The 57,671-nt window shown below is 31.1% G+C and carries 56 protein-coding genes and 3 pseudogenes (1 of these 59 running past the window's edge); 25 read left to right on the plus strand and 34 right to left on the minus strand.

Annotation, left to right across the window (positions count from 1 at the left end; translation table 11 throughout):
• From RMO70_RS16040 to hisIE, 5 genes and pseudogenes are all read left to right on the plus strand, one after another.
• A pseudogene (locus tag RMO70_RS16040) lies at nt 1–123 on the plus strand (bifunctional histidinol-phosphatase/imidazoleglycerol-phosphate dehydratase); the annotation flags it as partial.
• A gap of 60 nt (nt 124–183) precedes the next feature.
• Nucleotides 184–777, plus strand: coding sequence for an imidazole glycerol phosphate synthase subunit HisH (gene hisH, locus RMO70_RS16045; protein WP_310557454.1), 594 nt, complete (start codon nt 184–186; stop codon nt 775–777).
• Between the two features lie 16 nt (nt 778–793).
• Nucleotides 794–1,516 (plus strand): 1-(5-phosphoribosyl)-5-[(5-phosphoribosylamino)methylideneamino]imidazole-4-carboxamide isomerase, encoded by a 723-nt coding sequence (gene hisA, locus RMO70_RS16050; RefSeq protein WP_310557455.1) that lies wholly within the window; start codon nt 794–796, stop codon nt 1,514–1,516.
• 97 nt (nt 1,517–1,613) lie between these two features.
• Entirely contained in the window at nt 1,614–2,369 is a 756-nt protein-coding gene (hisF, locus tag RMO70_RS16055) for an imidazole glycerol phosphate synthase subunit HisF (protein ID WP_310557456.1), read from the plus strand.
• A 67-nt stretch (nt 2,370–2,436) separates the two neighbouring features.
• Nucleotides 2,437–3,036, plus strand: coding sequence for a bifunctional phosphoribosyl-AMP cyclohydrolase/phosphoribosyl-ATP diphosphatase HisIE (hisIE, locus tag RMO70_RS16060; protein ID WP_310557457.1), 600 nt, complete (start codon nt 2,437–2,439; stop codon nt 3,034–3,036).
• Nucleotides 3,037–3,094: 58 nt separating this feature from the next.
• Here hisIE and RMO70_RS16065 read toward each other — a convergent pair whose 3' ends face one another.
• Nucleotides 3,095–3,490, minus strand: coding sequence for a glyoxalase (locus RMO70_RS16065; protein WP_310557458.1), 396 nt, complete (start codon nt 3,488–3,490; stop codon nt 3,095–3,097).
• A gap of 98 nt (nt 3,491–3,588) precedes the next feature.
• Between RMO70_RS16065 and RMO70_RS16070 the strand changes: the two are divergent.
• Nucleotides 3,589–3,978 (plus strand): annotated as a pseudogene (locus tag RMO70_RS16070) (acyl-CoA thioesterase).
• Nucleotides 3,979–4,006: 28 nt separating this feature from the next.
• Here RMO70_RS16070 and RMO70_RS16075 read toward each other — a convergent pair.
• Genes RMO70_RS16075 through RMO70_RS16085 form a run of 3 tightly spaced genes read right to left on the minus strand, consistent with a single transcriptional unit; the run spans nt 4,007 to nt 5,423 of the window.
• Nucleotides 4,007–4,453 (minus strand): sensor of ECF-type sigma factor, encoded by a 447-nt coding sequence (locus tag RMO70_RS16075; protein ID WP_310557459.1) that lies wholly within the window; start codon nt 4,451–4,453, stop codon nt 4,007–4,009.
• A gap of 10 nt (nt 4,454–4,463) precedes the next feature.
• Nucleotides 4,464–4,856 (minus strand): hypothetical protein, encoded by a 393-nt coding sequence (locus tag RMO70_RS16080; RefSeq protein WP_310557460.1) that lies wholly within the window; start codon nt 4,854–4,856, stop codon nt 4,464–4,466.
• 24 nt (nt 4,857–4,880) lie between these two features.
• Nucleotides 4,881–5,423: an RNA polymerase sigma factor gene (locus RMO70_RS16085; RefSeq protein WP_310557461.1), complete on the minus strand. Its 543-nt coding sequence runs from the start codon at nt 5,421–5,423 to the stop codon at nt 4,881–4,883.
• A 102-nt stretch (nt 5,424–5,525) separates the two neighbouring features.
• Here RMO70_RS16085 and RMO70_RS16090 point away from each other — a divergent pair, with 102 nt between their 5' ends.
• Both RMO70_RS16090 and RMO70_RS16095 read left to right on the plus strand, forming a co-directional pair.
• The gene (locus RMO70_RS16090) at nt 5,526–6,185 is read left to right on the plus strand and encodes an HAD family hydrolase (protein WP_310557462.1); all 660 of its coding nucleotides are present in this window, start codon (nt 5,526–5,528) and stop codon (nt 6,183–6,185) included.
• A gap of 40 nt (nt 6,186–6,225) precedes the next feature.
• A pseudogene (locus RMO70_RS16095) lies at nt 6,226–6,942 on the plus strand (SDR family NAD(P)-dependent oxidoreductase).
• Nucleotides 6,943–7,006: 64 nt separating this feature from the next.
• Here the strand turns inward: RMO70_RS16095 and RMO70_RS16100 are convergent.
• From RMO70_RS16100 to RMO70_RS16110, 3 genes are all read right to left on the minus strand, one after another.
• Nucleotides 7,007–8,293 (minus strand): deoxyribodipyrimidine photo-lyase, encoded by a 1,287-nt coding sequence (locus tag RMO70_RS16100; protein ID WP_310557463.1) that lies wholly within the window; start codon nt 8,291–8,293, stop codon nt 7,007–7,009.
• 167 nt (nt 8,294–8,460) lie between these two features.
• The gene (locus RMO70_RS16105) at nt 8,461–9,159 is read right to left on the minus strand and encodes an SDR family oxidoreductase (RefSeq protein WP_310557464.1); all 699 of its coding nucleotides are present in this window, start codon (nt 9,157–9,159) and stop codon (nt 8,461–8,463) included.
• 60 nt (nt 9,160–9,219) lie between these two features.
• Nucleotides 9,220–9,687 (minus strand): SRPBCC family protein, encoded by a 468-nt coding sequence (locus RMO70_RS16110; protein ID WP_310557465.1) that lies wholly within the window; start codon nt 9,685–9,687, stop codon nt 9,220–9,222.
• Between the two features lie 139 nt (nt 9,688–9,826).
• On the opposite strand from RMO70_RS16110, the gene RMO70_RS16115 reads away from it, so the two are divergent.
• Entirely contained in the window at nt 9,827–10,681 is an 855-nt protein-coding gene (locus RMO70_RS16115) for a DUF2911 domain-containing protein (protein WP_310557466.1), read from the plus strand.
• Nucleotides 10,682–10,742: 61 nt separating this feature from the next.
• Here the strand turns inward: RMO70_RS16115 and RMO70_RS16120 are convergent, their stop codons facing one another.
• The 6 genes from RMO70_RS16120 to RMO70_RS16145 form a co-directional block, all read right to left on the minus strand.
• Nucleotides 10,743–12,458, minus strand: a complete 1,716-nt coding sequence (locus RMO70_RS16120) for a sodium:solute symporter (protein ID WP_310557467.1) — start codon at nt 12,456–12,458, stop codon at nt 10,743–10,745.
• 158 nt (nt 12,459–12,616) lie between these two features.
• Complete coding sequence (locus RMO70_RS16125; RefSeq protein ID WP_310557468.1) at nt 12,617–15,109, minus strand: PIG-L family deacetylase; 2,493 nt, start codon at nt 15,107–15,109, stop codon at nt 12,617–12,619.
• A gap of 77 nt (nt 15,110–15,186) precedes the next feature.
• Nucleotides 15,187–16,296, minus strand: coding sequence for a lactonase family protein (locus RMO70_RS16130; protein WP_310557469.1), 1,110 nt, complete (start codon nt 16,294–16,296; stop codon nt 15,187–15,189).
• A 45-nt stretch (nt 16,297–16,341) separates the two neighbouring features.
• Nucleotides 16,342–18,450 (minus strand): ATP-dependent DNA helicase RecG, encoded by a 2,109-nt coding sequence (gene recG, locus RMO70_RS16135; protein WP_310557470.1) that lies wholly within the window; start codon nt 18,448–18,450, stop codon nt 16,342–16,344.
• A 196-nt stretch (nt 18,451–18,646) separates the two neighbouring features.
• Complete coding sequence (locus tag RMO70_RS16140) at nt 18,647–19,345, minus strand: aspartyl/asparaginyl beta-hydroxylase domain-containing protein (protein WP_310557471.1); 699 nt, start codon at nt 19,343–19,345, stop codon at nt 18,647–18,649.
• Nucleotides 19,346–19,846 (minus strand): hypothetical protein, encoded by a 501-nt coding sequence (locus RMO70_RS16145; protein ID WP_310557472.1) that lies wholly within the window; start codon nt 19,844–19,846, stop codon nt 19,346–19,348.
• A gap of 137 nt (nt 19,847–19,983) precedes the next feature.
• On the opposite strand from RMO70_RS16145, the gene RMO70_RS16150 reads away from it, so the two are divergent.
• A complete protein-coding gene (locus RMO70_RS16150; RefSeq protein ID WP_310557473.1) occupies nt 19,984–22,056 on the plus strand; it encodes a M1 family metallopeptidase in 2,073 nt (690 codons plus the stop codon).
• Nucleotides 22,057–22,094: 38 nt separating this feature from the next.
• On the opposite strand, the gene RMO70_RS16155 is transcribed toward RMO70_RS16150, so the two are convergent.
• The gene (locus RMO70_RS16155; protein ID WP_310557474.1) at nt 22,095–22,616 is read right to left on the minus strand and encodes a hypothetical protein; all 522 of its coding nucleotides are present in this window, start codon (nt 22,614–22,616) and stop codon (nt 22,095–22,097) included.
• Between the two features lie 61 nt (nt 22,617–22,677).
• Nucleotides 22,678–24,069: an amino acid permease gene (locus tag RMO70_RS16160; protein ID WP_310557475.1), complete on the minus strand. Its 1,392-nt coding sequence runs from the start codon at nt 24,067–24,069 to the stop codon at nt 22,678–22,680.
• Nucleotides 24,070–24,398: 329 nt separating this feature from the next.
• On the opposite strand from RMO70_RS16160, the gene RMO70_RS16165 reads away from it, so the two are divergent.
• Entirely contained in the window at nt 24,399–26,729 is a 2,331-nt protein-coding gene (locus RMO70_RS16165) for a UvrD-helicase domain-containing protein (protein WP_310557476.1), read from the plus strand.
• On the opposite strand, the gene RMO70_RS16170 is transcribed toward RMO70_RS16165, so the two are convergent.
• A complete protein-coding gene (locus RMO70_RS16170; protein ID WP_310557477.1) occupies nt 26,726–27,574 on the minus strand; it encodes an alpha/beta hydrolase in 849 nt (282 codons plus the stop codon). The genes RMO70_RS16165 and RMO70_RS16170 overlap by 4 nt on opposite strands.
• Before the next feature lie 77 nt (nt 27,575–27,651).
• Here RMO70_RS16170 and RMO70_RS16175 point away from each other — a divergent pair, with 77 nt between their 5' ends.
• Nucleotides 27,652–28,272, plus strand: a complete 621-nt coding sequence (locus tag RMO70_RS16175; RefSeq protein ID WP_310557478.1) for an L-threonylcarbamoyladenylate synthase — start codon at nt 27,652–27,654, stop codon at nt 28,270–28,272.
• Between the two features lie 198 nt (nt 28,273–28,470).
• On the opposite strand, the gene RMO70_RS16180 is transcribed toward RMO70_RS16175, so the two are convergent.
• On the minus strand, nt 28,471–29,586 hold the full coding sequence (locus RMO70_RS16180) for an outer membrane beta-barrel protein (RefSeq protein ID WP_310557479.1): 1,116 nt from the start codon (nt 29,584–29,586) through the stop codon (nt 28,471–28,473).
• A 36-nt stretch (nt 29,587–29,622) separates the two neighbouring features.
• On the minus strand, nt 29,623–30,939 hold the full coding sequence (locus RMO70_RS16185) for an ammonium transporter (protein WP_310557480.1): 1,317 nt from the start codon (nt 30,937–30,939) through the stop codon (nt 29,623–29,625).
• Nucleotides 30,940–31,425: 486 nt separating this feature from the next.
• Here RMO70_RS16185 and RMO70_RS16190 point away from each other — a divergent pair, with 486 nt between their 5' ends.
• Nucleotides 31,426–32,142, plus strand: coding sequence for a PAS domain-containing protein (locus RMO70_RS16190; protein ID WP_310557481.1), 717 nt, complete (start codon nt 31,426–31,428; stop codon nt 32,140–32,142).
• Between the two features lie 115 nt (nt 32,143–32,257).
• A complete protein-coding gene (locus RMO70_RS16195) occupies nt 32,258–33,676 on the plus strand; it encodes an MBL fold metallo-hydrolase (protein WP_310557482.1) in 1,419 nt (472 codons plus the stop codon).
• A gap of 61 nt (nt 33,677–33,737) precedes the next feature.
• Here the strand turns inward: RMO70_RS16195 and guaB are convergent, their stop codons facing one another.
• Entirely contained in the window at nt 33,738–35,210 is a 1,473-nt protein-coding gene (guaB, locus tag RMO70_RS16200; protein WP_310557483.1) for an IMP dehydrogenase, read from the minus strand.
• Between the two features lie 272 nt (nt 35,211–35,482).
• Between guaB and RMO70_RS16205 the strand changes: the two genes are divergently transcribed.
• Together RMO70_RS16205 and RMO70_RS16210 are read left to right on the plus strand one after the other, a co-directional pair.
• A complete protein-coding gene (locus RMO70_RS16205) occupies nt 35,483–37,399 on the plus strand; it encodes a DUF294 nucleotidyltransferase-like domain-containing protein (RefSeq protein ID WP_310557484.1) in 1,917 nt (638 codons plus the stop codon).
• 70 nt (nt 37,400–37,469) lie between these two features.
• The gene (locus RMO70_RS16210) at nt 37,470–37,955 is read left to right on the plus strand and encodes a DNA polymerase III subunit epsilon (protein WP_310557485.1); all 486 of its coding nucleotides are present in this window, start codon (nt 37,470–37,472) and stop codon (nt 37,953–37,955) included.
• Here RMO70_RS16210 and RMO70_RS16215 read toward each other — a convergent pair.
• From RMO70_RS16215 to RMO70_RS16245, 7 genes are all read right to left on the minus strand, one after another.
• Nucleotides 37,947–38,426 carry a 4'-phosphopantetheinyl transferase superfamily protein gene (locus RMO70_RS16215; protein ID WP_310557486.1) on the minus strand — a complete coding sequence of 160 codons (480 nt, stop codon included), beginning with the start codon at nt 38,424–38,426 and terminating at the stop codon, nt 37,947–37,949. The two genes, RMO70_RS16210 and RMO70_RS16215, sit on opposite strands and share 9 nt — an antisense overlap.
• A gap of 6 nt (nt 38,427–38,432) precedes the next feature.
• Nucleotides 38,433–38,681 carry an acyl carrier protein gene (locus RMO70_RS16220; RefSeq protein WP_310557487.1) on the minus strand — a complete coding sequence of 83 codons (249 nt, stop codon included), beginning with the start codon at nt 38,679–38,681 and terminating at the stop codon, nt 38,433–38,435.
• Between the two features lie 53 nt (nt 38,682–38,734).
• Complete coding sequence (locus RMO70_RS16225; protein WP_310557488.1) at nt 38,735–40,009, minus strand: beta-ketoacyl-[acyl-carrier-protein] synthase family protein; 1,275 nt, start codon at nt 40,007–40,009, stop codon at nt 38,735–38,737.
• A gap of 68 nt (nt 40,010–40,077) precedes the next feature.
• Complete coding sequence (locus RMO70_RS16230) at nt 40,078–40,503, minus strand: FabA/FabZ family ACP-dehydratase (protein ID WP_310557489.1); 426 nt, start codon at nt 40,501–40,503, stop codon at nt 40,078–40,080.
• A gap of 62 nt (nt 40,504–40,565) precedes the next feature.
• Complete coding sequence (locus RMO70_RS16235; RefSeq protein ID WP_310557490.1) at nt 40,566–41,618, minus strand: type III polyketide synthase; 1,053 nt, start codon at nt 41,616–41,618, stop codon at nt 40,566–40,568.
• 46 nt (nt 41,619–41,664) lie between these two features.
• Nucleotides 41,665–42,420 (minus strand): methyltransferase domain-containing protein, encoded by a 756-nt coding sequence (locus tag RMO70_RS16240; protein WP_310557491.1) that lies wholly within the window; start codon nt 42,418–42,420, stop codon nt 41,665–41,667.
• A 73-nt stretch (nt 42,421–42,493) separates the two neighbouring features.
• Nucleotides 42,494–43,612: an FAD-dependent monooxygenase gene (locus RMO70_RS16245; protein ID WP_310557492.1), complete on the minus strand. Its 1,119-nt coding sequence runs from the start codon at nt 43,610–43,612 to the stop codon at nt 42,494–42,496.
• 404 nt (nt 43,613–44,016) lie between these two features.
• Here RMO70_RS16245 and RMO70_RS16250 point away from each other — a divergent pair, with 404 nt between their 5' ends.
• The 4 genes from RMO70_RS16250 to RMO70_RS16265 are packed head-to-tail and all read left to right on the plus strand — an operon-like array spanning nt 44,017 to nt 47,667.
• Entirely contained in the window at nt 44,017–45,567 is a 1,551-nt protein-coding gene (locus RMO70_RS16250; RefSeq protein WP_310557493.1) for a bifunctional response regulator/alkaline phosphatase family protein, read from the plus strand.
• A 44-nt stretch (nt 45,568–45,611) separates the two neighbouring features.
• On the plus strand, nt 45,612–46,019 hold the full coding sequence (gene tsaE, locus RMO70_RS16255; RefSeq protein ID WP_310557494.1) for a tRNA (adenosine(37)-N6)-threonylcarbamoyltransferase complex ATPase subunit type 1 TsaE: 408 nt from the start codon (nt 45,612–45,614) through the stop codon (nt 46,017–46,019).
• 43 nt (nt 46,020–46,062) lie between these two features.
• The gene (locus RMO70_RS16260) at nt 46,063–47,256 is read left to right on the plus strand and encodes an alanine dehydrogenase (protein ID WP_310557495.1); all 1,194 of its coding nucleotides are present in this window, start codon (nt 46,063–46,065) and stop codon (nt 47,254–47,256) included.
• Nucleotides 47,257–47,292: 36 nt separating this feature from the next.
• Complete coding sequence (locus RMO70_RS16265) at nt 47,293–47,667, plus strand: DUF4258 domain-containing protein (protein ID WP_310557496.1); 375 nt, start codon at nt 47,293–47,295, stop codon at nt 47,665–47,667.
• A gap of 3 nt (nt 47,668–47,670) precedes the next feature.
• On the opposite strand, the gene RMO70_RS16270 is transcribed toward RMO70_RS16265, so the two are convergent.
• The 3 genes from RMO70_RS16270 to RMO70_RS16280 form a co-directional block, all read right to left on the minus strand.
• On the minus strand, nt 47,671–48,180 hold the full coding sequence (locus RMO70_RS16270) for a DinB family protein (RefSeq protein ID WP_310557497.1): 510 nt from the start codon (nt 48,178–48,180) through the stop codon (nt 47,671–47,673).
• A 58-nt stretch (nt 48,181–48,238) separates the two neighbouring features.
• On the minus strand, nt 48,239–48,718 hold the full coding sequence (locus RMO70_RS16275; protein ID WP_310557498.1) for a winged helix-turn-helix transcriptional regulator: 480 nt from the start codon (nt 48,716–48,718) through the stop codon (nt 48,239–48,241).
• A 77-nt stretch (nt 48,719–48,795) separates the two neighbouring features.
• The gene (locus tag RMO70_RS16280) at nt 48,796–49,950 is read right to left on the minus strand and encodes a M14 family metallopeptidase (protein ID WP_310557499.1); all 1,155 of its coding nucleotides are present in this window, start codon (nt 49,948–49,950) and stop codon (nt 48,796–48,798) included.
• Between the two features lie 303 nt (nt 49,951–50,253).
• Here RMO70_RS16280 and RMO70_RS16285 point away from each other — a divergent pair, with 303 nt between their 5' ends.
• Nucleotides 50,254–50,715 carry a helix-turn-helix transcriptional regulator gene (locus RMO70_RS16285; protein WP_310557500.1) on the plus strand — a complete coding sequence of 154 codons (462 nt, stop codon included), beginning with the start codon at nt 50,254–50,256 and terminating at the stop codon, nt 50,713–50,715.
• A gap of 9 nt (nt 50,716–50,724) precedes the next feature.
• Here RMO70_RS16285 and RMO70_RS16290 read toward each other — a convergent pair whose 3' ends face one another.
• Nucleotides 50,725–51,285 carry a 1-acyl-sn-glycerol-3-phosphate acyltransferase gene (locus tag RMO70_RS16290; protein ID WP_310557501.1) on the minus strand — a complete coding sequence of 187 codons (561 nt, stop codon included), beginning with the start codon at nt 51,283–51,285 and terminating at the stop codon, nt 50,725–50,727.
• A gap of 302 nt (nt 51,286–51,587) precedes the next feature.
• Here RMO70_RS16290 and RMO70_RS16295 point away from each other — a divergent pair, with 302 nt between their 5' ends.
• Nucleotides 51,588–52,298: a potassium channel family protein gene (locus RMO70_RS16295; RefSeq protein WP_310557502.1), complete on the plus strand. Its 711-nt coding sequence runs from the start codon at nt 51,588–51,590 to the stop codon at nt 52,296–52,298.
• Here the strand turns inward: RMO70_RS16295 and kdsB are convergent.
• From kdsB to RMO70_RS16315, 4 genes are all read right to left on the minus strand, one after another.
• Nucleotides 52,295–53,020 (minus strand): 3-deoxy-manno-octulosonate cytidylyltransferase, encoded by a 726-nt coding sequence (kdsB, locus tag RMO70_RS16300; RefSeq protein WP_310557503.1) that lies wholly within the window; start codon nt 53,018–53,020, stop codon nt 52,295–52,297. The two genes, RMO70_RS16295 and kdsB, sit on opposite strands and share 4 nt — an antisense overlap.
• A gap of 88 nt (nt 53,021–53,108) precedes the next feature.
• Nucleotides 53,109–53,672 carry a DUF4126 domain-containing protein gene (locus RMO70_RS16305; protein WP_310557514.1) on the minus strand — a complete coding sequence of 188 codons (564 nt, stop codon included), beginning with the start codon at nt 53,670–53,672 and terminating at the stop codon, nt 53,109–53,111.
• Nucleotides 53,673–53,712: 40 nt separating this feature from the next.
• A complete protein-coding gene (locus RMO70_RS16310) occupies nt 53,713–54,396 on the minus strand; it encodes a hypothetical protein (RefSeq protein ID WP_310557504.1) in 684 nt (227 codons plus the stop codon).
• Between the two features lie 20 nt (nt 54,397–54,416).
• A complete protein-coding gene (locus RMO70_RS16315) occupies nt 54,417–55,838 on the minus strand; it encodes an ATP-binding domain-containing protein (RefSeq protein WP_310557505.1) in 1,422 nt (473 codons plus the stop codon).
• A 99-nt stretch (nt 55,839–55,937) separates the two neighbouring features.
• Between RMO70_RS16315 and RMO70_RS16320 the strand changes: the two genes are divergently transcribed.
• The 3 genes in view from RMO70_RS16320 to RMO70_RS16330 are tightly spaced (at most 54 nt apart) and all read left to right on the plus strand, a layout consistent with a single transcriptional unit that may run on beyond the window.
• Nucleotides 55,938–56,762, plus strand: coding sequence for a DUF3822 family protein (locus RMO70_RS16320; protein ID WP_310557506.1), 825 nt, complete (start codon nt 55,938–55,940; stop codon nt 56,760–56,762).
• The gene (locus RMO70_RS16325; RefSeq protein WP_310557507.1) at nt 56,753–57,337 is read left to right on the plus strand and encodes an RsmD family RNA methyltransferase; all 585 of its coding nucleotides are present in this window, start codon (nt 56,753–56,755) and stop codon (nt 57,335–57,337) included. Before RMO70_RS16320 ends, RMO70_RS16325 begins: the two co-directional genes overlap by 10 nt.
• 54 nt (nt 57,338–57,391) lie before the next feature.
• A protein-coding gene (locus tag RMO70_RS16330; protein WP_310557508.1) for a hypothetical protein crosses the window boundary here: on the plus strand, nt 57,392–57,671 show its start. The gene runs 566 nt beyond the window's last position; only the first 280 of its 846 coding nucleotides appear in the window; its start codon is at nt 57,392–57,394; its stop codon lies beyond the right edge, outside the window.

Genomic DNA, 57,671 nt, shown 5'->3' on the forward strand with positions numbered 1-57,671 from the left:
GAAGGCACGAACGAACATCACAAAATTGAAGCCATTTTCAAAGCATTTGCAAAAGCCATAAAAGTGGCAGTCAAAAGAGATGTAGAAAAGATGATTTTACCATCAACTAAAGGAATGCTTTAAAGTTAATAGTTGTTGGTTGACATTTAAAAGAACCAACAACTAACAACCAACAACAGAAATATGAAAATAGCAATAATAGATTATGGAGCGGGTAATGTTCAAAGTGTTATGTTTGCGCTTCAAAGATTAGGTTATGAGGGTTTTGTAACGAATAATTGGGTAGAGATAAAAAACGCAGACAAGGTTATTTTTCCAGGAGTAGGAGAGGCGAGTAGTGCTATGAAAAAACTTAAAGAGAGTGGACTAGACATTTTAATTCCTACATTAAAACAACCTTTTTTAGGGATTTGTTTGGGTATGCAATTGATGTGTAAATCCACAGAAGAAGGAAATACAATGGGCTTGAATATTTTTGATGTGGATATAATTAAATTTTCAAGCAAAGTAAAAGTGCCACAAATGGGTTGGAATACTATTTATAATCTAAAATCTGAATTATTTAAAAACATCCCTGAAAATAAATATATCTATTTAGTGCATAGTTTTTATGCCCCAAAATGTACAGACGCTATAGCTTTAACTGATTATGAGACTGAATACACTTCGGCATTACAAAAAGATAATTTCTATGGAGTGCAATTTCATCCTGAAAAAAGTGGAAAAATGGGTGAGCAAATTTTAAATAATTTTTTAAATCTAAAATCAGAAATCTAATATCTAAAGTCAGAAAATGAGAATTATCCCAGCAATAGACATTATCGACGGAAAATGCGTTCGACTTTCCAAAGGCGATTACAATACCAAAATAATTTATAATGAAAATCCACTTGAAGTGGCTAAAGAATTTGAAGCACACGGCATTCAATACTTACATTTGGTCGATTTAGATGGGGCAAAATCCAGTCAGATTGTAAATCATAAAATTTTGGAACAAATTGCTTCACAAACTTCTTTGAAAATTGATTTTGGTGGCGGATTAAAATCGGATAATGATTTGCGAATCGCTTTTGAAAGTGGTGCAAACCAAATTACTGGTGGCAGTATTGCGGTTAAAAACCCAATTCTATTTCAAGAATGGATTTCAAAATATGGTGCTGATAAAATAATTTTGGGAGCCGATGCTAATAACGAAAAAGTTGCCGTTTCAGGTTGGTTGGAAGAAAGTAAAGAAGATTTGATTCCGTTTATACAAAATTATCAAGAAAAAGGAATTCAATATGTCATTTGTACTGATATTGCTAAAGATGGAATGTTGGAAGGTCCAAGTTTTGATTTGTATGCAAAAATTTTGGAACAATCAAAAGGAATAAAACTAATTGCCTCAGGCGGAATTTCTACTTTTGATGAGTTACCTAAATTAGCCGAATTAGGTTGCGAAGGAACCATTATTGGTAAAGCAATTTACGAAAACCGAATTACATTAAAACAATTAGAAATGTTTATTATAAACTAGATTATTTCACAAAGACACACAAAGAAAAAGACAAAGATTCTCAAAGAACTTTGTGTATTTCTGTGAAACCTTTGTGAATCTCTGTGAAACAAAAAAAATGCTAACAAAAAGAATAATCCCGTGCCTAGACATTAAAAACGGACGAACAGTAAAAGGCGTTAATTTTGTTGATTTAAAAGATGCTGGAGATCCAGTAGAATTGGCCAAAAAATATGCGGAGACTGGTGCTGATGAATTGGTTTTTCTAGACATTTCTGCAACTGAAGAACGCAGGAAAACTTTACTAGATTTAGTTTGGAAAGTAGCTGAAACCATCAATATTCCGTTTACAGTTGGAGGCGGAATTTCATCAGTCGAAGATGTAGAAATGTTGCTAAAAAACGGTGCAGATAAAGTTTCTATTAATTCTTCAGCAGTTAAAAATCCACAATTGATTAACGATTTGGCTTTGGCTTTTGGAAGTCAATGTGTAGTAGTTGCTATTGATGCAAAACAAATTGATGGAATATGGAAAGTGCATTTGGTAGGAGGAAAAGTTCCAACAGAAATCAATTTATTTGATTGGGCAAAGGAAGTTGAAATTCGTGGAGCAGGAGAAATCTTATTCACATCAATGGACAATGATGGAACAAAAAATGGCTTTGCTAATGAAGCTTTGGCTAAATTATCTGAAATTGTAAATATTCCAATAATTGCTTCTGGTGGTGCAGGAAATAGGGAACATTTTGTTGATGCTTTTATTGACGGAAAAGCTGATGCAGCATTGGCAGCAAGTGTTTTTCATTTTCAAGAAATTGAAATTCCAGAATTAAAGCAGTTTTTAAAAAGACATAATATAGTGGTTAGAATTTAGAAATTTAAATTAATAAAGAATTAAAAATTGATTTTTGCCATTGCAATTTTCATTGATATTGAACAATATGAATATAGATTATACAAAAAATAACAACGGATTAATTCCAGTCATCATTCAAGATGCTACAACCAAAACGGTTTTGATGCTTGGTTATATGAATGAAGAAGCCTACAACAAAACTTTAGAAACTCAAAAAGTAACCTTTTTTAGCCGTTCAAAAAACAGATTGTGGACAAAAGGTGAGGAGAGTGGCAACTTTTTAAACTTGGTTTCTATAAAAAATGATTGTGATAATGATACGCTTTTAATCCAAGTAAATCCAGTTGGACCAACGTGTCATACTGGTTTCGATACCTGCTGGCAAGAAACAAACAATCAAAATTATGGATTTATCTCGAAATTAGAAAAAACCATTCAAGAACGTAAGGAAAATGCTACTTCGAAAAAAAGCTATGTGGCTTCTTTATTTGAAAAAGGGATTAATAAAATTGCTCAAAAAGTAGGAGAAGAGGCGATAGAAGTTGTAATAGAAGCCAAAGACAATAATGACGATTTATTTCTAGACGAAAGTGCCGATCTACTATTTCATTACCTAATTTTATTACAAGCCAAAGGTTTTACATTGCAAGATGTGGTTTCAGTTTTGGAGACAAGAGAAAAATAAATTTTTTTAATCGCTAATTGGCTAAATTTAAATTAGCCAATTAGCGGTATATTTTTCACTATTCCATTTCAATCAGCTGTATTTGGCTTTTTAATCGTTCAATCAACAGATTCATCATTCGTTTGTTCAAATTTGAGGAATTTTTGATATATTCTTGAAATTCATTTACAGTAAAAAAACCTATAATCATTCCTTTTAACAAATTTCTAAATTTAATATCCCGTTGAATGGAATTTTCGATATAATTCATTTTTTTATCGACAGTTAGCGCAAAATAAACATTTTTTTGTTTTATAGCATAATTGATAAAAACCTGAACAAACAAGTCGTTTTGCAATTTTAAAATTGGTCGTAAAGTTATATTTTGAAATGCTTCTTCTGGGGAAGATTGCGGGGTTACACTTCCTAAAACACCTCCTCTTAAATCAAAAATTTCTGAATCTCTATTTTCCATCTTTTTTCTTTTAAAATTAAGAAATATTGAAATGGATTAATTTGGAAATTTAAAAAAGTTATTAGTAATTTAGTGTTGAAAAGTAATTTTAAAAAAATATGAGATTTCATACTAGAAAATGGGTAAAACCAGAAGATTTAAACCCCAACGGAACGTTATTTGGCGGACAACTTTTAGCTTGGATAGATGAAGAATTGGCTTTGTACTCAATAGTACAACTCGAAAATTCGAGAATAGTAACCAAACACATGTCGGAAATTAACTTTGTAAGCTCAGCCAAACAAGGTGATATTATTGAAATTGGAATTCAGGTGGTTAAATTTGGTAATTCGTCAATAACACTAAGATGCGAAGTTCGAAATATGATGACACGAGATATTATTCTCTAAGTGGCTTCAATTACTATGGTAAATCTTGGTCTAGATGGAAAACCAAAAGCTCACGGAAAAACACAAGTCGAGTATGTTAAAGATAGAGTAAAAAGTTAAAAAGTGAAGAGGCTACCTTTTCAAAGCTCTATTCTTGTTTATTGTTTCCTTTTCGAAATTGAGAAATTAACCTTTGCTTGAAATCATCTTCAATTTTTCTAAGTAATAATATTTTTTGAGCCGGAATAACGCCTTGTAACTCCTTGACAAATTGTTTTCTATTATTTTGCATTCCTGTTTCAATAGTTTCTGATTGATCTAACAACCCTTGCATTTCCTTTTCTGAAATATTAGATGTGTTTTCTGATTTTAATTTAAACATTAATTGTCTGTTTTGCTTGAACAAAATTGTTTGTTTGTCATCAAATTTATTAAAAACAGGCCAAAATTTTTGTGCTTCCTCGGTGGTTAAATCTAATTTGGTTGAAATAAATGCAATTCGCAAATTTTTGATTTTTTCAGCACGTTTTTCATTTTCCTGAGCAAAACTCAAAAAAGGTATAAATAGTAATAATGTGATTGCTATATTTTTCATTTTAGTGATTTTAATAAATATTTTCTTGAATATAATTGTTGGTTTCTAAATCGTAAGTGTTAAGTGACTCTTCAATTTCTTGAATATCGTTATCAGTTAAATGTTCTGCAATTTCAATAGTGCTTAAATACTCATAAGCCAACAATTCTTCTGATTCCGTTGCGTTGTTTGCATTGCTATTTTGAAATAAAACAATACCCATTGTGCAAACAAAAACCGCTGCAACTGCTGAAAGCCAATACTTATTTTTTGCAAAAATAGAAATCACTTTTACTTCTTTTGGCGAAACTTCAATAACTTGTTTCATTATTTTAGCTTCAAACTGTTCAAAGTAATTCTCAGGAATTTTAAAACCAGGTTCTATTTTTGGCTCATTATCTATATCAAATTGTTTCATATTCATTAGACTTCTATTGTTTAAAAAGGTTTAATTGGTTTTCAAAAAATCTTCAATTTTCTTTACTGCGTGAAAATAAGAAGCTTTCAAAGCGCCAACAGAAGTTGATGTAATTTCCGAAATTTGTTCGTATTTCAATTCTTCAAAATATTTCATTTTAAAAACCAATTGTTGTTTATCAGGCAAAGTGGCTATTGCTTTTTGCAATTTTAATTGTATTTCATTTCCATCAAAATAGATGTCGCTTTCCAGTTTGTTCAATTCTTTTTCCTGAACAGCTTCGTTTGAAATCCCTTGCTTTTTTGCACGTTGTTGCATAAAAGTAATTGCTTCGTTGGTTGCAATTCGATACATCCAAGAAAATAATTTGCTTTCGCCTTTAAAATTTTTTAAGTTTTGAAAAATTTTCACAAACGTATTTTGCAACACATCGTCGGCATCATCGTGATTCAAAACCATATTTCGAACGTGATTATACAATGGTTTTTGATACAATTGCAAGAGTTTTCGAAACGCTTCGTTTTGCGTTTTCGGATTTAATAGTTCGTTGATAAAAGCTTTTTCGTCTTGCAAGTGTTGCTTTGTTTTACAATAAGACTAAAGATATTCAAAAAGGTTTAATTTATTTGTAAAAACTTTGCAACTTTGCAGTTTTAAACTTTGCAACTCAAAAGAATGATTCAAACTGTAATTTTCGATATGGATGGCGTAATTGTAGATACGGAACCAGTTCATCACTATGCATACCAACAACATTTCAAAGAATTAAATATTGAAGTTTCTCCAGAAATGTATGCTTCTTTTACTGGAAATTCTACTAAAAATATATATCAAAAATTGAAAGATCGTTACGAAATTCCTTTTGAAATTGAGGTTTTAGTCCATACGAAACGTGATTTTTTCAATGAAGCTTTTGATAAAAAGGAAGATTTATTTCTATTAGAAGGTGTTGAAAATTTAATTAAAGATTTGCATCAAAACGGAATTCAATTAATTTTGGCTTCTTCCTCATCAAAAGTTACGATTGAAAGAATTTTTAATCGGTTCAACTTGCATCACTATTTTACGCATATTGTTTCTGGCGAAGATTTTCCGAATTCCAAACCACATCCAGCCATTTTTGAACACGCAGCATCGCTTTCGGTTGCACCAAAACAAAATTGTATTGTTATTGAAGACAGTACTAATGGAATTAAAGCTGCCAAAGCCGCTGGAATATATTGCATTGGTTATGATAGTGTGAATTCTAAATTGCAAGATTATTCATTGGCAGATATAGTAATTAGTAAGTTTGATGAATTGAGTTATGAAAGAATAAAGAGCATAAATTCATAGTTGTGCGTATTTACATAAAAAATCCCAAAAATACTTTAAGATGAAAAAAGCGATAATAATTGGAGCAACATCTGGGATTGGAAAAGAACTTGCAAAATTATTGACAAAAAATGGATATTTAGTTGGAATTGCAGGAAGGAGAACGGAATTTCTGACTGAAATCGAGAAAGAAAATCCAATATCATATAGAATTAAAACTTTTGACATAACCGAAATTGAAAAAATTGAAACTAAATTATCAGACCTAACAAAAGAATTAGGCGGAATCGATTTGCTATTTATAAGTTCTGGAATTGGAGATTTAAATGTTGATTTGAATTTTGAAATCGAAAAAAAAACAATCTAAACAAATGTTTTAGGTTTTACTTGCGTTGCTGATTGGGCTTTTAATTATTTCGAAAAACAGAAATTTGGACATTTAGTTGCAATAAGTTCAATTGCTGGAATTAGAGGGAATAGACAGGCAACTTCTTATAATGCAACAAAAGCATATCAAATAAATTATTTGGAAGGTTTAAGACAAAAAGCAAAACAACTAGAAACCAAGATATTTGTAACAGATATTAGACCTGGTTTTGTAAATACTGAAATGGCTAAAGGAGACAATTTATTTTGGGTTGCATCTGTTGAAAAAGCATCAAAACAAATTTATAACGCAATATTAAAAAAGAGAAAAATAGTTTATATAACAAAACGGTGGAAAATAATTGCAATAATTTTAAAAAGAATTCCAAATTTTATTTACGACAAAATGTAAAAATAGTTTGTATTTGCAAATTTGGCTTATTAATTCCCTAATTGACAACAAGCTATTAAACATTTTATCCCACAGCCTCTTTATAAACTCTCAAACAACGTTCTCTAGCGAATTTATGTTCCACAATAGGTTCAGGATACTGTTTTGTTTCAAATTCTGGAATCCATTTTTTGATGTATTTTAAGTCTTTATCAAACTTTTTTATTTGTTCTGTTGGATTAAAAATACGAAAATACGGTGCTGCATCAACTCCAGATCCAGCAGCCCACTGCCAGTTGCCAACATTACTGGATTGTTCGTAGTCAAACAGTTTTTGTGCAAAATAGGTTTCGCCCCAACGCCAATCGATTAATAAATGTTTGCAGAGAAAACTCGCTACAATCATTCTCACTCGGTTGTGCATATGCCCTGTAGCATTTAGTTCTCGCATTCCAGCATCTACAAAAGGATATCCTGTTTTTCCATCACACCATTTTTGGAATAAATCTTCATTATTTTCCCAAATAATTGCATCGTATTTTTCTCGAAAGCTTTTGTGAATAGTATGTGGAAAATGCCATAGAATTTGCATAAAAAACTCACGCCAAATGAGTTCTTTAAAGAAGGTTTCGTTTTTACTTTTGATAGCTTCAATAATCATTTTTCTGACTGAAACTGCTCCAAAACGCAAATAAGGTCCTAACATAGATGTGCCAGAAAGTGCTGGAAAATTTCTTGTTTCTTCGTATTTATCAATTAAACTTGAAGAAATATCATAAATAGGAAGTTTGATTTTAGATGCTACAAAACCAATATCATTTAAACTCAGAAAAGGGTAGGAGTGAACGACTATTTTGTCTAGAAAATATTCTGAATTATAATTTTTTAATTTGATTTTACTGAAGTTTTCTTTCCATTTTCTAGAATATGGCGTATAAACCACATAAGGTAATCCGTCGTCTTTGGTGACTTCGCTTTTTTCAAAAATGACTTGGTCTTTACAGGTTTTGAATTCGATGTTATTTGTTTTAAAAACTTCGTTGAGTTCTTTATCACGCTTGCGAGCATAAGGTTCGTAATCGTGATTGGTAAAAATAGTTTTGATTTTATTTTCGGAAACCAATTTCGTAAATACATCTATTGGTTTTCCGTAAAAAATGGCTAATGATTTTCCTTTTGATTCAAATTGAAATTGCATTTTAGTCAACAATTCGTGAATAAAACTCACCCGATGATCTTCTTTTGGTAATTGTGTGAGAATCTCTGAATCAAAAATAAAAATAGGCAATACATTTTCATCACTGTTTAAAGCGTGAAACAATCCCACATTATCGTCTAGTCGTAAATCACGTCGAAACCAAAATATATTCATAAAAAAATAATTATAAAAATCAATGTCAAAAATCAATATCAAAATTCAAAAGCAAAAAACAATCAACTAAACACAAAAATCAAATCTAAAAATAAAAAAATAAATATTAAAAAATTGCTATTAAATACATTTTTCATAATTGATATTGCAATTGAATTTTGAAATTACTATTGGTTAACTAAAAGCGTTGACATTCCGCCATCTATGTGAAAAATTTGTCCTGATGTCCAACTGCTTTTATCGCTAATAAGGAAACTTGCCATTTGTGCAATGTCATTGGTTGTTCCAAATCGTTTTAATGGATGGCGCAATGATGATTTTTCTTTCTTTTCATCATTATTCAAAAATTTATCAGCCAGCGGTGTATCCGTTAATGATGGCGCAATCACGTTGACTCTAATTTTGGGAGCATATTCGGCAGCTAGTGCTTTGGCAAAGCCTTCGATAGCACCTTTTGCAGCGGCAACACTGGTGTGAAAAGGCATTCCCATAGTTGCTGCAACACTACTAAAAAGGACAATACTGGATTGTTCAGAAGCTATTAAATTAGGTAAAACGGCTTGAATGACTTTGACAGCACTAATGAAATTGATTTGCAAATCGGTTTCAAAAGCTTCAATTTTCAATGCTTTAAACGGGCGAAGATTGATACTTCCTGGACAATATACCAATCCGTCAATGATAGCTGGTAATTGTGAGGTATCTAAAACATCAGTGGAAGCATCAAATGGAATGTGAGTCACATTTAAACCAGATAATTCTTGGTTTGTTCTTGAGGCAATAAAAACTTTATTACCTACTTGCAATTCTTTGGCGATGGCTAAGCCAATTCCGTAAGAACCACCTATTAAGAGTATATTTTTCATAATTTTTTATTTTTTTGTAGTTGAGACCCAAAAACAGTGCATCTTTTGAGTTCGTATCTACTACGATTTGTATTCACCAAAAAGTTCCATTAGTTTTTTTTCTCTATGTTCAAAAATTTCTTTCAATTTTGGCTTTACCAAAAATGGATGTACCAATTGACCTAAGATTCCCATTGGCAGTTTATAATCGATAATGTCTTCCATTTCGACTCCACCAGGAATTTCTCTTAAAAAATGTTTGTGATGCCACAAGGCATAAGGTCCAAAACGTTGTTCATCAACAAAATATTCTTTATCTTTGACGTGTGTAATTTCAGTTACCCATTTAGTTGGAATTCCTAAAACAGGTGTGACTATATATTGAATGATTTGCCCAGCAAACATTGGTCTATCCGCTCCAGATTTGATAATAAAACCCATATAATCAGGCGTAATTGTCTTTAAATTTTTAGGGTCAGAAAGGAATTCCCAAGCCTCATCTATTGAAATTGGTAAATTCTGTTTGGTATGTAATGTGTATATTCTCATTAATTTTTTTTAACAAAGTTAGTGTTTGTTTAATAAAACAAACAAAACTTTAAACAATTTTTTTTTAATTTATGCTTTCCTTAACAATAGGTATCACAGCGAAATTTTATCTTTGATAAATAAACAATCTAAAAAAATTATGAAAAAAGTTATTATAGCGTTAGCGCTAATGATTGCTTCGGTAACAATTGAAGCACAAGTAAAAACCCCTCAACCAAGCCCAAAAGCAAGTTTCACGCAAGTGGTAGGTTTGACTGATGTGTCAGTGGAATATTCTAGACCGAGTGCAAAAGGTAGAGTTGTTTTTGGAGATTTGGTGCCTTTTGGAAAGCTTTGGAGAACAGGAGCAAATGGAAATACAACTGTAAATTTTAGTGAAGATGTAGTTATCAATGGATCTACTTTAAAGAAAGGTAAATATGCACTATTTACTACTCCAAAAGCGGACAGTTGGGAAGTTGTTTTCTATTCAGACACTGATAATTGGGGAACTCCAGAAGAATATAGTGAAGCAAAAGTGGCTTTGAAAACATCTGTGAAAACAGAAGCTTTGAATAGAAATGTAGAAAGTTTTACTATTTCTATTAACAATTTAGATAACAATTTTGGTCATTTAGAAATGTCTTGGGAGAAAACTTTGGTTGCAGTAAAGTTTGAAGTTCCAACTCAAAAAACTGCAAATGCAAGTATTGAGAAGGCTTTGGCTGGACCATCTGCTGGTGATTATTTTTCTTCGGCACAATACTTTTTTCAATCTAACGGAGATTTGAATAAAGCATTAGAATATGTTAATAAAGCAATTGCTATGACAAAAGCTGGTGCTGATGTTCCTTTTTGGTATTTAAGATTAAAATCGTTAGTTCAAGGTAAATTAAACGATAAGAAAGGCGCTATTGATACCGCTAAATTATCTTTGGCTGGTGCTGAAAAAGCTAAAAATGCGGATTACGTTAAAATGAATAACGATAGTATTGTAGAATGGAGTAAAAAATAATTTCATTCAAATTAAAAAAATAGCCGCAAATTTTAAAGTTTGTGGCTATTTTTTTTAAATTTTAGTTTTGTAAAATCTCTTTTTTGGATAAAAATTGAATCAATATCGCCATAACTATTGTTAGCATTGAACCAATAAAATTAAGCCATAAATAACTTAGTTTTTCCTCACCAGGATAAATGTGAATGGCAAAATAATAAATTAGAATTATAGTTATTTGACTTATGCATCCACTAATAAATATGGCATTGGCTTTGACAAATTTTATATAAAAACCAACAAGAAAAATACCTAAAACCGTTCCATAAAATATAGAACCAACTATGTTTACCAATTGTATTAAATTGTCAAACAACGAACTCAAGCAAGCAAACCCAATAGCAATAATTCCCCAGAATAGTGTGAAAAATTTTGTAGCATTTACATAATGTTTGTCTGTTTTTTCTTCTTTTACGTTTCGTTTATAAATATCAATTGCCATAGTAGAACCCAAAGCACTCAATCCAGATGCTGATGATGACATTGCTGCTGATAATATTACAGCGAGCAATAATCCAATCAAACCTTTAGGCAAATAGTTTAATATGAAATGGATAAAAACATAATCTTTATCATTAGTTTCCGCATTAGCATCTACTTTTTTGATAATATCTTTGGCTTGTTTGCGTAACTCTTTTTCTTTAGTTGAAATTTCGACTAATTTTTCTTTTATTTGATTATTAGAAATTTTTTGTTTCAAATGAGCAACATACAACAAATTGACTTTTGTTTTTTCGTCTAATAAAGAATTCAATTGATTTTCTAAATGGTTGTATTCTTTTGCATAAATTGAGTTTTCGACAAGTTTATTGTTGTTTGGATTAAAATGTAAAGGAGCAGAATGAAACTGAAAAAACACAAAAACCATTACACCCGTTAGCAAAATAAAAAATTGCATAGGCACTTTTAGCAAACCATTCATAATAAGTCCCATTTGGCTTTCTTTGTCTGATTTACCAGATAAATAGCGACCAACTTGCGATTGATCAGTTCCAAAATAAGCCAAACTCAAGAAAAACCCACCCGCAATACCACTCCAAAAAGTATATTTTACTTTAGGATCGAAAGAAAAATTTACAATATCCATTTTGCCATTGGCACCCGCAATTTGAAGTGCATTGGTAAACGAAATATCGCTAGGAAGTAATTTTAAAATGATAAAAAAAGCAATAAACATCCCAGAAAAAATGACAAACATCTGTTGCTTTTGCGTAACATTTACGGCTTTTGTCCCGCCCGAAACGGTATAAATAATTACTAAAAACCCAATAATGATAATGAGTAAATTGAGATTCCATCCCAAAATAGTAGATAAAATAATGGCTGGTGCATAAATGGTCAAACCTGTTCCTAATCCGCGTTGAATTAAGAATAAAATAGCTGCTAATGATCTTGTTTTTAAATCGAATCGTTGTTCTAAATATTCGTAAGCAGTATAAATTTTTAGTTTGTTATATATAGGTATAAATGTAAAACAAATAACTACCATAGCGAGAGGCAAACCAAAATAGAATTGTACAAATCCCATTCCATCTATAAATGCTTGCCCAGGGGTTGATAAAAATGTAATAGCACTAGCTTGGGTTGCCATTACTGATATACCAACTGTCCACCAACGGGTTTCTTTATTTCCTAAAATATAATCGTCAATAGTCTCACTTTTTCGAGTTTTTATAATGCCATAGGATACTATAAAAAGTAAAGTCGAAAATAGAATAATCCAGTCGAGTAATTGCATTTAGAAGAATATTTTATTCAGAAAAAGAAAAATAAGGATATAAATTGCATTGGCAATTAATACTAAAGTATAACTTTTTTTCCAAGTTGGTTTTTCGGTCATAGTTTTTTGGTTTACCACTAATTTACACGAATTAATTTGTGTTTTGTTTTAAAATTTCACTTCCCAATCGCTATCATATTAGCCAGCAATCTATAAGCTCCTGCAACGCCTTCAGGCAATTCTCTAAAGAAGCTTAAACCTGTATAAATATAGTTTCCTTTACCATATTTGGCAACTAACAATGCACCTTTTTTTGCAGTTTCTCCTTTATCATTTGCGGATAAAATAGGTGTGAAGTTAGCATCAAAATCATTAGGATAATACAAACCTTGTTCTTGTTTCCAACCATCAAAATCCTTTGAAGTTATTTTATTTGGTGTATTTAATATTGGATGTTCAGGTGCGAGAAACGTTACTATTGCATTCTCTTCAGTAACTCGATCTCTAGAAATTTTGAGTGGGAAAGGAGCTAAATCTTTGGTAACCAAATCGTCAAGAGTGTTGTATTGTACAATCATTGTTTTTCCATTTTTCACAAAATCAAATAAAATATTTTGTTTAAAACCTAATGTCGTAACTACATTGTAAGCCCTAATTCCTGTCATAACCACATCAAAATACAGTAGTTTTTCGTTAGTAATTTCTTCAGGTTTTAGAATAGAAACTTCATAGCCCATTTGCGTTAAACTTTTTGGCACTTCGTCTCCAGCACCCATAATATAGGCTATTCGCTCGTTTTTTGTTTTAATATCCAATTTTATGGCTTTGGCTTCGGCTTGTCTTAAAACAACTTGTTTGTAAATATGATTGTAATTAATATTGATTTGTTCTTTATCGAAAGTTTTTCCATCAATACTAACAATACTTTTTAATAAAATTTCGCTAGCTGTTTTTGAAGGTATTACTGTAAATAAAACAGTTTGCTCTTCGCCTTTTTTAGGTAAGGTAAATGGAATTTCTTTAGGAGTAACCGACCAATTAGCAGGAACTTCCAGCTTTAAATTTCCATTGCAATTGTCTTTCCCAGCTTTTACTTTTATAGATATAGTTTTTGATTTATCATTATTAAAAATATAAACTTTTTCTGAAAATGAAGAAGTAACGCTTGGCACAACATCTAGAGGTTGATAAACTTCACCTTTTACATCATCATTTATTTTGTAAACCACATTTCTATCAAAAGGAATTGTGACACCATTTATTTCAATAATAAAAGTGACTTTTACTTGACGTAAAACATCAGGAATTCCAATGTTTTTTTGATCATCTACACGATACATTCCAACTGTACCAGCATTTTTTAACCAATAGGCATCGGTAAATTCTGTGTTTTCAGATATGGTTAATTCAATATTTTTACTGTTATTTTTATTATTTTCTAAAGGTATTTCTAGAAAAGAAACTGGTGCAGACGGAAAAGTCTCATACGATTTCCAGTTCATTTTCACTGCACTTCTGTTTATAGCTTCGAGTTTTAGCTTTACTAATCCGCCAATAGTAGTTTCTGGATTATCAGCTACTGCTTCAAGATACAAGCCAGAACAAGCAGTAATAATTTTTTTAATTTCTTCGGTTTTGATTTTTTTCCAATGTGTGTCGTCTAATTTTTGAATTAATTCATATGCTTTTACCAATTCTGGAATGCTGGCTGAAGGATTTTTGAAATCGAAGTTTTTTTCCACCAAAACTAAAATATCACCTATAATTTTTCCACCTTTTACTCTGTTCCAAGACGTATCAATTCCATCAAAAATATTGGTTTTATCTTTTGGCGCTTCTCCTTTTAAGAATTCTAAATATTCACTTTCATCTCCTCTTGTTCCTGTGCTTCCGAATCCTTGTGATTGATGACGACTACGACTCAAAGCAGCAATTTCTTGGTTTGATTTTCCGATAGAAGGATAATAAACACCCATTTGAAATTGGGTTAAATTAGTTTTATCTGCTTTTTCAAATTTTTCTCTGCTTCCGTAAAACCACCAAGAAGTATTAAAAAAAATCCGTTTGGGTTGCCAAGTTTGCACTAGTTTTAATTGTTCTGGAAAAACCGAAGCGTCATTTACTTTATCAAAAGCTTCAAAACCCAACATAGCCGAAGCCGTATGATGTCCGTGTGTTGTTCCAGGCGAACGATGGTCAAAACGGTTAATTATAATATCGGGTTGCAACTTTCTAATTGCCCAAACTACATCACTCAATACTTGATTTTTGTCCCAAATTTCTAGTGTTTCATCTGGATTTTTTGAATAACCAAAATCGTTTGCACGAGAAAATAGTTGTTGACCACCATCAATTTTTCTAGCTTCTATTAGTTCTTGCGTTCTTATAACACCTAATAATTCTCGTAGCTCTGTACCAATCAAATTTTGACCACCATCGCCACGTGTTAATGATAAATAAGTAGTTTGTGCCTTTTTTTCGTTTGACAAATACGAAATTAATCGAGTATTTTCATCATCAGGATGTGCTGCAATAAATAGAACAGAACCTAAGAAATTTAATTTTTGGATTTGATTGTAAATTTCGACTGCATTAAGTTTTTCAGGTTGTTGTGCGAAAGAAAATGGACTTATAAGTAAAAGTAAAATTAGGGCAATAGACTTATGCATTTGATTATTTTTTGATGTGTTCCAAAAGTAAGGATTAATACTAGTTGTGAATTGTTTTTTAGGTTTCTTTAACAAAATTATTTGGTAAAAACCAAACATACTGGCGCACATAGATTGATTCTTTTTCCAGTATCCTTAATCGCCCCCGTAGATTTGTTTCTTTTAAAAATTACAATATTATTTGAATTTTGATGTGCAACTAGAAGAAAATTTCCGGATGGATCGATAGTGAAATTTCTAGGCGTTTTTCCAAGAGTACTACTATTTTCTTTAAATTCTAATTTTCTATTTTTTAGAACTTTAAAAATTGAAATAGTATTTGCTGTTCCTCGATTTGTGGCATACAAAAATTTTCCATCTGGTGAGATATGAATATCTGCTGCGCTTATCTCACCACTAAAATCTTTTGTGACAATTGTGGTTTCATCAACCTTTTTTAATTTACCTTTTGAATATCCAAAAGTGTTTAATGTTCCATCAAGTTCATTTAATAAATAAATCGAGTTGCCGTCTTTACTAAAGCATAAATGTCTTGGTCCACTTCCAGATTTAATATTTATAGTATCTGTTAGTCTTAAAATTTCTTTTGTTGCATCTTGACTGTATTTATAAGAATACACTTTATCGTTACCTAAATCATTGGCTAGAATGTATTTTTTGTCTGGAGAAAAATGTACCATATGTACGTGTGGTTTTTCTTGTCTGTTCTTGTTTTTTCCTTTACCAAAATGTTGTATGACTTGTTTGGCTTCGGTTAAACTACCATCATTATTTTTTCTAAAAACAGAAATATTGCCTCCAGAATAATTGGCAACAATTACATTTTTAGTATCATTAATAATGTAACAGGGATCGGCTCCTTTAGAATCTTGCGTATTAATTAGCTTTAATTCAGCAGTGAATTCATTAAATGCAAAAGCACTAATCTTACTTTGTAAACCATTTTCATATACAGAATAGATAAACTTACGATCATTTGAAACTGCCAAATAACTTGGATTGATGATTTTATCAGAAGCACTTTTATATATAAATTCGCCTGTATTCGAATCAAAGGTATATATATAAATACCATTGCTGTCGCAACTATTTGTATAGGTTCCAACAACTAGATGGAGTTTATTTTCTTGTCCCTTTGCAATAAGACATAACAAAAATGCAGTAATTAAATAAGATATATGTTTCATAAACTACTTGTAGGATTATTTTTTAATCTTAATCTAAGATACATTTTAACTGATATAATTCCAGATATTTTTCTTTTTAGATAGTTCTATAAAAACTTTCCGAAGTGTTTGGTGTTCTGGTTTTTCCATTGGAGCATCATCTTTTAGGAGTTTCATTGCGTGATGGCGAGCAAGCATTAAAATGTCTCGATCTCGAACCAAATCGGCAATTTGTAAGTTGAGAACACCACTTTGTTGTTTCCCCATAATATCGCCCGGACCACGAAGTTTGAGATCAACTTCGGCAATTTCGAAGCCATCATTGGTGGCAACCATAGTTTCCATTCTGGTTTTTGAATCGGCTCCAATTTTGTGTGAAGTCATTAATATACAATAACTTTGATCTGCACCACGACCTACACGACCACGCAATTGATGCAATTGTGAGAGTCCAAAACGTTCTGCACTTTCGACAATCATTACAGATGCATTTGGAATATTCACACCAACTTCAATAACAGTCGTTGCAACCATAATGTTTGTTTTCCCTTCGGCAAAGCGTTTCATTTCAGATTCTTTTTCTGCTGGTTTCATTTTTCCATGAAGGATAGAAATAGCATATTTAGGCAATGGAAAATCTCTTGAAATACTTTCGTAGCCATCCATTAAATCTTTAAAATCCATTTTTTCTGATTCTTGAATTAACGGATACACAATATATATTTGACGGCCTTTGGTAATTTCATCTCGAATAAAATGCCAAACTTTCAATCTATTCGAATCATACCGATGTACGGTTTGAATGGGTTTTCTGCCAGGTGGCAATTCGTCTATAACTGAAATGTCTAAATCACCATACAAACTCATTGCCAGTGTTCTAGGAATAGGAGTGGCAGTCATAACCAAAACGTGTGGTGGAATGGTATTTTTTTTCCATAATTTGGAACGTTGCTCCACTCCAAAACGATGTTGCTCATCGATAATAGCCAAACCTAAATTTTTGAATTGTACTTTATCTTCTAGCAAAGCGTGTGTACCAATTAAAATATCTAAACTACCATTTTCTAATTCCTCATGGATAATTTTCCTTGCTTTAGCATTACTTGATCCAGTGAGTATTTTTATGTTAATATCCAATGCATTAGCCAATTCTGACAAACCTATAAAATGTTGATTGGCAAGAATTTCTGTTGGTGCCATTAAGCAAGCTTGAAAACCATTGTCTAATGCCAAAAGCATACTCATAAAAGCCACAATAGTTTTACCTGAACCTACATCACCTTGCAACAATCGGTTCATTTGGGCGGGATTTCCTAAATCGTTTCTGATTTCTTTTAGTACTCTTTTTTGTGCATTGGTTAAATCGAAAGGTAAATGATTATTGAAGAATTCTGAGAAATAATCACCTACTTTATCAAAGGCAAACCCTTTAATTTTATGTTTTCTAATCAGGTTTTTGGTAATTAATTGCAACTGAATAAAGAATAATTCTTCGAATTTTAATCGAAATTGAGCTTTGGCTAAAGCTTCCGAACTTTTAGGAAAATGAATATTGACTAAAGCCTCTTTTTTGGAAATCAATTTTAATTCTTCTATCAAATAAGTCGGCAATGTTTCCGAAAATAAAGTGTGCGTTTCTTGAAACAATTGTTGCATCATTTTATTTACAACCTTATTCGAAATACCACGGTTGGTTAATTTTTCGGTACTTGGATACACGGGTTGCATTGCCGAACGAATACTTTGCTGATGTTCTGACAGTAATTCCATTTCAGGATGTGCCATATTGAATGTATTATTGAACGAAGTAGTTTTCCCAAAAATGACATACACAACATTCAATTGTAAACTTTCCCGAACCCATTTTTGTCCTTGAAACCATACCAACTCCATTTGACCTGTATCATCAATAAATGTAGCAACCAATCGACTTTTTCCTTTGGCAAATTCAACCGATTTTATATTGATTACTTTGCCAATAATTTGAACTTCAGCAGTTGAATTTTGTAATTCATTTATCTTATAATATTTGGTTCGGTCTAAATACCTATTTGGATAAAAATTAATTAAATCTCCATATTTATAAATGCCCAACTCTTTGCGCAACAAATCCCCACGTTGTGGACCAACTCCTTTTAGGTATTCTATAGGTGTTTCGAAGAGATTGTTTTGCATTATGCGAAGATAGTTTTTTGTAGGTAAATTTAAAAAGCGCGTTCTTAAAAGATTTTGAAATTTTAGGATTGAAGTATACAGTTATACTAATTTAAATTATCCACAATCATAAGAAAAGCATCATAATTCTTGAAATTATTGATCTTTCACAGTTTTAGTAACATATTGATTATATATTTAAAGTAATGCTTCATTTCTATTCTTTCAATAAATCATCAATAATTTGATTGGCAGTTGGTGTATTCATTCTTTTTAATTCTTGAATCATCAATTCTTTTTGTTCAGAACTCATTTTAGGTATTGGGCGAACAAATTCATTTTCTGTTGCTTGTTGAAAAAACAAAGCATCAGTCCATTCGTTTCGAATACCATCAATAACCAAATGGATTCTGTCTTCCTTTCCGTGATTTGAAACGGAATGGGTAAAATTAGCGTCAATATACCAACATTCTCCTTCATTCATAATTAAACGTTTATTATCTAAAATAAATAGTACTTCGCTATTTGTAATTATAGGAATGTGCATTCGGAAACAGCCATCTTCATAGCCTAAACAATGATCTTTGTGTGGTTTAATTTCGGCACCAACAGATAAACGGAGCAATCGAACTGATGTTTTTTTAAATTGAAACCGTTCTAATATTTCTTTAAAATAATCGCAAGAAAGTAATACATCAGTATAAAGGACTTCGCTATTTCCGGTGTTCAGAGCATAAATATTATCGGATTTCCCCCCTTGAGACATTAATGCAATCGAAGACCAATCACCTTTATAATCATTCGTATTATAATGGTTTATCCATTTTTGTGACATAACATTCTCAACATCTTGTTTTAGACGTTTTGTGTCAAAAACTAAAGGAAATTTTATAGATCTAATTAATTCACTCATCATTTAATCTCTTAACCATTTTGTCATTGTAGGAAAAGGTTTTTTACCTTCTTGTGAAGCACGTTCTTTACTTAATGTGAGTCCCATCCATTCTAAAAGAGGTAATCCAATATAACTTTCATTTGTATAATTTTCAATCAACCAGAGTGATTCATTTTTATATCCATTTGGGTGAAAAACAAACTCTACAGGTAATTCTAAATGACATAATGCAGCATATGACCAAAGCATTGAGACAATTTCATCTCCATCTGTAGGCCAATCTTTAGGCATTAAATGGGTACCTATTAATTTTCTTTCTTCTGAAGTTGTCACAGCTAAGTGTCCTGCTTCATGTAAAATATCGCCGGGATATAACAATTTGTCAAAATCTATTTCAATACAATTTGAGGCTAATGCTAAACCGGGTAAAAAAGTATTGCTCTCTAATTGTTTTTCAATTACATCAATATGTATTTCTTTTAAAAAATGTAAAATTTTAATTACTTCTGGCGTTTCTTTCATAAACTTAATTTGGTAAAAATTTATCGACTTCTATAATTAAAATAGTTTTGTCTTTCAGTTTTATTTTTATCTGTTTGTAAACTTACTAAAAAATCAGAAATTGCGTTGTATTTTTGAATTTTAGATTATAAAACAATATGAAATATTTTTTTCTTTTACTCATCACATTTTCTTACGCTCAGCAAGCCCGAAAAATTGATTTTATCAAAATGAATGCGGCTGTTACTCCAAATGCAATTGATAAATCTATTGCTGGTGAAGTTACATACGATTTTAAAGTTTCATCAACCATTGATACCATTAAGATTGATGCTCAAAAGATGCAATTTACTTCAGTAAAAATAAATAAAAAAGAAGTAAATTTTTTAAATACGGGAAAACAACTGCAATTATTTGAAGGGTTTAAAAAAGGGAAAAACACTTTAACTTTTTATTATAAAGCAATACCGAAACAAACATTGTATTTTATAGGACAAAATGACTCTTCGACAAGCTCAGAGCAAATCTGGACACAGGGTCAAGGGAAATATACGTCTCATTGGTTGCCTAGTTTTGATGATGTAAATGAGAAAGTAATTTTCAATTTAAAAATTGAGTTTGATAAAACTTTTGAAGTAATTTCAAATGGAAAATTAATCGACCCCAATGACAATTCAAATACTAAGAAATGGCAATATGAAATGCAAAAACCAATGTCTTCGTATTTAGTAATGCTAGCCATAGGTAAATTTGATAAAAAAGATTACAGATCAAAATCAGGCATCCCAATAGAATTGTACTTAAAGCCAGATGACGTTACCAAATTTGAATCGACCTATAAACATTCAATAGATATGTTTAATTTTTTGGAAAAAGAAATAGGAGTGAAGTATCCTTGGCAAGTTTACCGTCAAGTTCCTATTAACGATTTTTTATATGCTGGTATGGAAAACACTTCTGCTACTATTTTTTCTCAAGATTATGTGGTCGATGAAATTGGTTTTAATGACAGGAATTATATCAATGTAAATGCCCATGAATTGGCACATCAATGGTTTGGAAATCTGGTTACTGCAACTTCTGGAAAAGACCATTGGTTGCAAGAAGGATTTGCAACCTACTATTCGCTTTTGGCAGAAAAAGAAATTTTTGGAGAAGACCATTTTAATTTCGAAATGCTCAAAATGGCAAATGAATTAGCAGAAGCATCTCAAACTGACTTGATTCCTATACTAAATGAAAAAGCGAGTTCTCTTTCGTTTTACAAAAAAGGAGCTTGGGCATTGCATATTTTGCGAGAAGGTGTTGGTTATAAAAACTTCCAAAAAGCAGTTAAAAATTACCTCAAGAAATATAAATTTAAAAATATTACTACCGATGATTTTCTGGCAGAAATTAAAAAAATTTCTAATTATGATGTGGAAAATTTCAAGAAAAATTGGTTGGAGAAATCAGGTTTTGAAACCCAAGTTGCAGTGGAGATTTTGAGCAAAAATAAATCGATAAAACAATTGTTTGATTTGCAAAAAATGTATCCAATTCCTCTGGAAGAAAAGAAAATAATTTTTGATCAGATTTTAAAATCGAATGTTTTTTATCCTATCAAACAAGAAGTGATTTATCAGTTAGCTGCTATTTCTTTTGAAGAAAAAAGAGAGTTAATTCAAATTGCTATGCAAATTGATGATGTTCAAGTTCGCCAAGCAATTGTGGAAAATTTGCAAAACATTCCATTAGATTTTAAAACGCAATATGAAACGTTGCTAAATGACAAATCGTATAAAACCCGTAAGATGGCATTGACAAATTTGTGCCAACAATTTCCAACAGAAGTTACAATTTATTTAAATCAATCTCAAAGTTGGATTGGACTAAACGATCGAGATTTACGAATTACTTGGCTTACAATAGCTTTAAAAAATCCGGATTACGAACCTACAAAACAAACTGATTTTAGAAACGAATTAATGGAATATACATCACCTAATTATGACAGTTCTATTCGTCAAAATGCTTTGGAAAGTGTGTTAAACATTTATCCAGAAAATGAAAATGTTTTGCAATCTCTTGTCAATGCAACTATACATCACAAATGGCAGTTTGTAAAGTTTGGAAAAGACACGATTCGTTCTTTAATTAAAAAAGAAGAATTTAGAAAAGTATTAACTGATTTAATTCCAAAACTTTCTGAAAAAGAGAAAATAAGTTTGCAAAAATTATTAAACGAGTAGTCGAACAATCAAACAATCGAATTCTCGAAAAATCGAAATTAAATAATTTGAGAAACTTCTTTCTTCAAATAATTCAAAGCCACATTACAAGGCGATTCACTATCTAATAAATCCCTTAAAATAGTTTCCCTAAGTTTGTCAGCAGAAACTACTTTTTCGCTCATATTGGTTTTGCGAATGTTTTGAATAATTGTGTTTTTGGCAGTAAGAATGATTGTCCAACATTCGTCTGTTACATAAATTTGTTGAGTCAAATTGTGCTCAAATTCTTGCTCGATAGAATAAATGATCAAATTTTCATAATCGTTTTTATCTTGAGAATTTGGTGTTACTCGAATCAATAGTTTTGACGGATTTATTCTTTCCAAAAACAACGCCATTCGCTCATAAGCTTGCAATCGCAAAGGCAACGAATCTTTCTGATTTTCCTTTTGCAACAACCATCTTCGCGTGTTTTGTTGGTCTTTAAAATAAGAATTAAACAAATAATAAGCCACGCCACCAGTAATTAAAGAAGGTAAAGTATAAGCCAGTATTTCGAAAAGTTTTGAATAATCCATTTTTATTGAATTTGTTTTTTGTTATTGACAAATAAACGAATAATCAAATAAACTTAAAAATTTAATTTCGATTCTTTTTGTTAAACCACCAATACATCGGTATTCCAGTAAGCATTAATATCATCCCAAAAATGGCTTCTCTTGGTCTGGTTAGTATCGTATTTCCAAAAAACACAATACAAAATAGAATAAAAATTACAGGCACAATTGGATATCCCCAAACTTTATAGGGTCTTTCGGCATCTGGAAGTTTTTTTCGTAAAATGAATACGCCAAAAGCAGTACTGCCATAGTAGATAAAAATGGCAAAAATCGTCATATCTGTTAGTTGATCAAACGATCCTGAAAGGACTAAAATACAAGCCCAAACGCACTGATATAGCAAAGAACTTCCTGGAGCTTGATTCTTATTCAACTTGGCGACACTTGGGAAAAATAAATTTTCTTTTGCCATAGCATAATACGTTCGAGAACTTGCTAAAATAGTAACATGTGTACATCCAAAAGTAGTTAGTAAAACTAATATAGATATAAAAACAACACCAAAATTACCCCAAATTTTTTCCATAACTGTTACAGCAGCAATTTGATTTCCACTGGCATTAATGCTATTTAATTCAGGAATAGATAAAATCGATAAATAAGTGATATTTACAACTACATATATTACAATAACTATTATCACACCAATCGTGATTCCTTTCGGAATATTTATTTTAGGATTTTTCACCTCACCACCAATATATCCTATCGATGCCCAACCTTGATACGCCCAAAAAGCAGCAAGCATTGCAGTAAAAAAAGAACTTATTGTAACACTGTTTTCTTTAGTATTTAATTCAAAAGACTGTTCCACTATAGATTGAGGACTTCCTAAACCAAAAATTATGATTAATCCAATTCCTAACACAATCAATCCAAGTAAGAAATTACTAAAATTTGCACTCGATTTTACACCTTTAGAATTTACCCACGATAAAAAAATAATTATTAGTATGGTGATAAACTTTACCGAAAAATTTTCAAAAGGAAAAAAAACACCAGCTATCGAAAACTTCTGTAATGTTGGAAAAAGCAACGGTAATGAAAGCAGGTTATTTAAGGATTGTCCAAAAACATATGCCACAGAAGCAATAGCTGCAGTTTGGATAACGGCAAACAACGACCAACCAAAAATAAAAGCAAAAAATTTATTGTATATTTTTTTATAATAATTGTATTCGCCACCAGTATCAGACAATAAACCCGCAATTTCTGCATTACACAAAGCTCCAAACAATGTGATAATACCACCCACAATCCAAGCAATTACTACCCAAGCCGAAGAATTTAGTTCGGATGCCATTGGAGCTACTTTTTTATACACTCCAGAACCAAGAACATTCGATACAACAATTACAATGACACTGGATAAACCAAGAGTTCGACTTAAATTTTGTGAGTTATTAGGCATATTTACTTTTTAAATCCCGAATTTACGCTATTTGATTTGATATATCCTAACAAAATTTCTACGAAATAGTAATTTTAAATTAGCAAAATTCTATAAACAGTAGCTTTTTCTTTTGGGCGTGTCCCTTCGTAAAAACTTCGGGCCGTGCTGTACGTTCCCGCTTTTTTTTGAGAGGCTGAAAAACGCCTCTCAAAAAAAGAGCTCCACTGCCATCACTCACGCAACACAACAACAGTGTAACATATAAATAACAAAAGCTATAAATTTTAGAATTCAGCCTTGTAATTCAACTTAAGTAGTCTTATTTTTGTAAAATCATAAAACTAAAAATGCAAAGATACATTTCCCAACTCAACGAAGCCCAACAAGCACCTGTTCTCCAAAAAGACGGCCCAATGATAGTCATTGCTGGTGCTGGCTCTGGAAAAACACGTGTCTTAACGGTTCGTATTGCCAATTTGATGAGTCAAGGTGTCGATGCTTTTAATATTTTAGCTTTGACTTTTACCAACAAAGCCGCTCGTGAAATGAAAAAACGAATCGCTGATATTGTAGGTAATAACGAAGCCAAAAACCTTTGGATGGGAACATTTCACTCCGTTTTTGCCAGAATTCTTCGTTCCGAAGCCGATAAATTGGGTTATCCTAGCAATTTTACCATTTATGATGCACAAGATTCGGTTCGACTTTTAGGTGCAATTATCAAAGAAATGCAACTCGACAAAGACATTTACAAACCCAAACAAGTTTTCAGCAAAATTTCTTCCTATAAAAATAGTTTAATTACCGTAAAAGCCTATTTCAACAATCCAGAATTACAAGAATCGGATGCAATGGCAAAAAAACCTCGTTTGGGTGAAATTTATCAAAACTATGTCGAACGTTGTTTTAAAGCTGGCGCAATGGATTTTGATGATTTGTTACTGAAAACTAACGAATTATTGACACGTTTTCCAGATGTTTTGATGAAATATCAAGACCGTTTTCGTTATATTTTGGTCGATGAGTACCAAGATACCAACCATTCTCAGTATTTAATTGTTCGTGCTTTGTCCGATCGTTTTCAGAATATTTGCGTTGTAGGAGATGATGCCCAAAGTATTTATGGTTTTCGTGGTGCAAACATCAATAATATTTTGAATTTTCAGAAAGATTACGAAAACGTGCAAACCTATCGATTGGAACAGAATTATCGTTCGTCGAAAAATATTGTAGAAGCAGCCAATTCTATCATCGAAAAAAACAAAACCAAACTCGACAAAGTGGTTTGGACAGCCAACGATTTTGGTAATAAAATTAAAGTAAACCGAAGTGTAACGGACAACGATGAAGGTCGTTTTGTGGCTGGCGAAATTTGGACACAAAAAATGACCAACCAAATGATGAACAATCAGTTTGCCATTTTGTATCGCACAAACGCACAATCTCGAGCAATGGAAGATGCGTTGCGAAAGCGAGATATTCCATATAGAATTTATGGTGGATTGTCATTTTATCAAAGAAAAGAGATTAAAGATGTGCTGTGTTATTTGCGATTGGTTATTAATCCAAAAGATGAAGAAGCATTAATTAGAGTGATTAATTATCCAGCCAGAGGAATAGGCGATACGACCGTCGAAAAACTAACCATTGCCGCCAATCATTACAAGCGTTCTATTTTTGAAGTGATGGAAGTGATTGACAAAATTGATTTAAAACTCAATTCAGGAACCAAATCAAAATTACAAGATTTTGTAACAATGATTAAGAGTTTTCAAGTGATTAATGAAACACAAGATGCGTTTTATCTTGCCGATCATATTGCTAAAAAAACCGGTTATATTCAAGAATTAAAAAAAGACGGAACACCAGAAGGTATTGCTCGTATTGAAAATATTGAAGAATTGCTTAATGGAATCAAAGACTTTACCGAAGGACAACGAGAAATCGATGGTGCTCGTGGCGCATTATCCGAATTTTTGGAAGATGTAGCGTTGGCAACCGATTTAGACAAAGACACTTCCGACGATGACAGAGTGGCTTTAATGACGATTCACTTGGCAAAAGGACTTGAATTCCCTACTGTTTTTGTAGTCGGAATGGAAGAAGATTTGTTTCCCAGTGCAATGTCTATGAGTACTCGAAGTGAACTCGAAGAAGAACGTCGTTTGTTTTATGTGGCGCTAACTCGTGCAGAACATCAAGCCTATTTAACCTATGCGCAATCGCGTTACCGATGGGGAAAATTGACTGATAGTGAACCTTCTCGGTTTATTGAAGAAATTGATGGTGAATATCTCGAATATCTCACGCCAGAAGAAACCAATTACCGTTACAAACCAATGATTGACCACGATATTTTTGGCGATGTGGATAAATCAAAATTAAGATTGGCAAAACCAATTACTGGAACACCTCCTAAGTATATTACTGATTCTGAACCAAAATCGAATATCAATATTCGAAAATTAAAGCCTGTTTCTAATGGTTCAGGTTCCAATTCCAATTTATTTGATAATAAGCTTACAGCGGGCAATATTGTGATGCATGAACGCTTCGGAAAAGGAGAAGTCTTAAATCTTGAAGGTGCTGGAGCCGACAAAAAAGCCGAAATAAAATTTGAAGTAGGCGGAATTAAAAAATTGTTGTTGCGATTTGCGAAGCTGGATATTATTAGTTAGAACTTATTTTTTATAAAATTTATCATTTTAGTATAAGCATTCAATTGATCTATCGGAGCCCAATCTCCGTGTCCACCATTATATAAATAGAACTCGTTATAAACACCAAGTTGATTTAATTTTGCATTTAAATCTACTCCTTGAGTTGTTGGGATTAACGGATCTGCATTGCCATATAGCATAATGGTTGGAGGTGAGGTAGAAGTAGCTTTGAATAAAGGACTTATATTTTCAAAATAATTAATGTTGTCAATATAATTTAATCCAGTTATCGAGAAATATAAATCTATCCATTCTTGGTTGTTAACATAATTTGCATCAGTTAGATTTGTTGGACCTACAATACTTGCGACCATTTTTACTTGGTTGTTTGTATCGTAATCATAACTGTATAATAAAGATAGATGTGCTCCAGCACTCAACCCAATAAATCCAAGATTATCTGAAATACTATAATTACTCGTCTTTAACTTATTTACAACAGATTTAATATCGTCTATTTGCATAGGAAAAGCAGGATTATCAATAGTTGCAAGTCTATAATTCATATTTACAATAGCATAGCCAGAAAGATTTCTTTTGATTATGTCAACTAGGTAATTTGTGTCTGATTTATCACCTTCAATCCAACCACCACCATGAACAACAATTAAAGTTTTTGTAGTTTCTTTAGTTCTACTAGCAGGGAGATAGACATCATAGGTTTGCAAGTCATTTGAGCCATAACTCACATTCAATACTGTTTCTTCTACCTTAGGAGGTACATTAATTATTGATGAATCATTTGAATTACAAGAAACTATTAATATTAAAAGTAAAAAATAAAAAAAATTATTTGTTTTCATAGGTTACATTATCTTTGTATTCAAACGTAAAAGCAGTACTTTTATTATTTTTAAATAAATTTTGATTAAATAATATTATGGCTCAATTCATAAAAATATACGAAGATAAACCTAACGAAGCCGCTATTGTAAAAGTAGTAAAAATTTTGAGAGAAGGTGGACTAATAATTTATCCAACGGATACCGTTTATGGATTAGGTTGCGATATTACCAACACAAAAGCATTGGAACGTATTGCGAAAATTAAAGGAATCAAGCTCGAGAAAGCGAATTTTTCTTTTATTTGTCACGATTTAAGTAATATTTCAGACTATGTAAAGCAAATAAACACAGCAACTTTCAAGATTTTAAAACGTGCTTTGCCAGGTCCATATACTTTTATTTTGCCAGGAAATAATAATCTTCCTAAAGAATTTAAAAAGAAAACCACAGTCGGTATTCGTGTTCCAGACAATAATATTGCTTTAGAAATTGTAAAAATGCTAGGAAATCCAATTGTTTCCACATCTATTCACGATGAAGATGAAGTGTTGGAATATTCTACGGATCCAGAGCTTATATTCGAGAAATGGCAAAACCTTGTCGATTTAGTTATCGATGGTGGTTATGGTGATAATATTGGTTCTACAATTATTGATTTATCAGGTTATGAACCAGAAGTTATTCGTGAAGGAAAGGGAAGTTTAGATATTTTGTAAATTTATTGTAGACAAATTATTTGCTAACTTTGTAATAAAGTTTATATTAGCAAAATGTAAATAATTATTTTAAAATATATAAAGCGTGCAATTCTTAATAAATATTTAATTGGTTATTAATAAAAAGTTAGGAATGCATAAAAGCAGGTCGAAAGACCTGCTTTTTACTTTTAAGATGTAGAATTTTTAACTCTTAAATTAGAAAGAATAGGTAGTTGCAAACAAGAATGAAGCTGCAGAACCTTTTGGTGTTCCATCTTCTTTTTGAAAGATATCTTCACTAGATGTATCAAATCTTAGTTCAGGAATAAATGTAAAATTACCTTCTTTGAAGTTTAAAGACAATGTATTAGCTATTATATTATTATCAACGCCAAAATTGTATCCGTCTTTATCGTCAAAATATTCACCTCTGTAGGCTAAGCTTAATTTATTACTGAAAGTATAATTTGCATACACTACACCTGAAAACCAATTTACCGTTTCAACACCAATACTATTAAAATCATTATCTATAATAGCATAAGTTCCATTAAAGCCCAAAGAAAATTTATCATTAATTTTTTTAGTTAAAACTAAATCAATTTGACTTGCATTTTCATCATTAATTGTTAAAACAGGTATTGGAGTAGGTATTGGAGTAGGGAAGTAATTCAAGTTTCGATTTTTACTACCTGTTGTAAAATTCAAATATGCGCTACCAGTTTCTGCTAAATACCCTATTTGACCTATGAAAGTCTTTTGATTTGAACCACCTTCTGAGGCTGTTTTAAAATCGGTAGGATTTGTAATACCTAACATAAAACTTAATTTACCACTAGTATATTGTGCTTTAACCCCAGTATTTAAGAATGGTCCTCTTGAAAAAGCATACGACATACTGTAGTTTTTGTTATCAACAGCATCAACTAATTCATACCCAATATGAGTTGCAAAACCTCCTAAAGTTACTTTGAATTTTGGAGAAAAATCATAAGTCATATTTAATTGTTTGATCATAAAAGAATTATCTCCTTTATCTGTATATGAGAATTCTGAAGCTCGACTACCAAATCCTAAATCTACAAATACTGAGGCTTTTCCCATTTTGTGACTTGCTTCTATAGATGCCATTCCTATTTCGAATGAATCGTGAGAATTAGTAAAGCTAGTTAGACTGTTTCCATCTGCGTTAGCAAAATCATACCGGTAATAAAAATCAGCAGAACCTCCAAATGTAGTGGCGGATTTAATTTCTTCTTCCTGAGCAAAAACACTTGTCATTGCTAATAAAAATAGACTTGAAATAAAAATTGTTTTTTTTATAGAATTCATTTTAATTTATTATAGGTTAATAATTTTAGTTTATGATTATATAACTCCACCAATTTGTTCACTGTCTAATCCAGATTGCTCTAATTCTTCACTTACCCTTAGTTTAGATACTAAATTTACTATAATGAATAATAAATAGGACCCTACAAAGGCAAAAACTGAGATACACCCAACAGCAATTAATTGATTTGTAAATAAAGTTGTTCCATTATACAGTAATCCTTCTTGGTCAATTAAAGATGGGTTTACCGCTTTAGTTGCAAACACACCTGTTAAAAGCATACCAGTTATTCCTGCAACACCATGACAAGCAAATACATCAAGAGCATCGTCAATAATACCTTTTGGAAACTCACTCACGACGATATAACTCACAATACTAGCAATACATCCTATTGACACTGCATGATAAATACTCACATATCCAGCAGCAGGAGTAGCCGCAATAAGTCCAACCAGAACTCCTAAACATGTTTCCACTGCTGTTATCTCATACCCTCTAATTTTGTCTAAGAACATCCAAGCCATTCCGCCAGCCGCTGCAGATGCAGCAGTAACACCTAGTGCTTGCGCTGCAATACCATTGGCTCCCATTGCAGATCCAGCATTAAAACCAAACCAACCAACCCATAATAGACCAGTTCCTAAAAGTACGTAAGGAACTTGTGCAGGGTTTACAGTTTGAATTTTTCTTCTTCCAAGAAATATTGCACCAGCTAATGCAGCCCAACCAGCACTCATATGCACTACTGTTCCTCCAGCAAAATCTAAAACACCCATTTTGTGAAAAAATCCATCAGGATGCCATACTGTATGTGCAATAGGAGCATAAATAAATAATATAAATAAAACAATAAATAAAATATAAGGCCAAAAACGAATTCTTTCAGCAAAAGACCCAGTAATAAGCGCAGGTGTAATAATAGCAAATTTTGCCTGATACATAGCAAATAAAACCAATGGAATAGAAGGAGCTAGGCTAATAGTAGTGTTTGAGTCAATCCCTTGAAAAAATAAATGGGATAGTGGATTGCCAATAAAACCTTGAATTGATGGACCATAGCATAAACCATATCCGACTACTATCCACAGGACAGTTACAATAACCATTGCTATGAAACTTTGAAACATAGTACTAATTACATTTTTTTTGCCAACTAGTCCTCCATAAAAAAAGGCCAATCCTGGTGTCATAAGAAGTACAAGAGCAGTTGCTACTAACATCCAAGCTATGTCTCCAGTATCAAAATTAGTTACGCCAATAGGTAATGGGCTTTCTGTAAATACTAAATTTGAAAAAATAGGCAACAACATAATTGTGAGTAAAATCACACTTAATAGAATTTTTTTCATTTTGTTTAGGGCTTTAAATTTTAACAAAAATATAAATTTAATTAACAAATATCAAATTTTAAGTTTTTTTTTGTAAGTATTAATATTTTACACTCAAATTAATCAAAAAATGAGGAAACTATTTTAGATTATATTCATTTTTTTTAAATTATAAAAATCTTAATTTACAATAATTTAGATATTTAAACGTATTATTAATTAGACGAATTGTAACCATAATTAGTGATTTTAATACTAATCAAAATTAGTTAAAATTAATGAAGTTTAAATTTAAAAATGCTTTTTATCGGATTTATTAAGCACTTTATCGATAGTTTATTGTAAGTATTTTATATTAGATTTATTATTTGTAAGTTTGCTGTATAGTTCATTAACAAGTATTCTGTAATAAATTATTTTTTAATTAATTTATATCATTCTTAAAGTAATTATAATCAAATATTATGTTAATTTAATACATATAAACTATTTTAAATAGAAGAAGTTATGCAAAATCAGCAAGACAATTACAATATCACACCAATGGATAATGAACAAAAACTTTTTGGATTATCTTATCGTCCAACACCTTCAGATAGAGAGTTAGAATGGGATCGATCTAAGGTGTTATTAAGTAAAACCGATTCTAAAGGAAATATATTATATGCTAATGAAGCATTTATTGATGTTTGCGGTTATGATGACTTTGAGTTGATGGATAAATCGCATAATATTGTTAGACATCCAGACATGCCTAAGGTAGTTTTTAAATTGTTATGGGAAAGCTTAAATAAAGGAAATGGATTTCATTCAATACTAAAAAATATGTCTAAAACTGGTCGTTATTATTGGGTTTTTAATGACCTTAAAGTAATCATTGACGATAAGGGTGATACCTTCTATACAGGAACTCAGAAATCAATTGGAAGTGAAATAATCTCAAATAGCATTGAACCACTATACAAAAAATTACTTCAAATTGAGAAAGCTAGCGGAGTCCAGTCCAGTGAAAATTATTTATTAGGTTTTCTAGAAGAAAGAAATACAAACTATGTTGGTTATATTGACAACCTACACAAAGTTGGGTATGATAATATGGTAACTTATAATGCTTCAACTCCAGAATCTACTTCTGAGGGTAAAGAAGTAAATATTCCTAAGAAAAAAGGATTCTTTTCAGGCTTCTTTGCTGATAACGGCAAATCTACACCAAAGAAAAAGTAATATATATATTTTATTTTAATAAAAGGATATACTTTGAGTGTATCCTTTTTTTATTATAATTACTTGAATTCAGTAATTATTAACCCTACTTTTGTTGTCCTAAAACTAGGTTAAAATGAAAATAGAACAAATATATACAGGATGTTTAGCTCAAGGAGCATATTATATTACTTCAAAAGATGAAGCTATAATTATTGATCCTTTGCGTGAAATAATGCCATATCGTGATCGTTTAAAACGCGACAATGTAAAATTAAAATATATTTTTGAAACACATTTCCATGCTGATTTTGTTTCAGGTCACTTAGATTTAAGCATTCAAACGGGAGCAAAAATTGTTTATGGGCCTAATGCTGCGACCGATTTTGATTTCATATCCGCATCAGATGGACAACTATTTGATGTAGGAAATATAAAAGTCAAAGCAATACACACTCCTGGACATACTATGGAAAGTACTACTTTTTTACTTATTGACGAGAACGGTAAAGATCATGCAATATTTTCTGGTGACACCTTATTTGTTGGTGATGTTGGAAGACCAGATTTAGCTCAAAAATCAGCATCAATGTCCCAAGATGAACTAGCAGGAATTTTATTTGATTCCTTACGAACAAAAATTATGACATTAAATGATGATGTAATTGTTTATCCAGCACACGGAGCGGGGAGTGCCTGTGGAAAAAATATGAGTAAAGAAACGGTATCCACAATAGGAGAACAAAAATTAAAAAACTATGCCTTAAGACACAATATGTCAAAGGAAGAATTTGTAGTAGAAGTTACAGACGGATTATTGCCACCACCAGCTTATTTTGGAATGAACGTCGCAATGAATAAGAAAGGATTGCAAAGTTTTGAAACAGTCCTTAGTAAAGGTATGAATCCTATTAATGTTTTAGATTTTGAGAATACAATCAACGAAACAGAAGCTTTAATTCTTGACACTCGAAATAATGGAGAATTTTCAAAAGGACATATACCAAACTCAATAAGCATAGGAATTAGTGGTGATTTTGCTCCTTGGGTTGGGGCACTTATTGCAAATGTGGAACAACAAATCGTTATAGTTACTGAAATTGGAAAAGAAGAAGAAACGATTACACGATTATCCCGTGTAGGATTTGATAATGTTAATGGATATTTAGATGGTGGATTCGAAGCTTGGCAAAAAGCTGGATTTGAAATAGATACTATCCACAGAATTACTTCTGAACAATTTGCCAAAGAAACCAATACTAAAAAAGATAAAATAATTGATTTAAGAAGAGATGGGGAATATGAAGCGGAACATGTTGATGAAGCTTATAGCAAACCATTAGCCAACATAAATGAATGGATAAATCAAGTAAACCCTGATGAACATTTTTATATATATTGTGCAGGGGGATATCGTAGTATGATTGCAGCTTCAATACTGCAAACTCGTGGTTACAGAAATTTCACAGAAATTGAAGGTGGATTTAATGCCATTTCTAAAACCGATGTTCCAAAAACAAATTTTATCTGTCAAAGTAAATTACTAAACCTTTAATTTTAAATATAGTATCAGTAATGAAATTTTAGTAATTTCATTACTGATACTATATTTAAAATTACCTTGAATAATTAGGAGCTTCTTTTGTAATTGTTACATTATGCGGATGACTTTCTCCGATTCCGCTAGTAGTTATACGAACAAAACGACCAGTTTCTTGCAATGTCTCAATGTCTTTGGCACCACAATATCCCATTCCAGCTCGAAGTCCTCCAACAAATTGTTGCATACTTTCGTTTAATTCCCCTTTATACGGAACACGACCTACAATGCCCTCAGGTACTAATTTTTTAATATCGTCTTCTACATCTTGAAAGTAACGGTCTTTAGAACCTTCCTGCATAGCTTCAACAGAACCCATTCCACGATAAGATTTGAATTTTCGTCCTTCAAAAATAATGGTTTCTCCAGGAGATTCTTTGGTTCCTGCTAAGAGTGAACCTAGCATAACACAGTCTGCACCAGCGGCAATAGCTTTTGGAATATCCCCTGTATATCGTATTCCACCATCAGCAATAACAGGAACTCCAGTACCTTTTAGAGCAGCTGCTACTTCCAATACTGCTGAAAATTGAGGAAATCCTACACCCGCTACAACTCTTGTTGTACATATTGAACCTGGACCAATACCCACTTTGACAGCATCAGCACCATTTTGGGCTAGATATAAAGCTGCCTCAGGTGTTGCAATATTCCCAACAACCACATCAAGATTTGGGAATTTTGCTTTAACTAGTTTTAAAACATCGACAACACCTTTGGTATGTCCGTGTGCGGTATCAATAATTACTGCATCAACACCAGCATTTACTAACGCTGTAGCTCTTTCAACAGCATCAGCAGTTACTCCTAAAGCTGCTGCGACACGCAAACGACCAAACTTGTCTTTGTTCGCATTTGGTTTTTGGGTAAGCTTGGTTATGTCTCGAAAAGTGATTAACCCAACGAGCTTGTTTGCAGCATCTACAACCAATAATTTTTCAATTTTATGACCTTGCAAAATCACTTCAGCTTCTTGTAATGAGGTTCCTACTGGAGCAGTAACAAGGTTTTGTGATGTCATTACTTCGGTTATGAGTCTTGGATTGTTTTTTTCGAAACGTAAATCTCGATTTGTGACTATCCCTTTTAGTGTACCATTATCATCAACAATAGGAATTCCTCCAATACCAAATTCTCGCATTGCATTTTTGGCGTCTGCTACAGTAGCTGTGAGTGGTAAAGTAACTGGATCTATAATCATTCCAGACTCAGCACGTTTTACTTTACGAACTTTAGCTGCTTGTTGCTCGATTGTCATATTTTTATGTAAAACACCTATACCGCCTTCTTGTGCCATTGCAATAGCCATTGAACTTTCGGTAACGGTATCCATAGCAGCCGAAACTATTGGAACGTTTAAAGTGATATTTCTAGAAAATTTAGATTGGATACTTACTTCACGTGGTAAAACTTCGGAGTAATTTGGGATAAGCAATACATCATCATAGGTTAAGCCTTCTCCAATAATCTTTGTGTTATGTGCTTTCATTGCAATTTGTAGTTGTAGTTAAATTGCGAGCAAATTTAGTGTAAAAATATTAGATTTCAGTGACTAGATTTTATATTTTTGTGATGTAAAGATGAATTTGAGAATTGAAGTTATAAAGTAAAATATAAATTCAATAAAAAGCCAGTATTTAAGTAAATATAAAAACAATATAAATTTGAACTATAATTTATATTATGTAAAATAGAATATTTGAAATCTACTTTTATACTACTCTTTTTTTGTTTAATTTTACATTCATATAAATTGGTTTTATGACAAATGCTATCGCAGAAAGAATCGCTGAATTTCTTAAAGAATACAAACCGTTCAATTATTTAAACTTTGAGGATTTGATAAAAATATCAACTTCGATAAGAGTTTTAAATCTTGAAAAAGACAAATCATTATTTCAAATTAATGACAAACTACACGATTGTTTTTATATATTACAATCTGGCGTGCTACACTTGACTGTAATTTCTGATTCTGAAGAATCCTTGTTGAATAAATGTTATGCTGGAGATATTTTTGGCTTGCGTCCGTTTTTTGCTAAAAACAATTACCAAATGACCGCGAAAGCTCGTGAAGAATCCATAGTTTATGGAGTTCCAATCGAAGTATTCAAACCATATTTAGCTAATAATTCAGATATTCTTATTTTCTTATTAGAAAGTTTTGCTACAAATACACGAAACTCATCGGATAAAGAAAATCCAAACAAATTGACTTCTGATAATTTAGGCTTTTCTGATAGCCAATCGGATGTATCATACTTTCAATCATTGATTTACAATAAAAAACCACTATTTTTTTCTCCAACAACAACTGTTAAAGATGTTGCAACTTCAATGTCAGAAAATCTCCAAAGTAACGCTTTAATAGTCGAAAATAATTTACCAGTTGGTATTGTTTCTGATGCTGATTTCAGGCTTAAAATTGCTACTGGACGATTTGAAATTAATGCTAAAATTTCAAATTTAATGCACTCTCCTGTTTTAACAGTACCTGAAAATATTTCTGTAGCTGAGGCACAATTAGTAATGCTCAAAAACGAGGTGATACATCTATGTGTAACCCACGATGGTACGGAAAATTCAGAAATAAAAGGAGTTATTACGGAACACGATTTGATAGTTGCTCAAGCCAATAGCCCTGGTGTTTTACTGAAAGAAATTAAACGAGCGCAAAGTGCTAAGGATTTAAAAAGTGTTAGAAATAATTTAGCAGATATTATTCAAACCGCTATTTCTAAAAATATACCAATTCCACATATTAATACCATTGCTGGTGAAATCACATTAGCCATTGTGAGACGATGTATTGAATTAGCAATTTTAGATTTAGGTTCGCCTCCAGCTCGTTTTGCTTGGTTGAGTATTGGTAGTCAAGGTCGTAAAGAACAATTATTACTTACAGATCACGATAGTATTTTGGTTTTTGAAGATGTTGAAGCAGATAAATTTAGAGATACAAAAGATTACTTTATGCAGTTGGCTAAAAAAGCCACAAATACACTAGAAAATATTGGATATTCCCATTGTTTATATGGACACACTGCTAGTAATTCAAATTGTTGTAAATCATTGACTGATTGGATAAAACAATACGATAGCTGGATGAATACTCCAGGTGAAAACTCTAATGACATTAGTACAATATTTTTTGATTATGAAATGGTATTTGGAGATCAAAAAATTGAAGATGCTATTTCTGAAACCATTTTCAAAAATGCAAAAAACAGTGTATTATTCTATGATTATTTAGGGAACGATGCATTAAAAAAACCTGCACCTCTCACCTTTTTTAAGAAATTCAATATTGAAGAAGATGGTGAAAATAAAGGTAAATTTGATATCAATACTAAAGCTTTGACGCCACTAATTGACGGAGCAAGATTAATGGTTTTAAGTCAAAATATAAAAGGATTTAATTCTACTTATTTAAGATTCAAGCAATTAGCTATTATTGATTCAAAATTTTCTCAAGTTTATTTAGATTGCGCTGAGGCATTCCTAACACTATCTAGATTTAAAACAATGGAAGGAATAAAGAATGATAATTCAGGTCAATATATTGATTTAGAGGAGCTATCAAAAACGGATAAAGAAAAACTTAAAAATGCTTTTTTACCAATGAAAGAATTGGAAGAATTAATTAAAGATCGATTTCAATTAACTCAATTTTCTTAATATGCTGGATTGGATTAAAAAAAATATAAGTAAAACATATCCTGATTTCTGGAACGAGTACTTGTACAAAATGGAAGAAAAACCGAATAGATACGTTGCATTAGCTATGGAAACGACAGGTCTTGATACACGTAAAGATAAAATGATTTCGATAGGAGCTGTTGGTATTGTAAATGATATTATATTAGTAAGTGACAGTTTAGAAATAGATATTGACCAAGACATTAACGCTACAACTGATTTAGAAGCCAATGCGATTGAGAAATTAATTAATTTTATTGGAAATGCAACATTAGTCGGACATCGAATTCATTTTGAAGTTGATATGATAAATGAGGTTTTAGATAAATTGGATTGTGGACGATTGAAAAACGACGCATTAAACATCGAAGTTATGCATAAAAAACTAAATGATATTAGTGATAAAAACTTCTCGCTTGATGAACTTATTTTGGCATACAAAATGCAAAAACCTGAAAGAATATCTTCTGCAAATGATTCTTTTTCGATAGCTTTATTGTTTTTAAAAATGAAAAACAAGTTAGGATTAATCTAACATTATAATTTTTTGATAGTGACCGTGATGGCTTTTTGAAATTATTTTTTCTTTAAAATTAAAAATATAGGGTAATTCATTTTTCTTTTTAACTCCAATAGAATTTTCTAAAGTTTTAATTGTATCAAAATAATCCGTATTTGCAACTGCAATAGTATGTATGAAATTTTTTGTTATTAGAGTTTTTGTATAAAAAATTATTTTGTCGAATTTAACTTCTCCTATTTCAGAATCAAAATCAAAACACTCAAACCGAATTGGATTGTATTTTCGAATTCCAGTTTCACGATTCCATATTTTATAAGCCGCTTCCTTCCTACTCCATAAATTCCAAACGGTAACTTCTTGATTGTTTGAGTTTTGAATTAAAATTTGTTCATTTTCAGTAAAAATTTTATTCAAAAAACCTTTTCGTTGCCAATTACTCTCTTTTCTAGCCAATTTTAAATCTATAATATCGTTTCCAATCATTTATTTTTAGGATAATTTTTCTTGAATAATTGCAATAACAGATTTCACATCTAGCATTTTTTCCATCGATTCGTTATCTATTACAATATCAAATTCTTCTTCGATGTCTAAAACAATATCTACGAGATTGGCCGAGTTTATCTGCAAATCTTTAATAAAATCAGTGTTTTCTGTAAAATTTTCAAAAGCTTTTATATTTTTGGAATAAGTTTTGACAATAGGTTTTAACTTTTCTATAATTTCTAGTATGGTCATTTTTTAAAGTTGCTAAGATTCTGATTGGCTAAGTTACTATGTTTTTCTAATCTTTAAATTTTAAATTTCTTAAAAATCACACAACCATTCACATCTCCAAAACCAAAACTAGCTTTTGCTAAAATATTTATTTCTTTTTTGATTAATTGCTGTGGAATTTTTGCGGAATCTATACTATTGGTTATATCTAGATTCAAATCTTCACAATTTATATTGGGAAAAATAAAATCATGATAAATTTGTAAAACCGAAGCCACACTTTCAATACTTCCCGCAGCAGAAAGACAATGTCCCACCATCGATTTTAATGAGTTTATATATGGAAAATTGACTCCACTCCTTTTTAAGGCTTTGCTCCAGTTTTCAATTTCTAAACTGTCTTTGGAAGTTGCTGTCAAGTGCCCATTGATTGCATCAATATCATTCGAAGAAATTCCTGCATTTTCAATTGCATCTTCAATGCATTTTTGAACCGCAATTGGATTTGGAGCTGTCATAGTTCCTAATCCGCGTTGTCCACCAGAATTAGTATTTCCACCCAAAATTTCACAATAAATTTTTGCACCACGAGCCAACGCCGAATCTAAATCTTCAATAAGCAATGCACCTGCTCCACTGCCTGGCACAAAACCTGAAGCTGTTGCAGACATTGGTCTAGAGCCTTTTTCAGGTGAATTGTTGTGTTTAAAAGTACACACTTTCATCGCGTCAAATCCACCCCATATATAAGGTCCTGAATCGGAAGTGCTTCCTGCTAAAATCCGCTTGGCTTGACCTGATTTTATGCGTTCAAACGCCATCAAAATACTTTCTGTTCCTGTGGTACAAGCTGATGAATTGGTGGTTACTTGGTTTCCTAATCCTAATTTCCCACCTAAATAAGCACTAATACCACTATTCATTGTTTGCGCAACGGCCGTACTACCTAATTTTCTTGTTTGAAAATCATCTATTTTATGGATACTTTCCCGAAATTTCTCAATTCCTGAAGTTCCAGTCCCGAAGATTGTTCCCGAATCCCAATCAGGATTTTCTTGAATCTCCATTGATAATCCAGCATCTTTCCAGGCATCGATTCCTGCAATTACACCATATAAAATCCCAGTTGAATTAAAGTTACGTAATTCTAATTCTGTGAAATAGTGTAAGGATAATTCAGTAGAAATTTCTGGTTTTCCTGCAATTTGACAGGAAAACTGTAATCTTTCGAGTTCCAAATCGTGTTTTATGCCTGAAATACCATTTTTTATGGCATTTGTAAATGCGTCAAGCCCTACTCCATTTGGAGATACAATACCCAGACCAGTTATAACCACCCTTTTTTTCAATGTAAATTACAATTTCAAAAATCAATTACAAAACTAAACCCTCTAAACCCTCTAAACTTATAAACTTTCTAAATAATCATCCCCGAAATTGTTCCTGAACAAACTTCCTCTTTTTTTGCATTCAGCATTTTGACTTTGCATTTTAATTTTCCGAATCTGAAATAGACTTTTTCGGAAATAACAGTTACTTTTTCGTTGGGAAAAACAGGTTTTAAAAATTCTATTTCTGATGATGTTAAAGCCAAATTTAAACTTTTAGCTTCGTCTTTCAATAAATAAATCCCCAAACAAACCAAACCAATTTGCGCCATAGTTTCAGTAAGAATAACACCAGGTGTAATTGGGTTGTCTTTAAAATGACCTTTATAAAAATCTAGATCTGAGTTAAATATAAAACAACCTTCTACTCCATTTTCATTGATATTGATAATTTCATCAACAAACAAAAATGGTTTAGAATATGGTAATTTTGATATAACTTCTTTATTTTTCATAACTCATTTTCAACCGCTAATTCACTAGTTTAATAAAAAATTAGCGAAATAACAGTTATACTTTAAAATTCCAATAAAACTCTTTGTGCGGAAAATCCTGGACCGAAACTGAGCATCAATCCTTTTTCTCCTTTTTGGGGTTGGTTTTCCATAATTTGTTCTAAAACATACAAAACGGTTGCGCTTGACATATTGCCGTACAATCTTAAAATTTCTTTGGTCACATTTATATTTTTACCTAAATCTGAAAATAAATCTTCAACAGTTTGGATGATTTTTTTTCCACCAGGATGAAAAATTAAATGATCAATAGCATCAATTTTTAAATTGTTTTTTTCTAAAAATGGATGAATAATATCTGGAAAATGACTCGCAATGGTTTCTGGAACTTCCACATCTAGAACCATTTGCAAGCCTGAATTTGTCAGTTTGAAACCCATCATATTGATAGTGTCATAAAAGTGATACATTTCTTCGGCAATGATTTCTGGGCCTTCATCATCTTCGTAGGATGAAAGTAAAACACAAGCAGCACCATCTCCAAAAATGGCAGCACTAACAATATTAGCCATCGAAAAATCGTCTAATTGGAATGTTGCTGTTGGGCTTTCGACTGCGATAACAGCTGCACGTTTATTAGGATTGGCTTTCAAAAAGTTTTTGGCATAAATAATTCCTGAAATTCCTGCTGCACAACCCATTTCGGTTACTGGTAATCGAATAATATCTTGACGCAATTTTAAAGAATTTATCAAATAAGCATCAAGTGACGGAATCATAATTCCTGTACAACTCACTGTGATGATATAATCTAAACTTTCAGGTTTCCAATTGGCTTTTTCAAGTGCTTTATCAAGAACTTTTTCGCCTAAATCAATCACTTCACGAACATAAATATCGTTTCGCTCTTCGAATGAAGTATTTGTAAAAACTTCGATTGGATCCATTATCGAATACCGCTTATCAACAGCGGCTCCATCAAAAATTTTTTTTACTTTTCTAACAAATCGTTCGTCTTGATTCACCAACCATGCATCTAGAAATGGGATAATTTCTTCTGTTTTTCTTGAATATTTTGGTAATTGTTTGGCGGCGGATATTATTTTTACACTCATTTTTTTTTTGACTTTTAGATAAAAGACGAATAGATGAAAGACAAGACTAAATTAGGAATTGGTCTATTGGTTCTATCTGTCTACTCTCTTTTTTAATAATCCACTGATAGCGAAACGCCCATTTCCAATGAATTGTATATTCTTTAAACTTTAATTTTTCGGAAAAATCAATTAATTCTTGTTTTTTAAAACCCCTCAAAATGGATATTAATCCATCTTGTCTCGACATTTTATTCAGATTAAAAACGAAACCTAAAATTTGAAATAATCGATATGCAATTTTGCTTCTCTGCAAATCATTAATTACGATCCCTATTGTTGTGTTTTTTAAAAAAAGTTGTTGTAAATTCAAAATTTCATCATTTTTGAAATGATGCAACGTTAAGGTACATAATACTATATCGTATTTTAATTCACTAAATGATTTATCAAAAATATCAATACACTTATAACTTAAATTTGGATAATTTTCGGACAACTTTATGGCATAATTAACAGTGAAATTATTGGCATCCACTCCGATTAGATTGAAATTATAATTATTTTTAATTCCAAAATTGGCTAATTTTCGAAGCATATCTCCATTGCCACAACCAATATCTATAATTGTAATTTGTTGTTTTTTATCCCAATTGGCAATTAATTCTTGAACACCTTGTAAAGTTAGTTGATTTCCTCCTAGCAGTTGATTTATTCTTGCAATTTTATCTAATGCTTCACGCAAGGTTTCGCCTTGCATTTCAAAATCATCCATTATTTCAGGTTCGTTGGTGCGAAATTTGGTGTCTACTTTTTTAAACATTCAAGAAATTTAAAGTCATATAAGTATTGTTTAATTTAAGTCCGTTTTATAGAAATGATAAAAATGAATTAATTCAAATTGGTTTTCCGTGAGTTTTTTTAATAATAGTTGATAATAGAAACGGAAATATAATCAATAATTGCATCAAAAATTGAGATAGTTTTGGTTTTTGTAAAATGTTACTTATAATTTTTCCTGTTTTTAGACGGTTTTTGAAATTCAAAATCCATTGTTGTTGGTATTTTGTTTCTAATTCTGTTCTAGTTTTAATTTGATTGGTACAGAATTGGGCAATCAATTCAGAAGCTATTTTGGCACTGTGAATCGCCATTGCCATTCCGTTTCCGCACAATGGATGAATTAATCCGGCAGTATCGCCAATCATTAAAATATGGTTTTCGATGGATTTTTTTTGTTCAAATGAAATTTGACTTATGGTTAAAGGTTTATCAAAAAGCAAGGTTGAATTTTCAAAAAAATATTTTAAATTCGGATTTTTTTTTAATATATTATCTTGGTATTCATTGATGTTTTTATATTGTTTGAAGGTTTCATAATCCGCTAAATAACAAATATTTATTTTACCCTCTTCTACTTTTGAAACACCACAATAACCGCCTTTAAAATTATGTAAGCCTACCAAATCGTCATTAAAAACTCCTGAATAATGAGCTTTTACAGCTAACCAAGGTGATTTTTGTTGAATGAAATTCCGATTTAATTTTTGGTCGATATTGGATCGTTTTCCGAAGGCACCAAGAACTATTTTTGATTTTAAAACGGCATTATTTACCATTGTGATTGTGAATTCATCCTCCATAAATTCAATATTCGCCACATTTTCTTGAATGATTTTGCAACCGTTTAAAATTGCTTTTTTATATAGAAACTCGTCTAAAATGTAGCGACTAATTCCAAAACCACCTAATGGAAGTTCTGTATTTATTGTTTTTCCGTTTTGGGTTGAAAACTGGAGTTTTGTTATTTTTGTTGGGTTTAGGTTTTCAATATCCAATCCTAACCAATTGAAATATGGCAATACTTCGTTTGAAATGTATTCACCACAAACTTTGTGCTTTGGAAAACTGCTTTTTTCGATAATGGTAACTTGAATTCCAATTTTTGATAAATGAATTCCAGCCGTTAAACCTGCTAATCCTCCTCCAATAATTGTAACTTCCTTACCTATCATAATATGGTAAATATAAGGAATTGAATTGTTATTGGTTTAGTTTTCGCTAGAGATTTAAAGAATTTTTTAATGATTTTTTAGATAGTTCTAATTCATTTAATTTCATTTTTTACCATTATAAAAGCATATGGCGCATTACCACTTCGATACTAGTTTATTTTATAAAAAATAAGAGTACAATTTTTTGTGACTGTATTTTAAATCACAAGTATTAAATTTAAAGATACTAAATTCTCATACCTGATAGAAACCTAATCTTATATAGCTATGAATCTGTGGTCAAAAAAATTGACTTAGTTCTTAAAGCGGGAAGCTATGTAAATAAATACAGCTTTTTTTTACAATAATTTTAAGATTCCTATGTTTAATAAATAGTACATTGCACTATAAATTGAACAAAAACTATGAACAACATAAAAATACTTTGGGTTGACGACGAAATAGACTTATTAAAACCACATATTTTATTCCTTGAAAAGAAAAATTACATCGTAACAACCTGTAACAATGGTCGTGACGCCATTGATTTGTTTCAAGAAGAAAATTTTGATATTGTTTTTCTGGATGAGAATATGCCCGGAATTTCGGGATTGGAAACCCTGTCCGAAATGAAAGAAAAAAAATCGTCGGTACCTGTAATTATGATTACCAAGAGCGAAGAAGAATTCATAATGGAAGAGGCTATTGGTTCTAAAATTGCAGATTATTTGATAAAACCTGTCAATCCGAACCAGATTTTGTTGAGTTTGAAGAAAAATCTAGATCATTCCCGCTTAATTTCTGAAAAAACGACATTAGATTATCAGAAAGAGTTTCGTAAAATTTCGATGGAAATGGCAATGGTAAATTCCTGTGAAGAATGGATTGAGTTTTACAAAAAACTAATTTTTTGGGAATTGGAATTAGAAAATATTGACGACCAAAATATGTTTCAAATTTTAGAATCTCAAAAAAATGAAGCCAATGCACTTTTTGGAAAATTCATAGAACGAAACTACGAAGATTGGTTTGAACCAAAAGCACACAAGCCTGTTCTATCTCATAACTTGTTTAAAGAATTAGTCATTCCAGAGCTGAAAAAGAAAGAAAACGTACTATTTGTGGTAATTGATAATTTGCGTTACGACCAGTGGAAAGCCTTCGAAAGTGTTGTAAACAATCATTATAAGTTAGAATCTGAAGTTCCCTATTTTGCTATTTTACCAACAGCAACACAATATGCTCGAAATGCGATTTTTTCTGGACTAACACCACTAGAAATGGAAAAACAATTTCCTCAATATTGGAAAAATGATGTTGAAGATGGTGGAAAAAACCTGTATGAATCAGAATTTTTAACGGCACAATTAAAACGTAATGGATTAAATATTGCTCAAGAATATTTTAAAATTACCAATTTAGCAAACGGAAAAAAACTAGCAGAAAACTTTAAAGCATTAAAAGATACTAAATTAGTTACGGTAGTTTACAATTTCATCGATATGCTTTCGCACGCTAAAACAGATATGGATGTAGTCAAAGAACTAGCTTCAGATGACAAAGCGTATAGATCATTAACGTTGAGTTGGTTTAAAAATTCCCCTTTGTTAGAAATTATCCAACAGGCTCAAAAACTAGGTTTTAAACTCATTATAACTACCGATCACGGCACTATAAACTGTAAAAATCCATCAAAAGTAATTGGCGATAAAAACACAAGTTTAAACTTACGTTACAAAACTGGGCGAAGTCTAACCTATGAAAATAAGGAAGTATATGCAGTAAAAGACCCTAAACGCATAGGTTTACCTTCTATTAATATGACAAGTGTTTATATTTTTGCAAAAAATGATTACTTTTTGGCTTATGTCAATAATTACAATCATTATGTGAGTTATTATCGAAACACCTACCAACACGGCGGAATTTCACTCGAAGAAGTCATTGTGCCTTTCCTAGTTTTTAACCCTAAATAAAATATTCAGTGAGAAATACTGAATACTGAATAATGACACTGAATATGAAATTTACATTTTCTTTAAACGAAATAAGCGAAGTTGTTCAAAAAATAATCGATTCAAATCCCGAAAAAATCATACTTTTTAATGGAGAAATGGGTGCTGGAAAAACAACTTTTATTAAAACATTATGCCAAACATTAGGAGTAAAAGAAGCTACAAGTAGTCCAACTTTTTCTTTAGTTAATGAATACCAAATTACTGCATATCAATACGTTTACCATTTTGATATGTATCGATTAAAAAATCAAAGTGAAGCCCTTGACATGGGAATTGATGATTATTTATATTCTGGTAATTGGTGTTTTATTGAATGGGCTGAAAAAATATCTGATTTAATTCCAGAAAATCATTCAGTTGCTACAATTTCCGTTTTAAATGATGGTAAAAGACAGATTGAATTGCAGTAATTTGTTTAAAATTTCGTAATTTGTGCCATTAAGTTTAAAAAATATGGCAATTACTCCTTTTAGTAAGCAGGATTTACTTCCGCAAGAAGAAAAATTAGAAATAACAAAACACAAAAGCGAACTATTTATTGGTATTCCAAAGGAAACTTCTTACCAAGAACGCCGTATTTGCTTGACTCCTGATGCTGTAAATTCATTAACTTCCAACGGACATCGAGTTTTAATTGAATCTGGTGCTGGTGAAAATGCTAGCTATTCCGACAAAGATTATAGCGATGCAGGTGCGGAAATAACTAATGATACTCGAAAAGTTTTGACTTGTCCGATGATTCTAAAAGTTGAACCCGCTACTTTAGAAGAAATTGAATTGATGAATGCAAAAACCATTGTTATTTCTGCAATTCAACTCAAAACTAGAAAGAAAGAATATTTCGAAGCCTTACAGAAAAAGAAGATTACTGCGCTAGCTTTTGAATACATAAAAGATGATGACGGATCATTTCCAGCTGTAAAATCATTAAGTGAAATTGCAGGAACTGCTTCTGTTCTTGTTGCTGCGGAATTATTAACGGCTAGTAAGTTTGGAAACGGACTACTTTTTGGAAATATTACTGGCGTCCCTCCTACTGAAGTTGTGATACTTGGCGCAGGAACTGTAGCAGAATTTGCCGCCCGAACCGCTATTGGATTGGGAGCTAGTGTGAAAGTTTTTGATAATTCAATCACAAAATTGCGACGTTTGCAAAACAATTTAAACCAACGTATATTTACTTCTACCATTCAAAACAAAACCCTTTTAAAATCGTTGAGACGTTGCGACGTAGCTATTGGCGCGATGCGAGGTAAATATCGCACACCAATCGTAGTTACAGAAACTATGGTAGAACACATGAAAAAAGGAGCTGTAATTGTTGATGTAAGCATTGACACTGGTGGTTGTTTTGAAACCTCCGAAATTACAACCCACGAGAATCCTACGTTTATAAAAAATGGCGTTATTCATTACTGTGTACCAAATATTCCTTCTCGATATTCTAAAACAGCCTCCTTATCTATTAGCAACATAATAACCCCTTACCTACTACAAATAGCGGATGATGGCGGAATAGAAAGTGCTATTCGTTGCGACTCAGGACTCAAAAATGGGGTTTATTTTTATCACGGAATTTTGACCAATAAAACCATTGGAGAATGGTTCGATTTAACGTATCGAGACATTAATTTAATTGTGTTTTAAGTTTTAATTGTGCTACTTTTGCAAAAAAAATATTCAATGAAATTTTCATACAGATTAAGCTTTTACTTTTTTGGTTTTTTGATTGGTTGCGGATTTATGTTTTTTATTTTAAATAAGAAAAACACCCGTTGTAGCTATTTTCCAAACGATAGAGTTTTGAAAAACATCAGCTCCAAACCTTTCTACTATTCAGATATTGCAACAAAAAAAATTGCAGAAGATTGGCTTGACAGTATTGATGTTAAAAATACATTGATGTATGGCGATGTCGACTTTGATAGAAGCAATATCAAAATTGGTTCTGGAAAATTGTATACTATTATTGGAAAAACAACTAAAAACACTCCAATTGAAGTGATTATTGAAAACTACGAAGAAAAAGCAGTTTTGAAAGATATAGCGAAGATATAGTTTTTACAAATACCTTTCTTGCAGTACGTTTTGATGATGAATCACGTGCCCAGAAATTATAAAACCTAATGCTAAAACAGTGATTTCTTTTCCAGAAGCCATTCCTTTACTGGATAACATTTTTTCAGAAAAGCTTTCAAATAGCTTTATTGTTGATTTTCGCACCAAGATAAACTCTTCAATTAAATTATTAATATCAACTAAAGTAGTATCTACATTAGCAGCATAATCATTTTCTTCAAATCCTGACATTGGAGTTTTATCAAATCGAGCAATTCGTAAAGCACGATAGGCAAAAATACGTTCGGCATCGACAATATGACGAACTACATCTTTCATAGTCCACTTGTTTACTTGGTATTTGTAATTGTATTTTTCGAAAGGAACCATTTCCATAAAATTCACAAAATCATTCATTGAATTTTTCAATGCATTTACGCAATGAACCTCTGGAACAAGACTAATGTAACCACTGTAAAATTCAGCATAATCAGAAGGAGAAAGGTTTTTCATAAAACACAATTTATAAAATTAAAGATATAAAAAAAGCCCTTACAAAAGGGCTTTTAATTTACATATTTTTGAATATGGTATGCATTAATCTTTTCTTATCGTTGATACTTTCGTCAAGCGAAATCATAGTCTCCGTTCTATAAACCCCATCAATATCATCAATCATATAGATAACATCTTTAGCGTGTTTAGTGTCACGAGCCCTAATTTTACAGAAAATATTAAATTTCCCGGTAGTCACGTGAGCAACAGTAACATAAGGAATTTCATTAATTCTTTCTAAAACAAATTTTGTTTGTGAAGTGTTATTTAAAAAAACACCTACATAAGCAATAAAAGAATATCCTAACTTTTCATAATCCAAAGTTAACGACGAACCTTGAATAATTCCTGCATCTTCTAACTTTTTTACACGCACGTGAACTGTTCCAGCAGAAATCAACAATTTTTTTGCAATATCTGTAAACGGAATTCTAGTGTTATCAATTAACATATCTAGAATTTGATGATCGACTTCATCTAAACGGAACTTACTCATAATTAGTTATTTAAATTGTATTTTATCTTTAGTTATTTATAAAAATAATAGATTTATTATAATTATTAACAAATTTATTACATTTTACTCAAACCATTAACAAATTTTATGCTTTTATTAAGATAAAAATTTACTTTTTTATTGATTTCAGGTTTATTATTTGAATTATCTGAATAAATTCCTTCTTCTCCATTGTATTCAATATGTCCAAAACCTCGAATATCTTCACCAACTTCAGTAATTATAGCTTCAAAAATAATTTCATTATCTTTTAGTACTTCTTCATATTGAGCTGCAAAGTTAGTAATAATATTTAAGTTGTTGCTATTGATTTTGATTTTTCTATATAAAATATCGTTAAAAAGCACTTTGTTTTGAGGAATAATCAAATAATCATTAATTCCAGTTAGAACTATATCGTTTTCGTAAGAATTTAGTATTCCTGTAAGAATTGCTATAAACATAAATTTTCGAGTCTCCTCTCGTTGATAATCATTTTGAAAATGACCTGCTTCAAATAAAATTGTTGAAGTTCCTAGTGATTGAAAGGTGTCTCCAACACAATTCGGATTAAATGTATCGTCAAAACGCCCTACTTGATTAGGAATATGCTTTTGTAATTCTTTATTTATTGCTACAATTACACCTATTGCTTTTTGACGATTCGCATTTACGGCTCTTTCCGCATTAAACGCGGGAGCCAGAAAGGAAAGTGTGGCTGGGTTATTAGTATTTCCTGCTGCATAAATAGTTCTTTGATCGTGCAGATTATAACAGTAATCGGGTTTAAAATCTAAATAAATTTGTTTTAACAATTTACTTTCAGGTTGTGATAAATCCAAAGCATCTCTATTCAAGTCGACTTCATTCGCATTTTCGCGTGTATACACTTCAGCTCCATCAGGATTTAAAATTGGTATACATAATAAAGTAAACTTCTTTTTTATAAGAATAGCTTCTTCTGCATTTGATTCTAAAAAATCGAACAAGTCGAAAAGCGCTTTGGTTGTTGTAGATTCATTTCCATGCATTTGAGACCACATTAATATTTTAGTCTCACCATTTCCAAACTGAACAGAATAGATTGGTTTTTCAAGCACAGAAAACCCAAGAGACGAAACTTGAAATTGATTGGATAAACTATCCAAAACAGGTTTGATATGATTGTTTGTAATGTATCGACCAAACAAATTTTGCTGTTTAATTTGAGTATAAAAAGTATTAAAATCCATAGTTGTTGTTTGTAGTTTACAAAAGTAAACATCTTATAATTTACATTTGTAAACAATGAAGTAATCAAGTTAATTTATATTTGTAAACAATTTATTGATCTCTAAGGTGTCTTTGTTAACACTTGAAATTAGGTTATTTTACATATTCAAATAAATCATATAACTAATTGTATTTCAATATATTATTTGCATCTAATTAAAGTTATTGATTATAATTAATCTACCTTTTACAATTGTAAAATAGGATAATTCAATTCAATTATTTACATTTGTAACTTACAAATTGTTTTAATGTAATTTACAATGGTAAACATAGATGATTTTATAAAAAGACTCGAAATAATACTTGATTATTATGGTTTATCTGCTTCTGCATTTGCAGATAAAGTGGGTGTGCAACGCTCTAGTTTGTCTCACCTACTCTCCGGAAGAAACAAACCTAGTTTGGATTTAATTTTGAAAATTATTCAAAACTTTCCTGATGTCGATTTGTATTGGATTCTAAATGGTAAAGGAAATTTTCCAAAAACAGAAATAAACAATCAAAGTACTACTCCATTTATACAAATTGAAAATGACGAACTCAAGTATAAAAAGGAACCTAATTTATTTTCTGAACCAGACATCAAAAAAAATCCCGTATTTGAAAATATAAAAAATAATTTTTCAAATACGGGAAATATACCACACTATAAAAACGAATCAGAAATTGATCAAATTGTAATTTTTTACAAAAATGGAACTTTTAAAAATTACAATCCCTAATTCTAATTGCTATTGTTTTTTTGGAGTAAAACTATATTCTGGAATTCTACCTAGAACATCAATATAGTTTTGTTCTAATATTTTTAAATCTTCTTTTATGTTACCCGTTGGATAAAAAGGCTTTCCGTAAGTTAAAATTTTATTACCGTGATCGAATACTACTGGAATTATAGGAACATTTGCTTTTAAGGCAATATAGTAAAAACCTGTTTTCCATTCCGATACTTTCTTGCGAGTTCCTTCTGGAGCAATCGCCAATCGAAAAACTTCTTTTTCAGCAAAAATTTTCGCAATTGAATCTACTTTATTTTCGTTTTTTTGACGATTCAATGGTGCTCCACCCATCCATTTGAAATAAATACCTAGTGGAAAAATAAATAATTCTTTTTTAGCTACAAAATTAAACTCTTCTTGCAAAATTCCTCTTGAAAAAACACCCAAATAAAAGTCGTGCCAACTGGTGTGAGGAACACAAATTACAATACATTTTTTTATTTCAGAAATTGAGTTTGCTTTTATTTCCCAACCCATTAATTTTTGAAAAATAAATTGGTAGATGCTTTTTTTCATTTAAAATTTTTTAACAAAAATAACATATATTTACTCAATCAAAACATTTTTTATGAATTTGAAAAAGCTATTTTGAACCTATAAATAATATCACGAAAAGTCAACTATTCATAAGAGTCTTAAAGTTACTTGGAATAATGTCAAGTTGATTTTTGTAACCAAAAATACGAACTATTGTTATGAGGGTTTCGAAAACGGATTGAGAAAAGGATTATTTTAAATTTGATTTAAAAAAATTAGAAGTTTGAATAGTATTCTCTTATTTGGCTTTGTTGGATAAAGTGTCATTAAAATTTTAGTAAATGAAGTACATTTTAAAAAAATTATTAATAGGAAAAGTAACTTTTAGAGAACAAAAGTCAATTAACCCATTAAGAAAAAGAGTTCAAAACATAAAATCAATTTGGAACAATGACCATCAAGACGATAATGGTATTGAGAAAATTGTGCGATTAATTTTATCATTTTCACAGCTTTTGTTTCCTGGTATTTACATTAAATATTTTGCGCATAAAAAAGGAATCGAATATCAAGATTTAGCATTGGATTTTTATGTATTACTCAAGGTAGCATTCCCAGTGGTAATCCTAATAAATCAATGGCATAATAATCCTATACTAGTCGGGATTATGATTTACGTTTTGCTGGAGACAATTTTTTATATTCCAACTTTAATTTTTGCTTCCGATTTATTTTCTAAACCTCGCTCTTATAAGCGTTCAATGCTATTACTTTTCTTTAATTATTTAGAAGTTGTATTTGCTTTTGGAGTACTGTACTCTATAGGAAATTCAATGAATAAACCCTTTTCGCATTGGTTTGATCCGATATATTTCAGTTTAATTACTTCCAGTTCAATTGGGTATGGTGATTATTATCCTGTGAGTTTATTTGGAAAAGTTTTGGTCAGTTTTCAATCCATGTTTTTCTTATCTTTTGTAGTATTATTTTTAAATTTCTTTTCTACTAAAGTAACAGCCAAAGGTTATTTCGATCATGAAAATCAGGATTAGATCATTTTTCGTGCTTTTTCTAAATCTTCAATAGTATCAATTCCGATTCCAACGTGAGTAGTTTCGATCATTTTAATGCGTTTTCCATATTCTAAATACCGAAGTTGTTCCAGTTTTTCAGAAGCTTCCAGCGATAGCATTGGTAAATTGTAAAAATCCAATAACGCTTGTTTTCTAAATGCATAAATGCCAATGTGTTGCATATACCTGACACCTGCATTTTCTTTCCTTGGATATGGAATTACCGAACGAGAAAAATACAGTGCGAATTGGTTTTGATCTACGATTACCTTTACATTATTCGGATTTTCAATGTCAGATTTATCAGTTATTAGTTTCATTAATGAAGCCAAATCCACTTTATTATCAATATCGTTTTTAAAAACTGCTATTACTTTTTCAAGAGGTTCTTTATTTATAAACGGCTCATCTCCTTGCACATTAATAACAATGTCAACATCTATATTCTCAATTGCTTCGGCAATTCTATCGCTACCCGATTCGTGTTCTTTGATGCTCATAATGGCTTTGCCACCATTGGAAACAATTTCGTTAAAAATCAAATCCGAATCCGTTACCACAAACACATCATCAAACAATTGAGTTGCAATTGCTGCTTGATAGGTTCTTAAAATTACGGTTTTGCCACCCAAATCCTGCATAAGTTTGGCTGGAAAACGTGTTGAGGCGTAACGTGCTGGTATAACGGCGATTATTTTCATTCTTATTTTTTTTTACCGCAGAGTTTACAAAGTTTTCGCAGAGCTCGCAGAAATTTTATTATTTTTAAAATTTGTTTACAAACTAAATTTACTTTTTCTTTTTAAATTTTTTATAAATTAAGTATATAACTGCAAATATAATAATCACAATTATAAAAGCAATTATTGGCAAAAAAATTGCCAAAGTACTCAAAGTTATTGCCGTTCCTGTTTCGGCAGTAGAAACTACTGGATTTGCTAAACCACCAGTTTTTACTGTTGATGCCAATCTTGTAACAGTTGTCATTCCTTGCATTGCAGTGGCTGTTCCGCCACCGGCAATTATGGCGAAAACCCAAGTCATCATTGGACTCATATCTACCAATGTAGATGCCATTGTGGCCGTTCCTGCAATGGCGGCAAGTGGAGTGGCTACTGTATCTAGCAAATTATCAATATATGGAATATAATAAGCAAAAATTTCAGCAATCATTGCAATTCCCAATGTTATCAAGGCTGGAATTCTTCCTATCCATTGCCATGATTCATTGAGTTCCCAAACATGAAAATAGGATGCCAAACTCAATGCAAATAATGGTAAAAAAACTCGGAATCCTGCTGCAGACGCCAATCCAATTCCTAGAAATAAACTTAAAATGGTTTCGGTTGTTATCATTTTTATTAATTTCAGTTTTGTGTAATCTGTTTCAAAATTATTCCCCAGAAACGTTTAATCCTTTCAATCTTAGCCTTTCATCAGAATATTCAGAAGGTTCTTTTAAATTAATTTTGTACTTATAAACTTTAAATTTATTTGAAATAAAATCAACAATCATTACTTTTGGGTTAAAGTCTGTATCATTTCCTAATAATATAAGTGATTCTTCATTTATCCAAAAAGCATCTTCAACCCATTGTGATGGTCCGACGAACATAATTTTTTCAATTTTTTTAGATTTCAAATCGACTAAATTAATTACTTGATCTGGATTGAAAGTTACATTTTTCATTTCTGAATCCTCTACTTGCCAAGTGTTACTATCGATATCAATATATTGTGTTTTTTGTGGAGAATAAATCAAGAAAGGTTCGTAAATTTTATCAAAATTTTTGTCAAAACTCCCATAAACAGTACCTTTCAGTCTAGTCAGTTTTATCTCTTCATCAAATATAAAATTTTTAATAGCAAAATCTTTACTTAAAAATTCTTTATAATAATTAATCCAACCTAATAAAATAGGGCTTGAATTTGCTTTTTCATCAGTTAAGAAACTTTCAATTGACTTTTGATCAACACTTTGTATCAAAGTTGTTTCAATTTTTTTTTCTTCGCTTTTTTTCTTTTCATAACAAGAAATAAAAAAACATACACTCAATAATAAAATTACTTTTTTCATAATAATAAATTAATTTAACATTATTCTATAAAATTTTCCTCTTTAAAACCTATCAAATATAACTTATCTTTTGCTCGTGTCATAGCCGTGTACAACCACCGAATATAATCTTTATCAATGCCATCAGGCAAATACGGTTGTTCAATAAAAACAGTATTCCATTGTCCACCTTGCGATTTGTGACACGTTATAGCATACGAAAATTTGACTTGCAACGCATTGAAATATTCGTTTTCTTTTACTTTTTGAAATTGTTTAAATTTGGTTTCTCCTTCATAATCTTTCATCACTTCTTGATATAATTTGTTCGATTGTTCGTAGGTTAACGATGGAGATTCGCTTGAAATAGTATCCAATAATAGAACGGTTTCAAATGGTTTTTGATTGGGATAATCGACCATTCTTATCTTTACATTAGCAAATTTAAAACCATACAATTCTTTAATATTTCGAATATCCAACACTTCAATAATATCTCCATTGGCAATAAAACCCGCTTCATCAGCATCTTTTAACCAAAAGTAATTATTTTTTACAACCATTAGAAAATCTCCAGTGGAAAGTTCACTTTCTTTATCTAGAATTTTGCTTCGTATTTGTTGATTATATTGATTCGCCCGCTTGTTAGAACGAACTATAAATGCTGTATCTTCGATACTATAATTACTATACGCTGAATTGATAGCATCTTGAATATCGTAACCATCTGATAGCCTAACTATATCTTTAAATCCTTTAAGGTTAAATTTGAAACTATCAAAAAAAACGTCCTTTAATAACTCTCGCAATTCCGTAGCATTATACAAAATACCTGAGTTTTCTTCCTGACGCATTACTTCGTCAAATTCGATAGAATATACTTCTTTATTGTAATTTAAACTCAACGTTTCTGTATTTAATGCAGGCGATATATCTAATTGAATTGGTGGTAGTTGAGCCGTGTCACCTAACAAAATCATTTTGCAATTATCTCCCGAATACACATAGGAAATCAAATCGTCTAAAAGGGAACCATTTTCATATAACTTAGATTCCTGATTCACATCAGAAATCATAGAAGATTCGTCTATAAAAAAAATGGTGTTCTTGTGTTTGTTGGGTTGTAATGTGAAGGAAACTCCGCCACTGGAAGATTTTTTAGGAAAATAGATCTTCTTGTGTATTGTAAATGCTGGCTTGTGAGAATAATTAGCAATTACTTTGGCTGCTCTTCCCGTTGGTGCTAACAAAACGTATTTTTTATTTATTTCAATTAAATTATTTACAATCGTCGAAATCACGGTTGTTTTTCCAGTTCCAGCATAGCCTTTTAATACAAAAATTTCATTATTATTTGTATTGGTAATAAATTCAGCTATTTGTTGAAAAAAAATATTTTGTTTTACAGTAGGTTGAAAAGGGAATTGATTTAGTAAAATGCTGTAAAACTTTTGAGAATTCATTCTAATTTATATTTTATCAAATATACACACGATTTTTGATAAGCTTCGGTAAAAAAGTAAAAAAAATTGTAGATTTGCCATATAACTGAGATTCACGCAATGCAGATTTCATCACCAACAATTCTCGATAAAAAATACATTAAACTAGTATTGCAAATTTCGCTATCTGAAATTTCATTTTGTATTGTGGATACATTGTCTAACAAAATCGAAACTATTGGAAATTATCCCTTAAAAAAATCCAAAAGTTTTAGCGAAGTAGAAGAAGAAATATTAAGTTTTATAAAAAAAACACCCCTTTTGCAATCTAAATTTGATTCAATATTGGTGCTTCATAACAACAATCTTTCAGCATTTGTACCGCACGTTTTGTTTGACGAGCAATATTTAGGAAGCTACTTACAGTATAATACAAAAGTTTTTGAAACAGATTTTTTTACTTTTGATGAAATACCCAACTATGATATGAATTCCGTTTACATTCCTTATGTAAACATAAACAATTCATTAATAGACTTATATGGTAGTTTTGACTACAAACACTCCTACTCTATTTTGGTAAAAAAAGTATTGGATTTGAGTAAAAATAATGACGAACCACAAGTATTTGTTCATTGTCAAAACGATAATTTTCAGATTATTGTAGTTAAAAATCAAAAGTTAATACTTTTCAATTCTTTTGAATACAAAACCAAAGAAGATTTTATTTATTTTTTATTGTTTACTGTTGAACAATTGCAACTCAATCCAGAAGTTTTTCATTTAAAAATGTTTGGAGGTATAACAAAAGATAGCGAAATATATCAAATCGCTTATAAATATATAAGAAACATATCACTATTTTTTGAAAATAATGATTTAGAAAGTAAAATTTCACAACAAGAATACTTACAAAATTTTATACTCATTCACGCATGCGAATAATTTCAGGAAAATACAAAGGAAGACGAATTTCTCCACCCAAAAACCTACCTGTTCGCCCTACGACGGATATGTGTAAAGAAGCATTGTTCAATATTTTGAACAATAATTTTAATTTTTCTGAGCTTCGTGTACTTGATTTATTTGCTGGAACCGGAAGCATCAGTTATGAGTTTGCCTCACGTGGTTGTAAACCCATTACTAGTGTTGATGGAGATATCGGTTGTGTCAATTTTATGAGAAAAACTACGCAAGAGTTTGATTTTGATATTACTCCCATAAAAAGTGATGTTTTTACATTTTTAGAAAAAAGCAAAGCTAGTTACGACATTATTTTTGCTGATCCACCTTACGGATTAGATTTGAAAGATTTTGAAAAAATTATACTTCTTGTTTTTGAAAAAGAACTCCTTGAAGACGATGGAATGATGATTATCGAGCATTCCAAACACACTAAACTGGATCATATGGAAAACTTCTCCTATTTAAAGGCCTATGGTGGTTCTGTTTTCTCGTTTTTTGAATTGGAACACGATGAAGAAGAAGTTGGATATGAAGATGATGAGTTGGAGAGTTAAATATTATTATGTTTCAATAGTTGCATTCAATACAAGATTAAAACTAAAAAAAATATGAGTATAGAGTTAGATGAAATTTTTACGAAAAGCGCAGCAGTATTCTTAAATACGTCTGTAGGTTGCAGGGCAGATCATCTTGGTTTTGGAAATAATAAAGTGCATACGAGTACTGACTTTTTTGGTAATACTAGTCTAAATTTAATTGAAAGTAATAGCTTAAAGACAAACAATTCAATTAAAAAAACGAATATAAGTCCAAATAATTGGTATAAAGACAAGAATGGTATAAATAGATTTGATAAAAGTGTTAAGAATCAAACTGATGTTGATAAAA

This window comes from Flavobacterium sp., assembly GCF_031422135.1.
In the GTDB taxonomy this organism is placed as follows: Bacteria; Bacteroidota; Bacteroidia; order Flavobacteriales; family Flavobacteriaceae; genus Flavobacterium.

Bases quoted from the DNA above. Each gene is read 5' to 3' on its own strand.
- RMO70_RS16140 (WP_310557471.1), bottom strand. From the start codon at position 19,345: ATGATGAGTGAATTAATTAGATCTATAAAATTTCCTTTAGTTTTTGAC.
- RMO70_RS16280 (WP_310557499.1), bottom strand. From the start codon at position 49,950: ATGGATTTTAATACTTTTTATACTCAAATTAAACAGCAAAATTTGTTT.
- RMO70_RS16065 (WP_310557458.1), bottom strand. From the start codon at position 3,490: ATGGAAAATAGAGATTCAGAAATTTTTGATTTAAGAGGAGGTGTTTTA.
- RMO70_RS16190 (WP_310557481.1), top strand. From the start codon at position 31,426: ATGCAAAATCAGCAAGACAATTACAATATCACACCAATGGATAATGAA.
- RMO70_RS16115 (WP_310557466.1), top strand. From the start codon at position 9,827: ATGAAAAAAGTTATTATAGCGTTAGCGCTAATGATTGCTTCGGTAACA.
- RMO70_RS16180 (WP_310557479.1), bottom strand. From the start codon at position 29,586: ATGAATTCTATAAAAAAAACAATTTTTATTTCAAGTCTATTTTTATTA.
- tsaE (WP_310557494.1), top strand. From the start codon at position 45,612: ATGAAATTTACATTTTCTTTAAACGAAATAAGCGAAGTTGTTCAAAAA.
- RMO70_RS16290 (WP_310557501.1), bottom strand. From the start codon at position 51,285: ATGAAAAAAAGCATCTACCAATTTATTTTTCAAAAATTAATGGGTTGG.
- RMO70_RS16100 (WP_310557463.1), bottom strand. From the start codon at position 8,293: ATGAATATATTTTGGTTTCGACGTGATTTACGACTAGACGATAATGTG.
- RMO70_RS16205 (WP_310557484.1), top strand. From the start codon at position 35,483: ATGACAAATGCTATCGCAGAAAGAATCGCTGAATTTCTTAAAGAATAC.
- RMO70_RS16105 (WP_310557464.1), bottom strand. From the start codon at position 9,159: ATGAAAAATATACTCTTAATAGGTGGTTCTTACGGAATTGGCTTAGCC.
- RMO70_RS16240 (WP_310557491.1), bottom strand. From the start codon at position 42,420: ATGTTTAAAAAAGTAGACACCAAATTTCGCACCAACGAACCTGAAATA.
- RMO70_RS16170 (WP_310557477.1), bottom strand. From the start codon at position 27,574: ATGAAAACAAATAATTTTTTTTATTTTTTACTTTTAATATTAATAGTT.
- hisH (WP_310557454.1), top strand. From the start codon at position 184: ATGAAAATAGCAATAATAGATTATGGAGCGGGTAATGTTCAAAGTGTT.
- RMO70_RS16235 (WP_310557490.1), bottom strand. From the start codon at position 41,618: ATGAGTGTAAAAATAATATCCGCCGCCAAACAATTACCAAAATATTCA.
- hisIE (WP_310557457.1), top strand. From the start codon at position 2,437: ATGAATATAGATTATACAAAAAATAACAACGGATTAATTCCAGTCATC.
- RMO70_RS16215 (WP_310557486.1), bottom strand. From the start codon at position 38,426: ATGATTGGAAACGATATTATAGATTTAAAATTGGCTAGAAAAGAGAGT.
- RMO70_RS16080 (WP_310557460.1), bottom strand. From the start codon at position 4,856: ATGAATATGAAACAATTTGATATAGATAATGAGCCAAAAATAGAACCT.
- RMO70_RS16325 (WP_310557507.1), top strand. From the start codon at position 56,753: ATGCGAATAATTTCAGGAAAATACAAAGGAAGACGAATTTCTCCACCC.
- RMO70_RS16275 (WP_310557498.1), bottom strand. From the start codon at position 48,718: ATGAGTAAGTTCCGTTTAGATGAAGTCGATCATCAAATTCTAGATATG.
- RMO70_RS16230 (WP_310557489.1), bottom strand. From the start codon at position 40,503: ATGAAAAATAAAGAAGTTATATCAAAATTACCATATTCTAAACCATTT.
- RMO70_RS16195 (WP_310557482.1), top strand. From the start codon at position 32,258: ATGAAAATAGAACAAATATATACAGGATGTTTAGCTCAAGGAGCATAT.
- RMO70_RS16125 (WP_310557468.1), bottom strand. From the start codon at position 15,109: ATGCATAAGTCTATTGCCCTAATTTTACTTTTACTTATAAGTCCATTT.
- RMO70_RS16250 (WP_310557493.1), top strand. From the start codon at position 44,017: ATGAACAACATAAAAATACTTTGGGTTGACGACGAAATAGACTTATTA.
- RMO70_RS16145 (WP_310557472.1), bottom strand. From the start codon at position 19,846: ATGAAAGAAACGCCAGAAGTAATTAAAATTTTACATTTTTTAAAAGAA.
- RMO70_RS16260 (WP_310557495.1), top strand. From the start codon at position 46,063: ATGGCAATTACTCCTTTTAGTAAGCAGGATTTACTTCCGCAAGAAGAA.
- hisA (WP_310557455.1), top strand. From the start codon at position 794: ATGAGAATTATCCCAGCAATAGACATTATCGACGGAAAATGCGTTCGA.
- RMO70_RS16270 (WP_310557497.1), bottom strand. From the start codon at position 48,180: ATGAAAAACCTTTCTCCTTCTGATTATGCTGAATTTTACAGTGGTTAC.
- RMO70_RS16160 (WP_310557475.1), bottom strand. From the start codon at position 24,069: ATGCCTAATAACTCACAAAATTTAAGTCGAACTCTTGGTTTATCCAGT.
- RMO70_RS16185 (WP_310557480.1), bottom strand. From the start codon at position 30,939: ATGAAAAAAATTCTATTAAGTGTGATTTTACTCACAATTATGTTGTTG.
- RMO70_RS16165 (WP_310557476.1), top strand. From the start codon at position 24,399: ATGCAAAGATACATTTCCCAACTCAACGAAGCCCAACAAGCACCTGTT.
- RMO70_RS16320 (WP_310557506.1), top strand. From the start codon at position 55,938: ATGCAGATTTCATCACCAACAATTCTCGATAAAAAATACATTAAACTA.
- kdsB (WP_310557503.1), bottom strand. From the start codon at position 53,020: ATGAAAATAATCGCCGTTATACCAGCACGTTACGCCTCAACACGTTTT.
- RMO70_RS16120 (WP_310557467.1), bottom strand. From the start codon at position 12,458: ATGCAATTACTCGACTGGATTATTCTATTTTCGACTTTACTTTTTATA.
- RMO70_RS16110 (WP_310557465.1), bottom strand. From the start codon at position 9,687: ATGAGAATATACACATTACATACCAAACAGAATTTACCAATTTCAATA.
- RMO70_RS16245 (WP_310557492.1), bottom strand. From the start codon at position 43,612: ATGATAGGTAAGGAAGTTACAATTATTGGAGGAGGATTAGCAGGTTTA.
- RMO70_RS16315 (WP_310557505.1), bottom strand. From the start codon at position 55,838: ATGAATTCTCAAAAGTTTTACAGCATTTTACTAAATCAATTCCCTTTT.
- RMO70_RS16150 (WP_310557473.1), top strand. From the start codon at position 19,984: ATGAAATATTTTTTTCTTTTACTCATCACATTTTCTTACGCTCAGCAA.
- guaB (WP_310557483.1), bottom strand. From the start codon at position 35,210: ATGAAAGCACATAACACAAAGATTATTGGAGAAGGCTTAACCTATGAT.
- recG (WP_310557470.1), bottom strand. From the start codon at position 18,450: ATGCAAAACAATCTCTTCGAAACACCTATAGAATACCTAAAAGGAGTT.
- RMO70_RS16130 (WP_310557469.1), bottom strand. From the start codon at position 16,296: ATGAAACATATATCTTATTTAATTACTGCATTTTTGTTATGTCTTATT.
- RMO70_RS16295 (WP_310557502.1), top strand. From the start codon at position 51,588: ATGAAGTACATTTTAAAAAAATTATTAATAGGAAAAGTAACTTTTAGA.
- RMO70_RS16155 (WP_310557474.1), bottom strand. From the start codon at position 22,616: ATGGATTATTCAAAACTTTTCGAAATACTGGCTTATACTTTACCTTCT.
- RMO70_RS16220 (WP_310557487.1), bottom strand. From the start codon at position 38,681: ATGACCATACTAGAAATTATAGAAAAGTTAAAACCTATTGTCAAAACT.
- RMO70_RS16265 (WP_310557496.1), top strand. From the start codon at position 47,293: ATGAAATTTTCATACAGATTAAGCTTTTACTTTTTTGGTTTTTTGATT.
- hisF (WP_310557456.1), top strand. From the start codon at position 1,614: ATGCTAACAAAAAGAATAATCCCGTGCCTAGACATTAAAAACGGACGA.
- RMO70_RS16090 (WP_310557462.1), top strand. From the start codon at position 5,526: ATGATTCAAACTGTAATTTTCGATATGGATGGCGTAATTGTAGATACG.
- RMO70_RS16285 (WP_310557500.1), top strand. From the start codon at position 50,254: ATGGTAAACATAGATGATTTTATAAAAAGACTCGAAATAATACTTGAT.
- RMO70_RS16310 (WP_310557504.1), bottom strand. From the start codon at position 54,396: ATGAAAAAAGTAATTTTATTATTGAGTGTATGTTTTTTTATTTCTTGT.
- RMO70_RS16175 (WP_310557478.1), top strand. From the start codon at position 27,652: ATGGCTCAATTCATAAAAATATACGAAGATAAACCTAACGAAGCCGCT.
- RMO70_RS16075 (WP_310557459.1), bottom strand. From the start codon at position 4,453: ATGAAAAATATAGCAATCACATTATTACTATTTATACCTTTTTTGAGT.
- RMO70_RS16210 (WP_310557485.1), top strand. From the start codon at position 37,470: ATGGAAGAAAAACCGAATAGATACGTTGCATTAGCTATGGAAACGACA.